The organism is Streptomyces canarius, from assembly GCF_014650735.1.
GTDB classification, from domain to species: domain Bacteria; phylum Actinomycetota; class Actinomycetes; order Streptomycetales; family Streptomycetaceae; genus Streptomyces; species Streptomyces olivaceoviridis.
On record NZ_BMVN01000023.1, the window covers coordinates 1 to 57,671 of the forward strand.

Annotated in this window: 44 protein-coding genes, 8 tRNA genes and 1 riboswitch; of the genes, 25 read left to right on the forward strand and 27 right to left on the reverse strand. The window is 72.1% G+C overall.

Annotation, left to right across the window (positions count from 1 at the left end; translation table 11 throughout):
• Positions 1–474 precede the first annotated feature (474 nt).
• On the reverse strand, positions 475–1,023 hold the full coding sequence (locus IE294_RS27925) for a MarR family winged helix-turn-helix transcriptional regulator (RefSeq protein WP_014673551.1): 549 nt from the start codon (positions 1,021–1,023) through the stop codon (positions 475–477).
• Positions 1,024–1,145: 122 nt separating this feature from the next.
• Here IE294_RS27925 and IE294_RS27930 point away from each other — a divergent pair, with 122 nt between their 5' ends.
• Positions 1,146–2,423 carry an MFS transporter gene (locus tag IE294_RS27930; RefSeq protein WP_189890782.1) on the forward strand — a complete coding sequence of 426 codons (1,278 nt, stop codon included), beginning with the start codon at positions 1,146–1,148 and terminating at the stop codon, positions 2,421–2,423.
• 282 nt (positions 2,424–2,705) lie between these two features.
• On the opposite strand, the gene IE294_RS27935 is transcribed toward IE294_RS27930, so the two are convergent.
• Positions 2,706–4,367, reverse strand: coding sequence for an ATP-binding SpoIIE family protein phosphatase (locus IE294_RS27935; protein ID WP_189890635.1), 1,662 nt, complete (start codon positions 4,365–4,367; stop codon positions 2,706–2,708).
• Positions 4,368–4,499: 132 nt separating this feature from the next.
• A complete protein-coding gene (locus IE294_RS27940; protein ID WP_189890637.1) occupies positions 4,500–5,879 on the reverse strand; it encodes an NAD(P)/FAD-dependent oxidoreductase in 1,380 nt (459 codons plus the stop codon).
• Between the two features lie 376 nt (positions 5,880–6,255).
• Between IE294_RS27940 and IE294_RS27945 the strand changes: the two genes are divergently transcribed.
• Positions 6,256–7,032, forward strand: coding sequence for a TetR/AcrR family transcriptional regulator (locus tag IE294_RS27945; protein ID WP_189890638.1), 777 nt, complete (start codon positions 6,256–6,258; stop codon positions 7,030–7,032).
• Positions 7,033–7,419: 387 nt separating this feature from the next.
• Positions 7,420–9,366 (forward strand): sigma-70 family RNA polymerase sigma factor, encoded by a 1,947-nt coding sequence (locus IE294_RS27950; protein WP_189890639.1) that lies wholly within the window; start codon positions 7,420–7,422, stop codon positions 9,364–9,366.
• Here the strand turns inward: IE294_RS27950 and IE294_RS27955 are convergent.
• Together IE294_RS27955 and IE294_RS27960 are read right to left on the reverse strand one after the other, a co-directional pair.
• The gene (locus IE294_RS27955) at positions 9,353–12,778 is read right to left on the reverse strand and encodes an AfsR/SARP family transcriptional regulator (RefSeq protein WP_435858188.1); all 3,426 of its coding nucleotides are present in this window, start codon (positions 12,776–12,778) and stop codon (positions 9,353–9,355) included. The genes IE294_RS27950 and IE294_RS27955 overlap by 14 nt on opposite strands.
• A gap of 184 nt (positions 12,779–12,962) precedes the next feature.
• Positions 12,963–15,038: an asparagine synthase-related protein gene (locus IE294_RS27960; protein ID WP_189890641.1), complete on the reverse strand. Its 2,076-nt coding sequence runs from the start codon at positions 15,036–15,038 to the stop codon at positions 12,963–12,965.
• A gap of 736 nt (positions 15,039–15,774) precedes the next feature.
• Between IE294_RS27960 and IE294_RS27965 the strand changes: the two genes are divergently transcribed.
• The 4 genes from IE294_RS27965 (at position 15,775) to IE294_RS27980 (ending at position 20,693) form a co-directional block, all read left to right on the forward strand.
• Positions 15,775–17,199 carry an NsdA family TPR-like regulatory protein gene (locus tag IE294_RS27965; protein WP_189890642.1) on the forward strand — a complete coding sequence of 475 codons (1,425 nt, stop codon included), beginning with the start codon at positions 15,775–15,777 and terminating at the stop codon, positions 17,197–17,199.
• Between the two features lie 68 nt (positions 17,200–17,267).
• Positions 17,268–18,485, forward strand: coding sequence for an L-2-hydroxyglutarate dehydrogenase (gene lhgD, locus IE294_RS27970; RefSeq protein WP_189890644.1), 1,218 nt, complete (start codon positions 17,268–17,270; stop codon positions 18,483–18,485).
• 33 nt (positions 18,486–18,518) lie between these two features.
• Entirely contained in the window at positions 18,519–19,352 is an 834-nt protein-coding gene (gene trmB / locus IE294_RS27975; RefSeq protein ID WP_189890646.1) for a tRNA (guanosine(46)-N7)-methyltransferase TrmB, read from the forward strand.
• A 42-nt stretch (positions 19,353–19,394) separates the two neighbouring features.
• On the forward strand, positions 19,395–20,693 hold the full coding sequence (locus IE294_RS27980; protein ID WP_189890648.1) for a PrsW family intramembrane metalloprotease: 1,299 nt from the start codon (positions 19,395–19,397) through the stop codon (positions 20,691–20,693).
• 59 nt (positions 20,694–20,752) lie between these two features.
• On the opposite strand, the gene IE294_RS27985 is transcribed toward IE294_RS27980, so the two are convergent.
• From IE294_RS27985 to IE294_RS27995, 3 genes are all read right to left on the reverse strand, one after another.
• Complete coding sequence (locus tag IE294_RS27985) at positions 20,753–21,697, reverse strand: aldo/keto reductase (protein ID WP_189818766.1); 945 nt, start codon at positions 21,695–21,697, stop codon at positions 20,753–20,755.
• A gap of 96 nt (positions 21,698–21,793) precedes the next feature.
• Positions 21,794–22,831, reverse strand: a complete 1,038-nt coding sequence (locus IE294_RS27990) for a M23 family metallopeptidase (protein ID WP_189890651.1) — start codon at positions 22,829–22,831, stop codon at positions 21,794–21,796.
• Between the two features lie 10 nt (positions 22,832–22,841).
• Positions 22,842–23,008, reverse strand: a riboswitch (cyclic di-AMP (ydaO/yuaA leader).
• A gap of 203 nt (positions 23,009–23,211) precedes the next feature.
• Positions 23,212–24,432: a PP2C family protein-serine/threonine phosphatase gene (locus IE294_RS27995; protein ID WP_189890653.1), complete on the reverse strand. Its 1,221-nt coding sequence runs from the start codon at positions 24,430–24,432 to the stop codon at positions 23,212–23,214.
• A 124-nt stretch (positions 24,433–24,556) separates the two neighbouring features.
• Here IE294_RS27995 and IE294_RS28000 point away from each other — a divergent pair.
• Positions 24,557–24,630 (forward strand) — tRNA-Met (locus IE294_RS28000).
• Positions 24,631–24,704: 74 nt separating this feature from the next.
• Here the strand turns inward: IE294_RS28000 and IE294_RS28005 are convergent.
• Positions 24,705–25,835, reverse strand: coding sequence for a dihydrofolate reductase family protein (locus IE294_RS28005; RefSeq protein WP_189890655.1), 1,131 nt, complete (start codon positions 25,833–25,835; stop codon positions 24,705–24,707).
• 84 nt (positions 25,836–25,919) lie between these two features.
• On the opposite strand from IE294_RS28005, the gene IE294_RS28010 reads away from it, so the two are divergent.
• Positions 25,920–26,447 carry a MarR family winged helix-turn-helix transcriptional regulator gene (locus IE294_RS28010; protein WP_189890657.1) on the forward strand — a complete coding sequence of 176 codons (528 nt, stop codon included), beginning with the start codon at positions 25,920–25,922 and terminating at the stop codon, positions 26,445–26,447.
• Positions 26,448–26,544: 97 nt separating this feature from the next.
• Positions 26,545–27,180, forward strand: a complete 636-nt coding sequence (locus IE294_RS28015) for a GTP cyclohydrolase II (protein WP_189890659.1) — start codon at positions 26,545–26,547, stop codon at positions 27,178–27,180.
• Here the strand turns inward: IE294_RS28015 and IE294_RS28020 are convergent.
• Both IE294_RS28020 and IE294_RS28025 read right to left on the reverse strand, forming a co-directional pair.
• Positions 27,177–28,619 carry a DHA2 family efflux MFS transporter permease subunit gene (locus IE294_RS28020; RefSeq protein ID WP_229917371.1) on the reverse strand — a complete coding sequence of 481 codons (1,443 nt, stop codon included), beginning with the start codon at positions 28,617–28,619 and terminating at the stop codon, positions 27,177–27,179. The two genes, IE294_RS28015 and IE294_RS28020, sit on opposite strands and share 4 nt — an antisense overlap.
• A 164-nt stretch (positions 28,620–28,783) precedes the next feature.
• Positions 28,784–29,380: an NADPH-dependent FMN reductase gene (locus IE294_RS28025; RefSeq protein ID WP_189890661.1), complete on the reverse strand. Its 597-nt coding sequence runs from the start codon at positions 29,378–29,380 to the stop codon at positions 28,784–28,786.
• Positions 29,381–29,526: 146 nt separating this feature from the next.
• Between IE294_RS28025 and IE294_RS28030 the strand changes: the two genes are divergently transcribed.
• Positions 29,527–30,213: a TetR/AcrR family transcriptional regulator C-terminal domain-containing protein gene (locus IE294_RS28030; protein ID WP_189890663.1), complete on the forward strand. Its 687-nt coding sequence runs from the start codon at positions 29,527–29,529 to the stop codon at positions 30,211–30,213.
• Positions 30,214–30,314: 101 nt separating this feature from the next.
• Positions 30,315–30,965 (forward strand): hypothetical protein, encoded by a 651-nt coding sequence (locus IE294_RS28035; protein ID WP_229917372.1) that lies wholly within the window; start codon positions 30,315–30,317, stop codon positions 30,963–30,965.
• A 128-nt stretch (positions 30,966–31,093) separates the two neighbouring features.
• Here IE294_RS28035 and IE294_RS28040 read toward each other — a convergent pair.
• The 5 genes from IE294_RS28040 to IE294_RS28060 all read right to left on the reverse strand — a co-directional run bounded on the left by IE294_RS28040 (position 31,094) and on the right by IE294_RS28060 (position 36,729).
• A tRNA-Lys gene (locus tag IE294_RS28040) sits at positions 31,094–31,166 on the reverse strand.
• A 99-nt stretch (positions 31,167–31,265) separates the two neighbouring features.
• On the reverse strand, positions 31,266–32,771 hold the full coding sequence (locus tag IE294_RS28045; protein ID WP_189890664.1) for an amino acid permease: 1,506 nt from the start codon (positions 32,769–32,771) through the stop codon (positions 31,266–31,268).
• Between the two features lie 176 nt (positions 32,772–32,947).
• Positions 32,948–35,182, reverse strand: a complete 2,235-nt coding sequence (locus IE294_RS28050; protein WP_189890666.1) for a DEAD/DEAH box helicase — start codon at positions 35,180–35,182, stop codon at positions 32,948–32,950.
• Positions 35,183–35,421: 239 nt separating this feature from the next.
• Positions 35,422–35,937 (reverse strand): hypothetical protein, encoded by a 516-nt coding sequence (locus tag IE294_RS28055; RefSeq protein WP_189890789.1) that lies wholly within the window; start codon positions 35,935–35,937, stop codon positions 35,422–35,424.
• Between the two features lie 441 nt (positions 35,938–36,378).
• The gene (locus tag IE294_RS28060; RefSeq protein ID WP_058081062.1) at positions 36,379–36,729 is read right to left on the reverse strand and encodes a metallopeptidase family protein; all 351 of its coding nucleotides are present in this window, start codon (positions 36,727–36,729) and stop codon (positions 36,379–36,381) included.
• Positions 36,730–36,789: 60 nt separating this feature from the next.
• On the opposite strand from IE294_RS28060, the gene IE294_RS28065 reads away from it, so the two are divergent.
• The 5 genes from IE294_RS28065 (at position 36,790) to IE294_RS28085 (ending at position 39,116) form a co-directional block, all read left to right on the forward strand.
• Complete coding sequence (locus IE294_RS28065) at positions 36,790–38,346, forward strand: metallophosphoesterase family protein (RefSeq protein WP_189890668.1); 1,557 nt, start codon at positions 36,790–36,792, stop codon at positions 38,344–38,346.
• Between the two features lie 80 nt (positions 38,347–38,426).
• A tRNA-Glu gene (locus tag IE294_RS28070) sits at positions 38,427–38,499 on the forward strand.
• A gap of 36 nt (positions 38,500–38,535) precedes the next feature.
• Positions 38,536–38,610: transfer RNA gene (locus IE294_RS28075), tRNA-Asp, on the forward strand.
• Between the two features lie 24 nt (positions 38,611–38,634).
• A tRNA-Phe gene (locus IE294_RS28080) sits at positions 38,635–38,708 on the forward strand.
• 87 nt (positions 38,709–38,795) lie between these two features.
• On the forward strand, positions 38,796–39,116 hold the full coding sequence (locus IE294_RS28085; protein WP_189890670.1) for a hypothetical protein: 321 nt from the start codon (positions 38,796–38,798) through the stop codon (positions 39,114–39,116).
• Here the strand turns inward: IE294_RS28085 and IE294_RS28090 are convergent.
• Positions 39,113–40,171 (reverse strand): ABC transporter permease, encoded by a 1,059-nt coding sequence (locus tag IE294_RS28090; protein ID WP_189890672.1) that lies wholly within the window; start codon positions 40,169–40,171, stop codon positions 39,113–39,115. The genes IE294_RS28085 and IE294_RS28090 overlap by 4 nt on opposite strands.
• Before the next feature lie 87 nt (positions 40,172–40,258).
• Here IE294_RS28090 and hrpA point away from each other — a divergent pair, with 87 nt between their 5' ends.
• The 3 genes from hrpA (at position 40,259) to IE294_RS28105 (ending at position 44,807) form a co-directional block, all read left to right on the forward strand.
• Entirely contained in the window at positions 40,259–44,203 is a 3,945-nt protein-coding gene (gene hrpA, locus IE294_RS28095; protein WP_189890674.1) for an ATP-dependent RNA helicase HrpA, read from the forward strand.
• Between the two features lie 95 nt (positions 44,204–44,298).
• Positions 44,299–44,373 (forward strand) — tRNA-Asp (locus IE294_RS28100).
• Between the two features lie 239 nt (positions 44,374–44,612).
• Positions 44,613–44,807 carry a DUF6274 family protein gene (locus tag IE294_RS28105; RefSeq protein ID WP_189890676.1) on the forward strand — a complete coding sequence of 65 codons (195 nt, stop codon included), beginning with the start codon at positions 44,613–44,615 and terminating at the stop codon, positions 44,805–44,807.
• A 477-nt stretch (positions 44,808–45,284) separates the two neighbouring features.
• On the opposite strand, the gene bldC is transcribed toward IE294_RS28105, so the two are convergent.
• Complete coding sequence (gene bldC / locus IE294_RS28110) at positions 45,285–45,491, reverse strand: developmental transcriptional regulator BldC (RefSeq protein ID WP_003949541.1); 207 nt, start codon at positions 45,489–45,491, stop codon at positions 45,285–45,287.
• A gap of 519 nt (positions 45,492–46,010) precedes the next feature.
• On the reverse strand, positions 46,011–46,853 hold the full coding sequence (locus tag IE294_RS28115) for a DUF8083 family protein (protein ID WP_189890677.1): 843 nt from the start codon (positions 46,851–46,853) through the stop codon (positions 46,011–46,013).
• A gap of 200 nt (positions 46,854–47,053) precedes the next feature.
• On the opposite strand from IE294_RS28115, the gene IE294_RS28120 reads away from it, so the two are divergent.
• Positions 47,054–48,160: a Leu/Phe/Val dehydrogenase gene (locus IE294_RS28120; protein WP_189890679.1), complete on the forward strand. Its 1,107-nt coding sequence runs from the start codon at positions 47,054–47,056 to the stop codon at positions 48,158–48,160.
• Between the two features lie 290 nt (positions 48,161–48,450).
• Positions 48,451–48,699, forward strand: coding sequence for a DUF3073 domain-containing protein (locus IE294_RS28125; RefSeq protein WP_189890681.1), 249 nt, complete (start codon positions 48,451–48,453; stop codon positions 48,697–48,699).
• 66 nt (positions 48,700–48,765) lie between these two features.
• Here IE294_RS28125 and purM read toward each other — a convergent pair whose 3' ends face one another.
• The 8 genes from purM to purS all read right to left on the reverse strand — a co-directional run bounded on the left by purM (position 48,766) and on the right by purS (position 56,514).
• A complete protein-coding gene (gene purM, locus IE294_RS28130; RefSeq protein WP_189890683.1) occupies positions 48,766–49,833 on the reverse strand; it encodes a phosphoribosylformylglycinamidine cyclo-ligase in 1,068 nt (355 codons plus the stop codon).
• 32 nt (positions 49,834–49,865) lie between these two features.
• Positions 49,866–51,395 (reverse strand): amidophosphoribosyltransferase, encoded by a 1,530-nt coding sequence (gene purF, locus IE294_RS28135; protein WP_189890685.1) that lies wholly within the window; start codon positions 51,393–51,395, stop codon positions 49,866–49,868.
• A 201-nt stretch (positions 51,396–51,596) separates the two neighbouring features.
• On the reverse strand, positions 51,597–52,031 hold the full coding sequence (locus IE294_RS28140; protein WP_229917373.1) for an META domain-containing protein: 435 nt from the start codon (positions 52,029–52,031) through the stop codon (positions 51,597–51,599).
• A 56-nt stretch (positions 52,032–52,087) separates the two neighbouring features.
• Entirely contained in the window at positions 52,088–52,885 is a 798-nt protein-coding gene (locus tag IE294_RS28145) for a maleylpyruvate isomerase family mycothiol-dependent enzyme (RefSeq protein WP_189890689.1), read from the reverse strand.
• 14 nt (positions 52,886–52,899) lie between these two features.
• Positions 52,900–53,031 carry a hypothetical protein gene (locus tag IE294_RS49095; RefSeq protein WP_268252816.1) on the reverse strand — a complete coding sequence of 44 codons (132 nt, stop codon included), beginning with the start codon at positions 53,029–53,031 and terminating at the stop codon, positions 52,900–52,902.
• 287 nt (positions 53,032–53,318) lie between these two features.
• Entirely contained in the window at positions 53,319–55,577 is a 2,259-nt protein-coding gene (purL, locus tag IE294_RS28150; RefSeq protein WP_189890691.1) for a phosphoribosylformylglycinamidine synthase subunit PurL, read from the reverse strand.
• Positions 55,574–56,254 carry a phosphoribosylformylglycinamidine synthase subunit PurQ gene (purQ, locus tag IE294_RS28155; protein WP_189890693.1) on the reverse strand — a complete coding sequence of 227 codons (681 nt, stop codon included), beginning with the start codon at positions 56,252–56,254 and terminating at the stop codon, positions 55,574–55,576. Before purQ ends, purL begins: the two co-directional genes overlap by 4 nt.
• Complete coding sequence (gene purS, locus IE294_RS28160) at positions 56,251–56,514, reverse strand: phosphoribosylformylglycinamidine synthase subunit PurS (protein ID WP_014673609.1); 264 nt, start codon at positions 56,512–56,514, stop codon at positions 56,251–56,253. Before purS ends, purQ begins: the two co-directional genes overlap by 4 nt.
• Positions 56,515–56,824: 310 nt before the next feature.
• Between purS and IE294_RS28165 the strand changes: the two genes are divergently transcribed.
• The 3 genes from IE294_RS28165 (at position 56,825) to IE294_RS28175 (ending at position 57,534) form a co-directional block, all read left to right on the forward strand.
• Positions 56,825–57,142 (forward strand): histone-like nucleoid-structuring protein Lsr2, encoded by a 318-nt coding sequence (locus tag IE294_RS28165; protein ID WP_014673610.1) that lies wholly within the window; start codon positions 56,825–56,827, stop codon positions 57,140–57,142.
• A 167-nt stretch (positions 57,143–57,309) separates the two neighbouring features.
• A tRNA-Gly gene (locus IE294_RS28170) sits at positions 57,310–57,381 on the forward strand.
• 80 nt (positions 57,382–57,461) lie between these two features.
• Positions 57,462–57,534 (forward strand) — tRNA-Gly (locus IE294_RS28175).
• Positions 57,535–57,671 lie beyond the last annotated feature (137 nt).

Below are 57,671 nucleotides of genomic sequence, written 5' to 3' on the forward strand. Positions count from 1 at the left end.
AAGGAACGGTCGCTTCCTTTGTACTCACCCTCTCGGGCTTTCCTCCGGGCGCTTCCCTTCGGTCTTGCGTTTCCGACTCTATCAGATCTTTTCTCGATCCGATTTCCTCGGTGCTTTCCAGGTTCCCGCTCTCGCGTTTCCCTTTCCGGCGGTTCCGACTCTATCAGATCCTTTCGGCGTCTGATCCCCAGTCAGCGGGGCTTGTCTTCCCGGCCGTTGGGCCGTTCCGACGTCTCAAACCTTAGCGGATCCGCCCGGCGATTCCCAATCGGGCCGCCGAGTCCCTATTCGAATTGAATTCGGGCACGCCGAAATCAACCCGGAGGAGGGATCGTGCTGAAGGTGTGAGGGGTGCCGCTCGGAGCGGCTGAGGTGCCACCGAAGAACCGTTACGGCTCCGCGGCAACCCGGAGAACTTTACGGATCGAGCAGGGGCGTGTCAACACCCTGCTGTCAAGATCTTTTCCGCGGGCGTCAGTCCAGGTCGCTGAGCCGGCCGCCGGCGTCCGGCTGGGCGTGCTCCACCCGGCGCAGCAGTCTGGTCAGGACCTCGCCGAGCACCGCGCGCTCCGCGGGAGTGAGGTCCTGGAGCAGGTCCTCCTCGAAGACCGTCGCCAGGCGCATCGCCTCCAGCCACTTCTCGCGGCCCTCGGGGGTCAGCTCCACGATGACGCGGACGCGGTTGGACTCGTCGCGCTCCCGGGTGACCAGTCCCTCGGTGACCATGCGGTCGATCCGGTGGGTCATGGCGGCCGGGGTGAGGCCGAGCCGCTTGGCCAGCTCGCTGGGACCCATGCGGTAGGGGGCGCCGGAGAGGACCAGCGCCTTGAGGACCTCCCACTCGGCGTTGCTGATGCCGAGGGCGGCGGTCTGGCGGCCGTAGGCGACGTTCATCCGGCGGTTCAGACGGGACAGCGCCGACACGATCTTCTCGACCTGGGGGTCCAGGCCCTGGAACTCGCGCTGGTAGGCGGCGATCTGTTCTTCGAGCGTCGGCTCTGTGACGCCGGGGGTGTCGGCCATGGCCGCAGTATCGCACGGGAGCCCTTTGCCTTGAAGTCCTTGACCATGTACTCTTTAGCTTTGAAGTTTAGCTTCGAAGTCTTCAGGTCTAACTAGTGAGAGAGGTGAACGTGACCAGGGCGATGGGCGCAGCGATGCGCCGGATCCACGTGGGCAACGCACTCAGCGCGTTCGGGCTCGGCTTCACCGTCCCCTACCTGTACGTCTATGTGGCGCAGATGCGGGGGCTGGGAGCCATGACGGCGGGACTCGTGCTCGCCGTCTTCGCCGTGGCCGCGCTGATCGTGCTGCCGTTCGCCGGCCGGGCGATCGTGCGGCGCGGCCCGCTGCCGGTCCTGGTCGCCGCCCTGGTGACCGCCGCCGTGGGCGCGCTGAGCCTCGGTCTGTCGGGCAGCGCCGCGAGTGTGCTGCTGTCCGCTGCGGCGCTCGGGGCCGGGCAGGCCGTGATGCAGCCGGCGCTGGCGACGATGATCGTGGACTGCTCCTCGGCTGACACGCGCTCGCGTGCGTTCGCGATGCAGTTCTTCCTCCAGAACCTGGGGCTGGGCGTCGGCGGTCTCATCGGCGGCCACCTCGTCGACACCACGCGCGTGTCGTCGTTCACGCTGCTGTTCGCGATCGAGGCGGCGATGTTCCTGCTGCTGGTCGGCGTGCTGGCGACCGTGCGGATGCCGCACTCGCCGCGCCTGGCGGACGCTCCGGCGGGGTCGGCGAAGGGGAGCTGGAAGCAGCTGCTCGGGAACCGGGCGATGGTGCAGCTGTCCGTGCTGGGCTTCGTGATCTTCTTCGCCTGCTACGGGCAGTTCGAGTCGGGGTTGAGCGCGTACGGCGTGGAGGCGGCCGGGATCTCCACGTCCGCGCTGGGTACCGCGCTGGCCGCGAACACGCTGATGATCGTGGTCGCCCAGTTCGCCGTACTGAAGTTCGTGGAGCGGCGCCGGCGGTCCCGGGTCATCGCCGCGGTGGGGCTGATCTGGGCCGTGGCCTGGCTGGCCGCCGGGTACGCGGGACTGGGACACGGCAGCCAGGAGATGGCCACGGCCGCGTTCGTGTCGACGTACGCGTTGTTCGGGCTGGGCGAGGCGATGCTGTCGCCGACGGTCGCGCCGCTGGTCGCCGATCTGGCGCCGGAGGGCATGGCCGGGCAGTACAACTCGGCGTTCGCGCTGGTCAAGCAGCTGGCGCTGGCCGTCGGTCCGGCGGTGGGCGGTCCGCTCGGGGCCTCGCTGCCCGGGCCGTACATCGTGACCTTCCTGCTGTTCTCGCTGGGGATCACCGTCCTGGCGCTGTGGCTGGGGCGGCGCCTCACCGCCGTACAGGACCGGCCCTGGCTGGCGCGCGGGACCCGGGTGGTCACCCGGGGCGGGGCGTCCACGGGACCGGTGCGCGCGGACGCGTGAGCCCGCGGTGCGTCACGGCCGTCACCTCCGGGTGACGGCCGTCGTCGTGTGCCGGGCGTGTCGGTCAGCGGGTGGCGAGGTCCGGGTCGGTGGCTCCGGGGCGCGGGTCCACGGTGTCCGGCAGCTCGCACGAACGGCGTCATGATCGGGGCGGAGTAGGTGTCGTATCCCTCGGAGATCTCGGGCGCGTCGCTCGGTACGCCGGATCCGTCTGCCGTGGTCGGCTTCCGGCACCGGGCGGGCGCGTGACCGCGATGCCGCGCCGGCGGGTCCAACAGCCGGTCAGTGCTTCGCCTTCGGCAGGACGAACTCGCACCACACCGCTTTTCCGCCGCCGGGGGTGCGGCGGCAGCCCCAGCTGGAGGCGATCGTCGCGACGATGGCGATGCCCCGGCCCGACTCGTCGCCGGGCTCGGCGCGACGGCGCCTCGGCAGGTGGTCGTCGCCGTCGGTGACCTCCACGATGAGGCGGCGGTCTGTACGGCGCAGGCGGAGCCGCATGGGCGGGGTTCCGTGCTGGAGGCTGTTGGCGACCAGCTCGCTGGCGGCGAGGACGCCGAGGTCGTGCAGTTCGGCGGGGAAGCGCCAGCTGGTGAGGACGCCGGAGGCGAAGGCACGCGCGCGGGGGGCCGCTTCGACGCCGCCGAGGAGTTCGAGGGCCGCGTTGCGGAAGAGGTCGCCGTCGGGGCCGGTCCGCGCGGGGTGCTGGAGGACGAGGACGGCGACGTCGTCGTCGTGGTCGGCGGTGACGCCGGCCGAGCGGACCAGGCGGTCGCAGACGACCTGGGGGCTGCCGGTCGCGCCGGCGAGGGCGCCTTCGAGCGCGGCGATGCCCTCGTCCAGGTCGGCGTCGCGGCGCTCGACCAGGCCGTCGGTGTAGAGGACGGCCGTGGAGCCGGGGCCGAGGGCGATGGAGCCGGAGGAGTGCATCCAGCCGCCGGTGCCGAGCGGCGGGCCGGTGGGTTCGTCGGCGCGGGAGACCGTGCCGCTCTCGTCGCGGACCAGGATCGGCAGGTGACCGGCGGACGCGTAGACCAGGCGGCCCTCGTTCGGGTCGTGGACGGCGTAGACGCAGGTGGCGATCTGGTTGGCGTCGATCTCGGCCGCGAGGCCGTCGAGGAGTTGCAGGACCTCGTGCGGGGGCAGGTCGAGGCGGGCGTAGGCGCGGACGGCCGTGCGGAGCTGGCCCATGACGGCGGCGGCGCGCACCCCGCGGCCCATGACGTCGCCGATGACGAGGGCGGTCCGGCCGCCGCCGAGGGTGATCACGTCGTACCAGTCGCCGCCGACCGCGGCCTCGGTGCCGCCGGGCTGGTAGGTGGCGGCGATGCGCAGGTCGTCGGGCTGTTCGAGTTCCTGCGGGAGCAGGGAGCGCTGGAGGGTGACGGCCGTCTCGCGCTGGCGGCGCTCGCTGGCGCGCAGGCGCTCGGCGGCCTCGGCGTGGTCGGTGACGTCCGTGGCGAAGACGAGGACCGCACCGCCGCCTGCGTCGCGGTCGCCGTTCTCGGCGACGGGGGTGCAGGTGAAGGTGTACGAGCGGCCGTCGACGGCCTTGCGGGACTTCAGGGTGCGGGGCTTTCCGCTGCGCAGCACCTGGTCGAGCAGCGGGAGCAGGCCCAGTTCGGCGAGTTCGGGCAGGGCCTCGCGGGCGGTCGCGCCGGTGACGCGGGCGCCGAAGGCCGTCGTGTAGGCGTCGTTGACGTAGGCGATGCGGTGGTCGGGGCCGTGGACGAGGGCGACGAGGGCCGGGACGCGGTCCAGGACGTCACGCGCGGGCAGTTCGTCGACGGCGGGTACCGGGGCTGTGCCGTCGGCGGGCTGTTCGGCGCGGGCCGCGGGCACGGAGCCTTCCCCCCGCCGGTCCGGGGAGACCGCCGTCTCGGTCCGCGCGGCGGCGCGGCGCTGCGTTCCGGGGAGCCGGGCGCTCCAGCGCGTGAAGTTCACTTGGGGAAAGCCTCGTGGGTGCTAGGGCGGGCGGGTGCCCGTCCGACGTCGTAGGGCAGTCTGGCAGGGAGCGGGCCGCGGCGGGCGACAACCGTCAGACGCCGGGGCGGGCCGTGGAGTTCCTGAGTCCGGTCAGGACGACCCCTTCGGGTCGTCGGAGGGGCTGTGAGGAGGATTTCCACCGGCCGCGAGTTCGAACTCCGCTCGGGGGTGTTCGAGTGAACCGAGCGAGACGATCTCCCGTTTGAAGAGCCCGGCGAGGGTCCATTCGGCGAGCACCCGGGCCTTGCGGTTGACGGTGGGCACCCTGCTGAGGTGGTACAGGCGGTGCATGAACCACGCAGGGTAGCCCTTCAGTTCGCGCCCGTAGACCTGTGCGACGCCCTTGTGCAGGCCGAGGGAGGCGACCGAGCCGACGTACTTGTGCGCGTACGTCCGGAGGGGCTCGCCGCGCAGGGAGCGGACGATGTTGTCGCCCAGGACCTGGGCCTGGCGGACCGCGTGCTGGGCGTTGGGGGCGGTCTCGGTGCCGGGTTCGGCGGCCGTGACGTCGGGTACGGCGGCGGCGTCGCCGGCGGCCCAGGCGTGCTCGGTGCCGTCGACGGTGAGCTGGGCGGTGCAGCGGAGCCGGCCGCGGTCGGTGCGCGGCAGGTCGGTGGCGGCGATCAGCGGATGCGGTCTGACGCCGGCCGTCCACACGACCGTACGGGTCGGGAAGCGCTGGCCGTCGCTGAGCACGGCGACGCGGTCGGCGCAGGACTCCAGGCGGGTGTCCAGCAGCACCTGGATGTTGCGGCGGCGCAGCTGGGTGACGGTGTACCGGCCCATCTCGGGGCCGACCTCCGGGAGGATGCGGTCGGTGGCCTCCACGAGGATCCACTTCATGTCCTCGGGGCGGAGGTTGTGGTAGTGGCGCGCGGTGTAGCGGGCCATGTCCTCCAGCTCGCCGAGGGCCTCGACGCCCGCGTAGCCGCCGCCGACGAAGACGAAGGTGAGGGCGGCGTCGCGGACGGCCGGGTCGCGGGTGGAGGAGGCGATGTCCATCTGCTCGATGACGTGGTTGCGCAGCCCGATGGCCTCTTCGACGGTCTTGAAGCCGATGCCGTACTCGGCGAGGCCGGGGATGGGCAGGGCGCGGGAGACCGAACCGGGGGCGAGCACGAGTTCGTCGTAGCCGAGGAGTTCGGCGGTCCTGCCCTCCTCGGCGGTGGCGAGGGTGGTGACGGCGGCGGTGCGTACGGCGTGGTCGATCGAGGTGACCTCGCCGACGACGACGTGGCAGTGGTCCAGGACGCGGCGCAGCGGTACGACGACGTGGCGCGGGGAGATCGAGCCGGCGGCGGCCTCGGGGAGGAACGGCTGGTACGTCATGTAGGGATCAGGGCTGACGACGGTGATGTCGACCTCGCCTCTCCTCAGCTCGGCCTTCAGCTTCCGCTGGAGGCGCAGGGCCGTGTACATCCCGACGTAGCCGCCGCCGACAACCAGAATGCGCGCACGTTCCTTCACCATCCCATGACGCACCCGCCGCTGGAGTTTGTCCACAGCCCCGACAATTTGTGTGACCGGCGGCCCGGTGTGCGCACGACCGGCCGTGGCGTCCGCGCGGGACGAAAGGGGGCAGGTCAGCGGGGGCGGGCGACAGGGGGCGAAGGGCGGGAATCGGGATGTATACACCCCGTACTCCGATCGGGGGGCGCACTGTACGGAACCTGCCCCTTCTGAATTGACTTCCTCTCAACTATGTTCGTGTGTCGACGGGGTGTAGGGAATGTGGTCGAACGGGTCCGCGACGGGCGGATCCGGTCGGGACCGAAGCCAGTTCCGCGCACCTCGCGTTCAGTGGCGGGGAGTCTCCGGGGGGAGACGTCATTACCGGGGGAAACACATGCATGTTCAGGACACGCATTGGGCATCGGCAGCGGCCGTCGCGCCCGGCGGCAAGGCGATGAGCGCGGCGGTGGGCAGCGGACGCGCGGACACGGCGCGGACGACCCCGCTGCGGGTGGACGCACAGCGCAACCTGGAGCACGTGCTGCGCGCGGCACGTGAGGTGTTCGGCGAGCTGGGCTACGGCGCGCCGATGGAAGATGTGGCGCGGCGGGCCCGGGTCGGGGTCGGCACGGTGTACCGGCGCTTTCCCAGCAAGGACGTGCTGGTCCGGCGGATCGCCGAGGAGGAGACGGCCCGGCTGACCGAGCAGGCCCGGGCGGCGCTCGGGCAGGAGGACGAGCCGTGGTCGGCGCTGTCGCGGTTCCTGCGGACGTCCGTGGCGTCCGGGGCGGGGAGGTTGCTGCCGCCGCAGGTGCTGCGGGTCGGCTCCGCCGGTTCCGGTGATGCCGGTGCGGCCGGTGAGGCGGTCGGCCTCGCCGGAGAGGCGCGGGTGCCGCAGCAGCGGGTGCAGCCGGGGAGTGCCGAGCTGCGGCTCGTGGCGCAGGAGGCCGCGGTGGCCGATGACGCCGGGGCCGGGGCGCTGCTCGATGTGGTCGGGCAGTTGGTGGACCGGGCCCGGGCGGCGGGTGAGCTGCGGACGGACGTGTCCGTGGGTGACGTGCTGTTGGTGATCGCCACGGCGGCGCCGTCGCTGCCGGACGCGGCGCAGCAGGCGGAGGCGTCGGCGCGGTTGCTGGACATCCTGCTGGAGGGGCTGCGGTCCCGGTCGTAGCCGGGCCTCGGCTTCCCCTTCGGGGGCGTTCCGTCCTTGACCGGCACCACCCGCGCGGCTGTCGCGCTCGGGTGGTGCCGGTGGCCTTTCCGGGGGCGGGTGCGCCGTCGACGGCTGCGGGTCGCGTTGTACGGCCGCTGCCCCGTCGTGGGTGTGGGGGCGTGGGGCGGTGGCGAGGCGCACCCATGCCGTCCCACGCCCCCCTTCTCCGTCGGGTGCCCCTCGCGTCGGCTGCGGTGGCTGGGCGTTCGACGGGTGTTCGGGGGATGGGGGAGGCAAGTGCGCTCGGATGAGTGGATGGGGTGCGCGCGGGGGCTCCGGGGGAGTCCGGTGTGGCAGTCTGGCGCCTGACGGGTTGGGCTGAGCCGGGGTCGGGGGCTGTCCGCGATGGGCGTTGACGGGTGGGACGGGTCGCGCGGTGACGACGGGGACGCCGAGACCCGGGAGCTGACCTCACCCCAGGTGCCGCACCAAGGCGGGCGGCCGGCTTCCTCCGGCGGGGGCCGTGACGGGAACGTGCCCGCCCAGCGTGGGGGAAGCGTGCTGCCGCCGCCCCGGGGGGTGCCGCCCGCCGACACCGAGCTGATCGAGCGGATGCGTGGCGGTGACGACTCCGCCTACGAGGAGCTGTACCGACGGCACGCCGACGCGGTACGGCGCTACGCCCGCACCTGCTGCCGGGACGGGCACACCGCCGACGACCTCACCGCCGAGGTGTTCGCGCGGATGCTGCAAGCGGTGCGGGGCGGCTCCGGGCCCGAACACGCCGTACGGGCCTATCTGCTGACCTCGGTCCGGCGTGTCGCCGCCCACTGGACGAAATCCGCCCGGCGGGAGCAACTCGTCGACGACTTCGCCCTCTTCGCCCAGCAGGCCGCCCGGGTCCCGGAAGCCCCCGACGACACCGCGTTCATCGGCACCTCCGGGGCGGGCCTCGGTCTCGGCGCCGACGCCCGCGCCCTGCACGAGGCCGAGCAGTCCATGGCCATGCGGGCCTTCCGCTCGCTGCCCGAACGCTGGCAGGCCGTGCTGTGGCACACCGAGGTGGAGGACGAGTCCCCGAGCGAGGTGGCCGTCCTGTTCGGGCTGGACGCCAACGGCACCCGGGTGCTCGCCAGCCGCGCGCGTGAGGGGCTGAAGCAGGCGTACCTCCAGGCCCACGTCAGCGCCGCCCTCGCCCAGGACGAGGAGTGCGCCCGCTACGCCGACCAGCTCGGCGGCTACGCCCGCCGCAAGCTGCGCGTCCGCGCCGAGCGGGGTCTGCGCAAGCACCTGGAGGGGTGCGCCAGGTGCCGGCTGGCGGCGGCGCAGATCGAAGAGGTCGCGAGCGGTATCCCCGCTGTCGTGCCGGTCGCGGTCATCGGCTGGTTCGGGGCCGCCGGGTACGCCAAGGCCCTCGGGATCGTGGCCGGCGGCGCGGGGGCCGGGGCGGCCGGCGCCGCCGCCGCGGCCGGTGGCTCGTCCGGCGGGGCGAGCGGCGCGGGCGGGGCCGCGGCCTCCGAGGGACTCGGGGCGCCGGTGAAGGCCGGCATCGCGGCCGGTGTGGTCGCGGTGGCCGCCGCCGCGGTCGCGCTGGCCCTGGTGAACGACGGCCGTCCGGCGCAGGAGGCCGCCCAGCCGGCGCCTGACCCCTCCCCGTCCGTGTCCGCGCCGGTCGTACGGCCCGGGACGCCCACGCCCACGCCGGCTCCGCGCACGCCGGCTCCGCGCACGCCCCCGCCGAAGCCCGTCGTCCACGCTCCCGACCCGGCACCGACGCCCGCCGGCACGCCCGCCCGCACGCCCACCCCGACACCCCCGGCGAAGCCGGCCCCCAAGCCCGTCCCGCCGCCTGCACCCACCCCCACACCGAGGCCGAGACCCAAGCCGACCCCGACGCCCGCTCCGCCGCCGGCGCCCACCGTCTACGAGCTGAGCGAGCTGCGCTTCGACGTCGTCGGCGACGGCACCCGGCCCGAGATCGTGCTCGGCGGCAGCAGCTGGGTGTGGCAGCGGTACGGCATGTCCGTCGGCGGTGAGCGGTACGCGCGCGGGGTCACCGTCCAGGGCGACTCCTCCGTCACCATCGCCCTCAACCGGCGGTGCACCGCGTACGACGCGCTGGCCGGCGTGGACGACATGACGCCCGGCCTCGGCAAAGTCTCCTTCTCCGTCTACGCCGACGGGGTGCGGCTGTGGCGGTCCGGCATGGTCGAGGGCCGCGACCCGGCCGTCCCCGTCCACGTCGACCTCACCGGGCGCGGGACCGTGCGGCTCGTGGTGGAACCGCACGGCGACGCCTTCGACCGGGTGGCGCTCGCGGACTGGGCGGAGTCCCGGTTCACCTGCCGCTAGCCGTCCCGGCGCCCAGCTCGCGCAGGACGTCCGCCACGCCGAAGGAGGCACCCCGGGCACACTCGGCGGCGTAGCGGTCGGCCGGGAGGGCCGCGCGGGCCGTGGCGCGCACCCGGGCGGCCTCGCCGCGTTCCGGTTCGGGCCGGTCGAGGCCGTCGCGCCAGTGGTCCGCGGCGGCGAACAGCCGCAGCGCGCCCGGCAGATCGCCGAGCCGGGCCAGCAGACCGGCCGCCACGTCCACCAGGCCGGCCGTGATCGACTCGGCGCACCGGTGGTCCACGGCCTCGCGCAGGGCCTCCACCAGGATCGACAGGCCGTGCGCGGGCCCCGACTCGTCGGCCGCGATCAGCGCCTCGACCATCCGCTGGGCCGCCACGAACTGCGGGGGCGGGGTGCCGTCCCGGATCACCGCGCGGGTCGCCTCGTACAGCTCGCGGGCCCGCGCGTGCTGGTCGTCGTGCAGGGCGATGTGGGCGCGCAGGAGCAGCACGAAGGCCCGGGACTCGGGTACCGCGTACCGGTCGGCGGCCGTTCCCGCCTCGTCCAGCGCGGCCAGCGCGGCCTCCCGGTCGCCGGAGCGGTAGGAGATCTCGGCGAGCCGGGCGATCAGGAACGGCGACTCGGCGTAGGCGCCCACCTCGTAGGCGAGCCGCAGCGCTTCCTCGTACTCGGCGCGCGCCTCCTCGTACCTGCCCCGGACCAAGGCCGCCTCGCCGGCCGCGCTGCATATCTGCGCCCGCATCCAGCGGTCACCGACGCGCCGGCTGAGCGTCCGCAGCTCGGCCAGGTCCTCGTCGACGCCCCGCAGGTTGCCCGGGGAGTCGACGGTCACGTGGGCGCGGTACATCAGGGCGACCCCGAGTTCCCAGTCGCCGCCGTAGCGGCGGCAGTTGGCGACGCACCGCGTCATCTGCGGGCGGATGTCCGTGGGGCCGCCCAGGTAGTAGGAGGTCAGCGGCCAGATGATGCCCGGGAGCCGGGCGGCCTGCGGTCCGCCGCCTTCGTAGGCCGCCCGCACGCGCGCGAGGTACTCCCGGGTCCGTTCGTCGGCCGCGAGGGTCTCCGTGCCCGTCTCGGCGGTCAGGAACAGGTCCAGCATCCGCAGGTCCATCCGCAGCTCGCGCAACGGATGCCCGGCCTCGCCGTCGGGGGCGGCGAGGAAGGCGCCCACCGGGTCGGCGGTCTTCACCCGTGCCCTCACCTCGTCGGCCGGCGCGCCCGCGGGCAGGGTGTCCAGGGCGATGCCCAGGCGGAGCACCAGCCGCACCCAGGCCACCGCCTCCTGACGGTGGTTGCGCAGCCACCAGAACCAGCCGGTGGCCAGGACGACGGCGCCCGCCTCCGCCTCGTCCCCCGCGCGGACGGCGCGGTCCAGGGCCGCGCGGATGTTGTCCATCTCGGTCTCCAGGCGGGCGATCCAGGGCAGTTGGGCCGCCGACCGCAGCCGTGGCTCCGCCTGTTCGACCAGCGCACGCACCCACGCGCGGTGGCGTCGCTCGGCCGCCGCGCGCAGCCCGGGGACCTCGGCCGCGCGCTCGGTGGCGTACTCGTGGATGGTCTCCAGCATGCGGTACCGCATGCCGGCGCCGGAACCGGTGCCGTCCGGGTCGTGCGGGGCGGCGACCACCAGGGACTTGTCGACCAGCGCGCCGATCAGGTCCGCCGCCGGGCCGGTGCACACGGCCTCGGCCGCCGCGAGGTCCCAGCCGCCGGCGAACACCGACGCCTCGCGCAGGACCGTCCGCTCCCGCTCGTCCAGCAGCTCCCAGGACCAGTCGACCACCGCGCGCAGGGTCTGCTGGCGGGGCAGGACCGTGCGGCTTCCGGAGGTGAGCAGGCGGAAGCGGTCGTCCAGGCGGTCGGCGATCTGGCGCGGGGTCAGCAGCCTGAGCCGGGCCGCGGCCAGCTCGATGGCCAGCGGCAGCCCGTCCAGACGGCGGCAGATCTCCGCCACGGCCTCGGTGTCGCCGAGCACCGCGTCGGCGTCGGGACGGACGGCCTTCGCGCGCTCGGCGAAGAGGCGGTGCGCCTGCTCCGGGACGAGGGGATCGACCGGGCGCACCGACTCGCCGGGGACGCCCAGGGGTTCACGGCTGGTCGCGAGGATCGTGAGCCCCGGGCAGTGGGTGAGGAGGGTCTCGGCGAGGGCGGCTGCCGCGCCGATGACGTGCTCGCAGTTGTCAAGGATCAGGAGGCGGCTGCGCGGGGCGCAGTACTCGATCAGCAGGGCCGTGGGGTCGGCTTGCGGGGTCGCCAGCTCGTTGGTCAGCAGCACGGTCTCGCGCAGACCGAGCGCGCTGACCACCGCGCCGGGCACCGCCTCCGGCCGGTCGAGCGGGGCGAGCTCGACCAGCCAGGCCGAGGGCAGTGGTGCGGCGGCCTCCTCGGCGAGGCGGGTCTTCCCCGAGCCGCCCGGTCCGGTGAGCGTGACCAGGCGGGCCCTGTGCAAGTCGGAACGAATGGCCGCGAGCTCCGGTTCCCGCCCGACGAAGGAGGTCAGGCGGGGACGGAGGTTGCCGGTGCGCTCGGGGGGTTTCGGGGGCGCGGGGTATGCCGGATGCGCCGGGTGCTCGGAGGTGTGTGCGGGCTTGCGGGACTCCAGGTGCTCCGCGGTGTGCGTGGACTTGGGGGACTCCAGGTGCTCGGCGGCGTACGCGGGCTGGGCGGTCTCCGGGTACCCGGGGGCGTCCAGGGGCTCCTGCTTCAGCAACGAGGCGTGCAGGGACTGGAGTTCCGGGCCCGGGTCGGCGCCGAGGGAGTCGGCGAGGGTACGGCGGGCGGACTCGTAGGCGGCGAGGGCGTCGGCCGGGCGGCCCGTGTCGCGCAGGGCACGGATGAGGAGGGCGTGCAGGGGCTCGTCGTACGGGTGGACGGTGGTCAGTTCCCGCAGCTCCGGTACGGCCTCCCGGGCGCGGCCGAGGGCCAGGGCCGCGGCGGCGCGGGCGCGGGCCGCCTCCAGGCGCAGGGCCTCGGGGCGGGCGGCGGCGGTGCGGTCGGGGAGGTCGGCGAGGGCCGGGCCGTGCCAGAGGGCGAGGGCCTGGGTGAGGGTGCGGTGGGCGGTGGCCGGGTCGCCGGCGGTGAGGGCCTGGGTGCCGGTGTGGGCGAGGCGTTCGAAGACGTGGAGGTCCACCTCGTCCTCGGCCGCTTCGAGGCGGTAACCGCCCGGGGTGGAGGCGATGGTGTGCCGGCCGAGGGTACGGCGGAGGCGGCCGACGAGGGCCTGGAGGGCGGCGGGGGCGTCCTGGGGCGGGTCGTCCGCCCAGATCTCCTCGACGAGGGCGTGGGGGGCGGTGGTGCGGCCGGGGCGGAGGGCCAGGGCGGTGAGGAGAGTCCGCAGGCGCCGGCCGCCGATGGGTACGGGGGTGCCCTGGTCGTCTGCCGCTTGGGTCACGCCCAGGATTCTGTACCGCACCTGGTCATTGTGGCGGGGGGTGGCGGACGGAGCACGGGGGTTTCGGTTCTCGGGGCTCCCGGTGCCCGGCACGACTGCCCGCGGCCGGACGCGCCCCGAAGGCACGCGGGGAGCTGCGCTACCGGCCGCGACGGACCCGCCGGCGCACCCGGGGGGCCCAGCCCCCAGGCTCACGCCCCACCGCTCACACCCCTGGCGTGAGCGCGCTGCGCCTCGGCTGGATCCCCGAAGGGACCGCGCGGGAGCGGGTCGGGGTGCCCGTCCAGCAGGTGCCGCGGCGGGAGAGGAGGCGGCGGAGCCAGAGTTCGAGGGAGACGAGGTCGGCCAGGCCGTCCAGGGGAAGCGCCTCGCCCGCCGCGGCGGAGCGCAGGGCCTTGCGGACGACACGCGCCTCCACCAGGCCCGCGTCGGCCAGCAGCGGTGTGGAGAAGAGGTCCAGGAGGGGGTCGGTGGCCGCGCGCAGCCCCGCGCGCGAGGCCGCCGCCGAGGACGCGTGGGAGGGCGCGCCCCAGCCGGGCGGGAGGTCGGTGACGCCGGCGCCCTCCAGGACCGTACGGAGGATGGCGGCGCGGGCGCCGGGCTGGACGCGCAGGGCCTCGGGGAGGTCACGGCAGGCGCGTACGACCTGGTTGTCGAGGAACGGCGCGTGCAGCCGCTGGGAGCGGATCTCCGCGGCCTGCTCCAGGACGCGCAGATCGGCGGCGTGCCGGGCGAGGGCCGCACGCGCGCGGTAGTCGCCGGGGCGCTGTACGCCGGTCGCGGAGCGGTCCGCCTCCGCCTGGAGCAGAACCGATACTTCAGCCAGCGCCTCCCCTGTCAGCCACCGGGCGGCGGGCCCGGGTCTCGCCCAGGCCAGCGCGGCGAGGGACGCGCCGACCGCCCCCTTGGGCTCGTCGAAGCGGCGCCGCATCAGCCGCTCGGCCAGCACCTCCAGGCCCGCCCGGTAGGGGGTGCGGGCCAGGCGCCGGGCCGCGCTGTACACGCGCGCGGGGACCATCACGGAGCCGTCCGCGCGGGCGAGCGCGGCGACCGGCCGGACCAGGTGGCGCCGTTTGCGGTCCACCAGCAGGTCGGCGAGGCGGGCGGGGTGGGCGTCCAGGACCTGGCGGGCGCCGTGCCCGGTGAAGTGGTCGGCGCTGCCGGCGGCGAGCCGCGCGCGGTGCCGGGCCGCCTGGACCAGGGAGGGGCCGGGTTCGTCGGTCAACGGGCCGTCGAGGTCGGCGTACGGCAGGGTCTCCTCGCCACCGGTGACCACGACGTGGTGCAGCCGGGGATTGGCCGCCAGGGCACCGGCGCGCTCCAGTTCGGCCTCGCGGCCGGTCGCGGTCAGATCGTTGAACGTGACGGCGAGGAGCCGTTCGCCCGCGCCCGTACCGTGGCCGAGGAGCGTGCCGGGTCTGCCGGGCAGCCCGGCGGCCAGCAGCGCGAGCGTGCCGGAGGCGGGGCCGCCGGACAGGTCGGCGCCGATGCCGGGAACCGGCATCCCGCGCGCGGCCCGCCGCTCCGCCGGTCCCATGCCGGGCACCGGCCCGGGGTCCAGGTCGGGCACGTGCCGGGGTGCCGACAGCCGGGTGCGGACGGCCTCCACGAGCGCGTCCCGGACGGCGTCCACGGCGCGGCCGGGGTCGGCCGGGGGCGCGGCCACGGCGAGGGAGGCGACCGGCTCGTACCCGGCGACCTCCCGCGCCCCGGCGCGCAGCACCAACGCGTGCCCCGGCGGAATGCGCCGCACGCCGTCGTACGGGGTGCTGTCGCGCAGCGCGGCCGGGACGTCCGGGGCGGCGAGCAGGGCGGCGAGGTGGGTGAAGTCGAGGTTGGCCTCGACGAGGTCGGCGAGGGGCAGCGCGGCGGTGGCGTAGGCGGTGCCGCCGGCCCAGGGGGTGTAGAACACCGGCCGGGCGCCCGCGAGATCGCCGCAGACGGTGATGCGGCGGCCGGCCTGGACGACGGCCGTGTAGCTGCCGGGCCAGGTGGTCAGATGGCGCACCGCGCCCCCGCGCGCGGTGAACAGGCCGCGCCTGAGCTCCTCGTCGGTGGCACCGCAGATGCCGAGGACGGCGATCCGGTGCTCTGCGTCGGCGTGCACCACGCGCACCTCGTCCGGGCGCCAGTCGCCGACGGCCCACAGCGGGTCCGGGTCGCCCCACAGGAGATGGGAGCCGACCGGGTGCAGGGTCTCGCCGTCGTATCCGACGGCACCGGCGGAGCCGATCCCGGCGGCGCCCGCGGCGGTGCTGCTCCAACCCACCAACCACCGCATCGACGCCTCCACAGGCTGTGGACAAACAGTGCACCGTACGAACCGGACCCCATGCTGCCATGAAGGGCGCGCGGGAGAGGGACGGCGGCACCGCCTTCGATCGAGGGAAAATCCAGGGAAACACGCGGAGCCGGCCTGGGGAGTTGGCGGGCGGCCGGTGTCTGCGGGGTGGGTGCCGACCGGGCGGTGCCGCACGGGCCCGGCGCGAATGCGCCCCCTGCGCGCTCCCCCAAACCGCCCTTCGCGCCCTCAAGTTGCATGGTCGGAACGGCAATTGAGCGCACACAACGGGGGGTCATTTTCGGCCAATTAACTGGAGGGGCACCGGAGATGAGCACGCTCCGTACAGGCCTGCGGAGCGCGCGGCGGTCCACACGCGCGCACGGCCCGGGAGGCGGGCATCGCCTCCCGGACCGGTCCGCCACCCGCGGGGATGAAGGTGGCGGTGTCCCCCAGCCCACTGGATCCAGTACAGCGGGCCGACCCACGCAAGAGCCATGGAACCGCTCCCCGGATGGCCGGAGAAGAGCGCACGGACGGGCGCACGGCCACACGTGCGGGGGCACGCGGCGACAGACCGTGCACGGTGCGTACAGGGCCCGGACTTGCGCACGGACCACAATCCCGCCAACCGGAACAATGCCCCTTAACGCTTGGGATGCGGCGAACTACGCTGGGTTTACGAATGCCGCGTGGTTATGCCAGCGCGGCAGCCGTCTGTGTCGAGGGGTGGCGCATGTCCAGGGAGCAACGCGGGCCGAACGAGAAGCTCGGCGCCGTTCTCGCCCTCGCGGGAATCAGCAACGCGGGACTCGCCCGCCGCGTCAACGACCTTGGCGCGCAACGCGGGTTGACGCTTCGCTACGACAAGACGTCCGTGGCGCGCTGGGTGTCGAAGGGCATGGTGCCGCAGGGTGCGGCGCCGCACCTCATCGCCGCCGCCATCGGCCAGAAGCTCGGCCGGCCGGTGCCGCTCCACGAGATCGGCCTGGCGGACGCCGATCCCGCGCCCGAAGTGGGTCTCGCCTTCCCGAGGGACGTGGGCCAGGCGGTGAAGTCCGCGACGGAGCTGTACCGCCTCGACCTCGCCGGCCGCCGCGCCGGCTCCGGCGGGATCTGGCAGTCGCTCGCCGGGTCGTTCGCAGTCAGCGCGTACGCGACGCCCGCCTCACGCTGGCTGATAACCCCCGCCGACAGCTCGGTCGCGCGGGAGGCGGGCTCCGCCGAGGGGTCCGGCGCATCGATCAAAGTCGGCCACAGTGATGTGCAGAAGCTCCGGGAGGCCGCCGAGGACGCCAGACGGTGGGACTCCAAGTACGGCGGCGGGGACTGGCGTTCCTCGATGGTGCCGGAGTGCCTGCGGGTGGAGGCGGCCCCGCTGCTGCTCGGCTCCTACTCCGACGAGGTCGGCCGCGCCCTGTTCGGCGCCTCGGCCGAACTCACCCGGCTCGCCGGGTGGATGGCCTTCGACACCGGGCAGCAGGAGGCCGCGCAGCGGTACTACATCCAGGCGCTGCGGCTCGCGCGGGCGGCGGCGGACGTCCCGCTGGGGGGGTACGTCCTCGCCTCCATGTCGTTGCAGGCGACCTACCGGGGCTTCGGCGACGAGGGGGTCGATCTGGCGCAGGCCGCGCTGGAGCGGAACCGGGGGCTGGCGACCGCGCGGACGATGAGTTTCTTCCGGCTGGTCGAGGCGCGGGCACACGCGCGCGCGGGAGACGCGCAGGCGGCCGGCACGGCACTGAAGGCGGCGGAGGGCTGGCTGGAACGGTCCCGTCCCGGCGACAACGACCCGTCCTGGCTCGGTTTCTACGGGTACGACCGGTTCGCCGCGGACGCCGCCGAGTGCTACCGGGACCTGAAGGCGCCGCGTCAGGTACGGAGGTTCACCGAGCAGGCGCTGTCGAAGCCCACGGAGGAGTTCGTGCGGTCGCACGGGCTCAGGCTGGTCGTCTCCGCGGTCGCCGAGCTGGAGTCCGGCAACCTCGACGCGGCGTGCGAGCAGGGGGTGCGGGCCGTGGAGGTGGCCGGGCGGATCTCGTCGGCACGGACGACGGAGTACGTGAAGGATCTCCTGCACCGGCTGGAGCCGTACGGGGACGAGCCGCGGGTGGTGGAGCTGCGGGAGCGGGCCCGGCCCCTGCTGATGGCCCCGGCGTAGGGACGCTCGCTGCCGCACCCGGCGTTTGAAGCCGCTGTCAGTGGCGCAGTGCACTATCGGAAGCGGAGGTGGTGCAGGTGCGGGCCGGGGCGTACGACTGTGATGTGCTCGTCATCGGTGGGGGGATCGTCGGGCTGTCGACCGCGTATGCGATCACCCGGGCCGCGCCCGGTACGCGCGTGATCGTGCTGGAGAAGGAGCCGGGGCCCGCCCGGCACCAGACGGGGCGCAACAGCGGGGTCATCCACAGCGGGATCTACTACCGGCCGGATTCGCTCAAGGCGCGGTACGCGGTGCGGGGCGCCGCCGAGATGGTGAAGTTCTGCGCCGAGTACGGCATCGCGCACGCCGTCACCGGCAAGCTGATCGTCGCCACCGAGCGGGACGAGCTGCCACGGCTGCACGCGCTGGTGCAGCGGGGGCGGGAGAACGGCATCCCGGTGCGGGAGCTGGGACCCGCGCAGATCACCGAGTACGAACCTCAGGTGCGCGGCCTCGCCGCCATACACGTCGGTACGACCGGGGTGTGCGACTTCGTGGGCGTCGCGGACGAGCTGGCGCGGGCCTCCGGGGCGGAGATCCGCTACGGCGCCCGGGTCGTGCGCGTGGACCGGCGGCCGGAGCGGGGCGTGGCCGTGCTCACCGCGGCCGGGGACGTCGTACGCGCGCGCGTGCTGGTGAACTGCGCCGGGCTGTACTGCGACGAGGTGGCGCGGCTGACCGGCGACGACCCCGGGGTGCGGATCGTGCCGTTCCGGGGGGAGTACTACGAGCTGGCGCGGCCGGAACTGGTGCGGGGGCTGGTGTATCCGGTGCCGGACCCGGCGTTCCCGTTCCTCGGGGTGCATCTGACGCGCGGGATCGACGGGGGCGTGCACATCGGGCCCAACGCGGTGCCGGCGCTCGCCCGTGAGGGGTACGACTGGGGGGTCGTACGGCCCCGGGAGCTGGCCGGGACGGTCGCGTGGCCGGGGTCCTGGGCGATCGCCCGGCGGCACTGGCGGTACGGCGCCGGTGAGCTGCGCCGGTCGGTGTCCAAGGGCGCGTTCCTGGAGGCCGTGCGAAGACTGCTGCCCGGGGTGGAGGCCGGGGATCTGGTGCGGGCCCCGGCCGGGGTGCGGGCGCAGGCGGTGCTGCGGGACGGGACGCTGGTGGACGACTTCCTGATCCGGGAGGGGGCGCGGGCGGTGCACGTGCTGAACGCGCCCTCGCCGGCGGCCACGGCTTCGCTGCCGATCGGGCGGGAGATCGGGCGCCGGGCGCTGGCGATGCTCGGCTCGCTGTAGTGGCCCGTCGGCACCCGTAAAATCGGTCGTACTGTGTCTGACTCCCTGAACGCCTCCGCCTCGCCCCCGGCCCCCCACAGCCCCGGTGCCCCCGTCCGGCACACCCGGGCCAAGGGCGAGCCGCGCTTCCCCGACGGGCCCAAGGCCGATCCGGCCGGGTCGCACTTCGAGCGGCGGATCCGGAGCTTCCAGCCGCGGCGGAGCCGGGTGACGGCCGGGCAGGCCGACGCGTTGCAGCGGCTGTGGCCCGCATGGGGGCTGGACATCGACGGGCAGCGGGTGATCGACCTCGGCGAGCTGTTCGGCAACGACCGGCCCGTGGTCCTGGAGATCGGGTTCGGGATGGGCGAGGCCACCGCGCGGATGGCCGCGGGCGACCCGGACACCAACATCCTGGCCGTCGACGTGCACACCCCCGGCCAGGGGAACCTGCTGGGTCTCGCCGACCGCAACGGCCTGTCCAACATCCGGGTGGGCAACGGCGACGCGATCATCCTGCTCCGGGAGATGCTCCGCGCGGACTCGCTGGACGGGCTGCGCGTCTACTTCCCCGACCCCTGGCCCAAGAAGCGGCACCACAAGCGGCGGCTCATCCAGCCCGAGTTCCTGACGCTCGCCGCGTCCCGGATGAGGCCCGGCGCGCTCCTGCACTGCGCGACCGACTGGGAGCCGTACGCCGAGCAGATGCTGGACGTGCTCACCGCGCACCCCGGCTTCGAGAACACCCAGGCGGACGGCGGTTTCGCACCACGCCCGGAGTTCCGGCCACTGACCCGTTTCGAGGGACAGGGACTGGACAAGGGACATGTGGTGAACGACCTGCTGTTCCGGCGCGTCCCGCACAGCACCGCTGAGCAGGACCGATAATCCGTTCCAGCCCCTCGTCCCGCCACCGTTAGGGTCGATGCCGTGGCCACCAGTCCTCCGTTTCCGACGTATCCCCCGAGCCCCGGCGGCGGTGTGCTCCGCCACCCGCACTGGTGGCAGCACAGGTGGGTGCGCTACGGAGCGCTGAGTTCCCTGCTGGCCCTGTCCGGGCTGGTCATCCTCGCGCTCGTACGGCGGCAGACCGGCACGGAGGGCTTCCTCGTCGGTCTCGGGCTCGCCGTGCTGCCCGTGCCCTGGCTGATGGCCGCCTTCCGGTGGCTGGACCGGGTGGAGCCGGGCCCCTGGCGGAACCTGGTCTTCGCCTTCGCCTGGGGGGCCTGTGCGGCGGCGCTGATAGCCATCGTGGCCAACAGCTTCGCGACCAAGTGGATAGCCACCTCGACCGCGGATCCGGCCAGTGCCGACACGCTCGGCGCCACCGTGATAGCCCCCATCGTGGAGGAGTCCGCGAAGGCCGCCGCGGTCCTGCTGGTGTTCCTCTTCCGCCGGCGTGACTTCACCGGGATCGTGGACGGGGTGGTGATAGCGGGGATCACCGCCACCGGGTTCGCGTTCACCGAGAACATCCTCTACCTCGGTACCGCCTTCGGGACCGACCAGCTCACCGGCGACCGCGGCATCGCCTCCGTCACCGCCGCCACCTTCTTCGTGCGCATCGTGATGTCCCCGTTCGCGCACCCCCTGTTCACCGTCCTCACCGGTATCGGCTTCGGCGTCGCCGCGCTGTCCGCCGAGCGGCAGCACGCGCGGCGGGTGCTGCTGCCGGTCTGCGGGCTGCTGCTGGCGATGGGCATGCACGCCTTCTGGAACGGCTCCTCCACCTTCGGCGAGTACGGCTTCTTCGCCGTCTACGGCGCCTTCATGGTGCCCGCGTTCGCGGTGGTGACCTGGCTCGCGATCCGGACCCGGCAGCGGGAGCTGCGGACCGTGCGGGCGGAGCTGCCCACATATGTGCTGGCCGGGTGGCTGGGGCCGGCCGAGCCGTTCGCGCTCGGGTCGATGCGGGCGCGCCGGATGGCCCGGGACTACGCCCGGCACCACCACGGGCGCCAGGCGGCGCGGGAGGTGGCCCGGTACGAGGCGTGCGCGACCTCGCTGGCGTTCCTGCGGCACCGGGGGCGGAACGGGAAGGCCGGGCCCGACTTCGTCGTCCGGGAGCGTGAGCTGCTGGACGAGCTGTGGGAGCGCAGGGGTGTGGCCCGGCCCGCGTTGGAGTACGCGAGCAGGGCGTCCGTTCCGGCGCCCGGCTACTGGGGAGCGGCGGCGCCGTACGGGTATCCGGCGGTGCCGTACCCCGCGTACAACCCGTACCGGACGTAGTCGCGGGGGCTGACGGGGTCCTCCGGCACCGCCGGGCCGCGCCGTCGCGGTGGGACGGGCTAGGCGGACGCCTCCGTCAGGCGGGCCACCTCAGCCTCCGTCAGCTTCAACTCCGCCACCCCCAGCAGCGCCGGGAGCTGTTCCACCGTCCTCGCCGAGGCGATCGGGGCCGTGACCGTGGGCTGGGCGGCGAGCCAGGCCAGGGCGACCGTGGCGACCGGGGCCTCGTGGGCCGCGGCGATCTCGTCCAGGGCCGCGAGGACCTTCTGGCCGCGCTCGGACTCCGCGTGCTTCTGCGCTCCTTCGGCGCGGGCGCTGTCGACGGTCTTGCCGGGCCGGTACTTGCCGGTGAGGAAGCCCGAGGCGAGGGAGAAGTACGGGACGGCGGACAGGCCCTCGCGGGCGACGAGGTCCTGCAACGGGCCCTCGTAGGTGTCCCGGGAGACCAGGTTGTAGTGCGGCTGGACGGCGACGTAGCGGGCGAGGCCCTCGCGGTCGGAGAAGTCGAGGGAGGCCCGCAGCCGCTCGGGGCTGATGTTGGAGGCGGCGATGTGCCGCACCTTTCCGGCCTTCACCAGTTCGTCCAGCGCGCCGATGATCTCCTCGACCGGCACCTCGGGCTTGTCGAAGTGGGTGTAGTAGAGGTCGATGTGGTCGGTGCCCAGGCGGCGCAGGGAGGCGTCGGCGGCGGCCTTGATGTTGGCGGCGGACAGGCCCTGGTACTCGGGGTGCTGGCTGACCTTGGTGGCGATGACGACCTCGGAGCGGTTGCCGCGGGCCTTGACCCACTTGCCGATGATCGTCTCCGACTCGCCGCCCTGGTTGCCCTCGATCCAGGCGGAGTAGGAGTCGGCGGTGTCGATGAAATTGCCGCCCGCCGCGGTGTAGGCGTCGAGGACGGCGAAGGAGGTCTGTTCGTCGGCGGTCCAGCCGAAGACGTTGCCGCCGAGGGAGAGCGGGAAGACCTCTAGATCGGAAGAGCCGAGTTTACGAAGTGACGTCATACGTCATGTCAACACCGGCGGTGGGTGATCGCATCCCACCGCCGGGGCCGAGTTCCCGCCAAGTTCCCCCGGGGGTTCCCGCGCGGGACGGGGTTGTCAGGGGGTGAGGCCCTTGTCGCGCAGCCACGCCATCGGGTCGATGCCGGTGGGCTGGCCGCCGGGGTGGACCTCCATGTGGACGTGCGGGCCGGTGACGTTGCCGGTCGCGCCGACGCGGCCGATGACCTCGCCGGTGGTCACCTTCTGGCCGACGGAGACGCTGATCGAGGACTGGTGGCAGAACCACAGCTCGGTGCCGTCGTCCAGGGTGAGGATCGTGCGGTAGCCGTAGGAGCCGGCCCAGCCCGCCTCGGTGATCGTGCCGCTGTGCACGGCCTTGATCAGAGTGCCGGTGGGGGCGGCGAAGTCGAGACCGGTGTGGTGGCCGGAGGACCACATCCCGCCGGCCTGGCCGAAGGTCGAGGTGATCGTGTAGGAGGAGGTGGGCAGCGTGTACTGCTCGGCCAGCTTCGCCAGCCGCTCCTCCTCGGCCTTCTTCTCGGCGGCGGCCTCCGCCTTCTCCTTGGCCGCGGCGGCCTTGGCGGCGGCCTCCTTCTCGGCCTGGGCGGCGGCATCGGCGCTCTGCTTCTCGGCCGCGGCGACCGCGGCGGCGGTGGCCTTGCTCTCGGCCTGGCCCTGCTGCTGCTCGGCCTGGGCCATGATCCGGTTGCGCAGCGCCTCGCCCGCGTCGGCGCCGTCCTCGCCGGCGGCCGTGGTCACGCCGACGGTGCTCAGCGTGGCCGTGGCGGCCTGGGCCGGCTGGTGGTCGGCGGAGTCGTCGCCGAAGAGGGAGCCGACCGAGGGCAGGTCCGGCAGGGAGATGGAGACCGGCGGCTTGCCGGTGTTGGCGCTGGCCATGCCGCCCGCGCCGACCGCGGCCATGACGCCGACGCCGAGGACGGTGGAGCTGCGCGCGAAGCCGCCGCGCTGCTTGGCGACGCGGTGCCGGCCGCGTACCGGGGCGACGGACTCCTCAGTGGGGTTCCACTCCTCCCAGGGGCCCTCCTCGGCCTGGTAGGCGCCGTACCCGAAGGTCTCGGGCTCGCGCTGTGCCGGTATGAACGGGGCTTCTGGGGCAGGCCGGTTGGACGCCACGCGGGCGTACTCCTTTCCTTCCTTTCGCCTACCGGGTTAGCTGACGGGTTCGGAGCAGGAAGGTCTCCTACGCGCGTATACCGGTCGTGGACTCCGTGAGTTCACGGCGGCATCCGCGTGATTCACCCCAGGGTGGTGGTTCCCCGGCTCCCTTGCGGGATTCGGCGCGTGCGCACGGAGCCGCCTCTTGTGACGGCTGGGACGACCGCGCTGCGTTATCGAACGTTAATAGACCTGCCAGTCACTTTCCAAGCCGTTCAGCTTGATCATTCACGTCTTTACCGGCGGAGTTATCGGCCACTACTCCGCCAAAACGGGCGAGTTGACCGGGCGTCGGCCCCGTTCAGCAGTCACTTTCGGGTTTGATGGTGACTCAGATGTTATGCGCAGGGCGCTTGCCCGGTGACCGTCGGTGACGTCGCGGGCCGTCGTACGGCGAGCAGCGCCATGTCGTCGGTCATGCCGCCCCCGGAATGCCGGCGCACCTCCTCGGCGAGCCGGCCGACCAGCGCGGCCGGGCCGGCGAAGGTGCGCCCCGCGAGGCGTCGTTCGGGGTCGTAGAACCGGCCGTGGGCGTCCCGCGCCTCGGACAGGCCGTCGGTGTGGAACAGCAGGGTCGCGCCGCTCGGGAAGGCGGTCTCGGTGGCCCGGTCCGGCCACAGGCCGAGGTCGCCCATGCCGAGCGGCAGCGCGGGCTCGGCGGGGACCAGGGTGCGCAGGGTGCCGTCGGCGTGCAGCAGCAGCGGCGGCGGATGGCCGCGGTTGACGATCCGTACGGCGCCGTCGCCGTGCGGGAGTTCGGCGAGGACCGCGGTGGTGAACCCCTCGAAGGCGTCGATCCCGTCGCGCCGGGTGCCCTCGCGGGCCAGCGCCCGCTCCAGCCGCTCGGCGACCGCCTCCAGCGTGGCCTCCTGCTCGGCCGCCTCCCGGAACGCGCCGATCACCACGGCCACCGCGGCGACCGCGCCCATGCCCTTGCCGCGCACGTCCCCGACGACCAGCCGGACGCCGTACGTACTGTCCTGCACCGCGTACAGGTCGCCGCCGATGAACGCGTCCTGCCGTGCCGCCTCGTAGCAGGCGGCGATCTCGTAGCCGCCGATCCGTTCGTCCGGCTCCGGCAGGACGGCCCGCTGGGCGGCCTCGGCGATCTCCCGCGCGGAGGCGAGCCGCCGGTCGCCGCGGCGGACCACCCGGTTGATGGCGACGGCCAGCAGGGCGACCGTCGCGACGGTGACCACGTCGGTGAGGGTGCCCACGGCCGGATGGACCCCGGCGTCGGTGTGCACGGCGTAGGCGGCGGCGAGGGAGGCGAGGCCGGTCAGGACGGTGGTGCGCAGCGCCGACAAGGGCGCGGCGACCAGCGGGGCCGCGGTGAAGAACGGGACGGCGGTGAAGTCGTCCGGGGCGAGCAGGCCGTACAGGACACCGCAGACGATGAGCAGGGCGGGCAGGGCGCGGGCCAGGGCACGGGGGCCCGGACGGCGGCGGGCGCGCACCGGCACCGGTTCGCCGCCGAGGCCCGGGTCGGGCACGGGGTCGCCGGGGAGCCGGCCGCCCGCCCTGGCGTACGGGCTCTCCTCCACCTTTCCAGGGCGCACCGCGTGTCTCCCGGTTGTCCGACGTACCTCCAGGTTTCCGGGCCCCGGGGCGGGCGGCGACCGGTGTGGGCCGAAAGGGGTGTGCGAGCAGTCCCGCGCATGGCGTACACTGGAGTCACAACGACGCGGGGTGGAGCAGCTCGGTAGCTCGCTGGGCTCATAACCCAGAGGTCGCAGGTTCAAATCCTGTCCCCGCTACTGAAGACTCAGGGCCCGGAATCCAGTGGATTCCGGGCCCTGAGTCGTTTCCGGCCCAGGGCCCGGGCGGGCGCTCACAGCAAGTGGGCGTTCGGCGCCTTGGCGAGCTCCTCCAGCTCGGGAAGCGCGACGACCCGCGCGCCCCCCGCGACCAGAACGCCGCTTCCGTCGGCCCCCGCCACGAACGTGTCCGGCTCACGCCACGCGGTGACCACCCTGCGCACCCCGGCCCGGAGAATCAGCTCGGCACAGGGCGCCGGCCGGGACGCGCGCCGGGCGCAGGGCTCCAGGCTGCTGTACACCGTGGCGCCGGCGATCCGCGCATCGGCGGGAGCGATCTTCGCGAGCGCCGCCTCCTCCGCGTGCACCACCGGATCGGCGCCCTCACGGGAGTACCCCCGCGCCAGCTCCGTACCGTCGGCGGCCACCACCACCGCACCGACGCTGAACGCCGTCTCCGACGGCGGACACTGCGCCGCCAGTTCACAGGCGGTCCGCAGCCAGTGGCGGTCGGCGGCGGTGGCGACCGCCCCGGTGCCGGGCGCCGTCGGCACGTACCGCATGAGCACGACGTCCTCGATCCGGCGGGTGTCGAGCAGGCGCAGCCGTCCGGGCTGGTAGGCCCCCGGCCCGAACAGGCGGGGCGCCGCGGGGTCGCCGACGAACAGCGGGGCGAGGACCAGCTGGAGTTCGTCGGCGAGGCCCTGGTGCAGGAGCTGGGTGTGGACCGTGCCGCCGCCCTCGACCATCAGACGGACGACGCCGCGCACGTCGTGCAGGTGCTCCAGCAGGGCCCGCCAGTCCAGGGCGGGACCGAGCGGAACGACATCGGCGGTGCGCCCGAGGCGGCGGGCGGCCCGCTCGGCGCCCTGGTCGGTGGTGTAGACGATCTTGTCGCCGCCGGTGTGCCAGAACTTGGCGTCCGGGTCGAGGTCGCCGGTGGCGGTGACCGTGACCTTCAGCGGGTACTCCGGCTTGCCGCCCGCCACCCGGGCCGCGCGCCGCTCGGCGGAGTTGACCAGCAGGCGGGGATTGTCGGCGCGGATCGTGCCGGCGCCGACGAGGATCGCGTCGACCGAGGCCCGTACCGCGTCGACCCGGTCGAAGTCGGCCGGGCTGGACAGCAGCAGGCGTTCGGGGCCGGTGTCGTCCAGGTAGCCGTCGAGGGAGACGGCGGCGGACAGCAGCACGTACGGCAGGGGCATCGGCGCCCTCTCTTCGCGGAGGCGGACCTCACTCGTCCGGGCGGACGGCTTGGTTCAAGTTTTAAACAAACTTACACTGGCGGCATGACGACCCGCTGGCTCACCCCCGAGGAGCAGCGCGCCTGGCGCGCCTACATGGCCGCCTCCCGTCTCCTGGAGGACGCCATCGACCGGCAGCTCCAGCAGGAGGGCGGCATGCCGCACCTGTTCTACTCGGTGCTGGCCAACCTCTCCGAGGCCCCCGGCCGACGGCTGCGCATGACCGATCTCGCCGAGACCCTGAAGATCACCCGCAGCCGGCTCACGTACGCGGTGACCCGGCTGGAGCGGGACGGCCTGGTGCGCCGGGAGAACTGCCGCTGGGACAAGCGCAGCTCGCTCGCCGTACTGACGGACGAGGGGGTGGCCGTCCTGGAGCGTACGGCACCCGGGCATGTCGAGACGGTCCGCAGCACCCTGTTCGACCGGCTCACCCCGGAGCAGGTGGGACAGCTGGAGGAGATCTGCACGGGGATCGCGCGGGGCCTCCAGGGCGAGGACGACGCGTCCGGTGCCGAGGACGTCCCCTGGCGGCGCCGTTCGTCCTGCTCGTCGTCCCCGGCGTCCTCCTGAGCGGGCCGGACCCGCTGATTGCTTTAACTTTTAAGCAGAGGTAGGGTCCCTGCGAACCGCTGCTTCAAATCTGAAGCAACTGTCCCGGAGGACCCGCATGCCCGACATCCCCGCCGCCACCCCGCGCGCCCGCGTCCGGGTACCGCTGCGCTTCGCCGACGGCTACGGCGCCGACGCGGAACTCGTCACCTTCCACGGCCTCACCGACGGCCGGGAACACCTCGCCGTCGTCCTCGGCGAGCCCGGCCCCATCCCGCTGGTGCGCCTGCACTCCGAGTGCCTGACCGGGGACGTCTTCGGCTCGGCCCGCTGCGACTGCGGACCGCAGCTGCGCGAGGCGGTCGAGCGCATCGCCGGCCGCGGCGGCGTCCTGCTCTACCTCCGCCAGGAGGGCCGGGGCATCGGCCTCTACAACAAGCTCGACGCGTACGCCCTCCAGGACGAGGGCCTCGACACCTACGCGGCGAACGCCGCCCTCGGTCTGCCGGAGGACGCCCGCGACTACACGGCCGCCGCCCAGATGCTCGGCGCCCTCGGCATCACCGAGCTGGACCTGCTCTCCAACAACCCCGACAAGGCCGAACAGCTGCGCTCACTGGGGGTCGCGGTACGGGACCGGGTGCCGACCGGTGTCTTCACCACCGCCCACAACGTCCGCTACCTGCGCGCGAAGGTGCTCCAGACCCAGCACACCCTGCCGCTGGCCGAACTGACCGAGCTGACGGCGGGCTAACCGGCGGCGGGGCGGCCGGGGAGCCGGCGGGCCGAGAGGCCACCGAGGAGGAGCAGGGCCGCCGTCACGGTGTAGGTGAGCCGGAAACCGGCCGGCGACGGGCCCGCCGCGGCCAGCACCACCGACAGCAGGGCCGTACCGGCCGACGCGGCGAGCTGGGTGGTGATGCTCAGCGCGGTGCTCGCCCCGGGCAGCCGGTCCAGGGGCAGGCCACGGGTCGCGGTCGTCATGGCCGGCATCAGCGTCATCCCGGCGCCGACGCCCATCACCGCGCCCGCGACGACGATCCGCCAGGGCGCGACCCCCGCCGTGCCGGTCTGCCACGCCAGCAGCCCCATTCCGAGGGCGGCCACCGCGCAGCCGGCCGTGATCAGCCGGCGCGGTACCGCCGTGTCGATCCGCCGGGCCGCGACCTGCATCGTCACACCGACCACGAGCCCGGCCGGCGCCCCGAGCAGCCCGGCCGCCGTCGCGCTCAGACCCCGCTCCTGCTGCCAGTACAGCGGCCCGAGCAGCATCGACCCGAAGTAGCCGCAGGTGAACGGGGCGAGCGTGCCGATGCCGGCGGCGAAGGTACGGTCCCGCAGCAGCCGCAGGTCCAGCAGCGGCGCGCGGACGGTGAGCGCCCGCCGTACGAAGGCCGCCGCGAGCGAGGCGCCGGCGAGCGTCGGCAGCAGCGCGCCGGGGGCCGTGAAGTCCCCGCGCTCACCGCCCCGGGCCAGGCCGTACAGCAGCAGGGCCAGACCGGGCGAGAGCATCAGCAGGCCGGGAACGTCCAGCCGGGGCAGGTCCCGGCCACGGGCCTTCGGGGCGTCCTTCGGCAGCAGACGGGCCGCCAGGGCCAGGTCCAGGGCGCCGACGGGCAGATTGATCAGGAAGATCCAGTGCCAGGACGCGGCGTCGACCAGCCGGCCGCCGAGCACCGGACCGGCGACCGGGCCGATCAGGACGGGCAGCCCCAGCAGGCCCATCGCCCGGCCGAGCCGCGCCCGGTCCGCGACCCGCATGCCCATCGCCATGCCGACCGGTTGCAGCAGACCGCCGCCCAGCCCCTGCACCGCGCGGAACGCGATCAGACTGCCCGCGTCCCAGGCACAGGCGGCGAGCAGCGAGCCCAGGGTGAACAGGGCGAGCGCGGTCATGTACGTCCGCTTGGCGCCGACGCGGCCCATCGCCCAGGCCGCGGCCGGGATGACCGCGGCGAGCGCGAGCGTGTACGCGGTCGCGGTCCACTGGATGGTCTCCAGCGGGGCGCCGAAGGTCTCCGAGAGGTGGCGCAGCGCGACGTTGACGATCGTCATGTCGAGCACGGACATGACCGTGCCGAGGACGACGACGGTGACGACCCGGTAGAGGGCGGCCGGGGACGCGACGGCCGGGCCGACCACGCCGGCCGGAGGAGCGGGCCGGGCGGGACCGGCGGGCCGGGGACCACTCATCGCACCGCTCCGGAGGCCGGTGCGGGGATGCGCCTTGCGCCACTCTTCGGGGCCGGTGCGGCGATGCCCGTCGCACCGCTCCTCTGTGCCGGTGCGGCGATGCCCATCAGGCCCATCACACCGCTACCCGGTGCCGGCGCAGGGATGCTCATCGCGGCCACCCCTCAGCCCGCGTAGGGCCGCTCGGCGCGCGCGGTCCGCAGCGCCCGGCCCCACCAGGTGAGCTGGCCGAGCATGCCCTTGGCCGCGCCCGCGCACACGTCGGCGTCGCGCGGGGTGCCGTCCTCGCCCAGGCCGGACCAGGGGCCGTGCAGGCTGACCGAATCGCGCACGGTCACGGCGTGCAGCTCGGCGAAGACCAGCCGGAGCTGCTCCACCGCGCGCAGCCCGCCGCCGAGACCGCCGTACGACACGAAGCCGACCGGCTTGGCCTGCCACTCCCGGTGGTGCCAGTCGATGAGGTTCTTCAGGGCCGCCGGGAAGCTGTGGTTGTACTCGGGAGTGACGATCACGAACGCGTCGGTGGCGGCGAGCCGCGGTGACACGTCCTTCAGCGCGGCGACGGCCTCGGGACTCGGGGTGCCGCCCCAGCCGGGCAGTACCAGCGGCAGGTCCACCTCGGCGAGGTCGACGACGTCGAGGTCGAGGCCCGGATCGGCGGCGGCGGTGGCGAGGAACCAGTCGGCGACGGCCCTCCCCAGCCGGCCCTCACGCACGCTGCCGACGATAACGGTGACGCGAAGCGCATCGGAAACGGACACAGCTGTCCCCCTTGTGGCGATGTCGGTCCGGCGGCGACCGGCTTCGGTGACCGCCTCGACATGAAAGTACAACGACCGTTGTAGAAATTACAACGGTCGTTGTACTTCGGTTAGAGTGGCCCGGTCACGACGGAAGGGCGACGGGCGTGGGCGAGACGAACGAGTCCCGGCTGGAACGGGCACGGGGCGAGGTGTCACCGCGCAAGCTGCGGAAGCAGATGGCCATCGCGAGCGCGGCCTGCACGGTCTTCGGCCGTGAGGGCTACGCCCGCGCCTCGGTCGACGCGCTCGCCGCCGCGGCCGACGTCTCCACCCGCACGCTCTACAACCACTTCCCCGGCGGCAAGGCCCAGCTCTTCCAGACGGTCGTGACCTGGACGTCGAGCGAGGTACGGGACGCCCAACTGGCGCGCCTGAACGCCGTACTGGACCCGGAGCGCCCACCGCACCCCGACGACCTGGAACGCGACCTGGTCTCCCTGGCCCGTGCCTTCCACGGGCTCATGACCGACTACGCGAACCACTTCGCCCTGGTCCGGCACATCCACGCGGAGGCCGACCACGTCCCGCCCGAGGTCCTCAAGGCCTGGCACGAGGCCGGCCCCGAACCGGTCGGCCGGGCCCTCACCGAGGCGATGGCCCACCTCGAAGACGCCGGTCTGCTGAACCTGCACGGTGACGCGGGCGTGGCCGCCGGCCATTTCACGGCCCTGATCTCCCACCGCATCATCCAGACGACCCATTACGGCGTCCTGCCCCTGCCGGAACCGGAGACGGACCACCTGCTCAGGGCCGGGGTGAGCGCGTTCCTCAGGGCGTACAGGGCGGCGTAGCGGCGCAGCCCGGATCGCGCATCAGCCCACCTTGTATGACCATATTTCTGGTCTGTGCCAGGACTGACCGGGCCCGTGCCCGCATCACCGTGGAGGTCGCCGTGTCGGAATCCAACGTGACCGGCCAGGACGCCGCGTCGTCCCGCACCGCACGCTCACGCCTGAGACCGGTCGTGTACGGCGTGGGCGCGGCGCTCACCGGTGTGCTGGCCGTCGCCTCGTGCGGCAACGGCGGCAGCAACGGCGGGGCGGGCACCTTCACCCCGACCGCGCCCGCCACGTCGAACTTCTCCGGCACCGTGCCGTCCGGCATGTCGTCCTGGGCGGAGTCGAAGAAGGCGGAGGCCAGCGCCTCCGCCTCCGCCGCGGCCTCGTCGGCCTCCGCCCGCGCGTCCGAGTTCGAGGCATCCGTGTCCGCGGAAACCGAGCGCGCCCGCGCGGAGGCCAAGAAACAGCTCGCCAAGGTGAAGGGGCGGGGCAACGCGACGAACGACGTCTCCATGACGGGCGTCCCCCTGTCCCAGACCCACAACGTCCGCGCTCTCCTCGTCACGATGACCAACCGCACCGACAAGCCCGCGTCCTTCGCGGTCCAGGTGGACTTCAGCGACTCCCACGGCAAGGTCGTGGAGACCGTCGTCGTGGGGGCGCAGAACGTCAAGCCGGGGCAGAAGGCGGAGCGCTACGCCATCAGTCACAAGCCTCCCGAGCCCCACCTGACCGCCGAACTGGCCAAGGCGCAGAGGTACTGACGGCTCAGGGGCCGGCGCAGGCGCACCGGCGGCGCCCCCGAAGAACGCGACAGCGCCCGAGCCGGCCGAAGCCGTCCCGGGCGCTGTGCCGCAGGGCGGAGGGGGTGCCCCCCGGGGCCCGCGGACGGTAGGCCGTGTGGGACTCGAACCCACAACCAAGGGATTAAAAGTCCCCTGCTCTGCCAATTGAGCTAACGGCCCGTGCGATGTTGCCTGTCCGAGCATAGCCGGACGAGGCCGTGTCGCCGATCGGGTATCGGGGACACGGCCACGTCGGATGTCGCGGGTGTGGGGGGATGGCTACTTTTCGGCCGGGATGGGAGCGGGGGCGGGGCGCCTGGTGAGGAACCAGTGGCGGGCGGAGGCCAGCCACCAGGTCGCCGAGAAGCCGAGGACGACAAGGACGGCGACCGGGGCGTAGTTGAACGTCGTCCAGGTGACCGGGGAGACCTGCGGGAGCATGAACAGGACGGTGATCACCAGCACCCAGGTCACCGAGATCACCCCGATGGGGCGGGACCAGCGGCCCAGGTGCCAGGGGCCGGGGGCGAACGCGGCGCCCTTGCGGACGCGGAGGAAGGTCGGGATGACGTACGCGATGTACAGGCCGATCACCGCGATGGAGGTCACCGCCGCGTAGGCCGTCGTGTTGATCAGGTACGGCAGGCCCAGGGCCAGGGCCCCGAGCGCGGCCAGCCACACCGCCGCCACCGGGGTACGGGTGCGCGGGCTGACCGTGTGCCAGACGTGGGAGAAGGGCAGCGCGCCGTCCCGGGAAAAGGCGTAGATCATGCGGCTGTTGGCGGTGACCGAGGCCATGCCGCAGAAGAGCTGGGCACCGATCACCACCAGCAGCAGGAGCTTGCCGGCCGTGGCGCCGAGGGCGTCCAGGAGGATCTGGGCGGGCGGTGCGCCGGTGGGCGACGTGAGTGCCCCGTGGTACGACTGGATCGCGAACGTGAACCCCAGCAGGAGGACGAAGCCCGCGATCCACGACGTCCAGATGGAGCGGACGATGCCCTTCGGGCCCGCGGTGGCCGCGTCATGGGTCTCCTCGGTCATATGGGCGGAGGCGTCGTACCCGGTGAAGGTGTACTGGGCCATCAGCAGACCCAGGAGCACCACGTACGGGGTACTGCCCCAGCCCGTCTCGTTGACGAAGTGCGTGAAGACGAAGGACGCCGACCGGTGGTGGTCCGGGACGAGCGCCAGCGCGCCGACGATCACCGCGACGCCGAGGACGTGCCACCACACGCTCACGCTGTTCAGGAACGCGACGATCCGGACGCCGAAGGTGTTCAGCAGGCCGTGCAGGAGGAGGATCGCCGCGAACAGCAGCACCGTGCGGCCGGGGGTCACCCGGAAGCCGAACTGGAGGTTCAGGTAGGCGCCGAGGAAGGAGGCCGCGCCGAAGTCGATGCCGGCGGTCACCGCCACCTGGCCCAGCACGTTGAACCAGCCCGTGAACCACGCCCAGGCCGCCGCCGAACGCGGCGGCGCCAGGCGGTGCGCCCAGAAGTACAGGCCCGCCGAGGTCGGGTAGGCCGAGCAGATCTCGGCCATCGACAGGCCCACGAACAGCGTCATCAGGCCCACCGCCACCCAGCCCCAGGTGATCACCGCGGGGCCGCCGGTGGTCATGCCGAAGAGGTACAGGGTCAGGCAGCCGGACAGCACCGAGATGATCGTGAAGGAGACGGCGTAGTTCGAGAACGCCGACATACGGCGGGCGAGAACCTGGGTGTAGCCGAGTTGGGCCAGCCGTTCCTCGTCCGACAGGCCACCGGCGCTCACGTCATCTGTCATGCCCCCAGCAATTCCCCCACCGGGGACGTGACATGCGTCACTCGGTGACCGGAAACCGGTGGCCCGGGTATGCGCGAGGGCCCGTACGAACGGTGTCGTACGGGCCCTCGCCCTGTCTCACCCGGTGTCACCCACCGGGGTGTCGGCCGATGCGGTGGCTGTCAGCCGATGCCGTGTCAGCCGTTGCGCTTCCAGCGCGGCTTGTCCTCACGACGACCGAAGGAGCCGCCGGTGCCACGGTGGTCGTCACGACGGCCGTAGGGGCGGTCGTGACCGGCGGTGGGGGTCCCCCCGTTCGAGGGCCGCCGAGAGTGGGGGAGGAAGCCCGGACGGTCGTCACGGCGGTCGCGGTTGAACGGACGGTCGCTGCCCCGGTGGCCACCGCGCTCGTCCCGGCGGAAGCCGCCACGGTCGTCACGGCGGTCGAAGGAACGGCCACCCCGGTCACGGTCGAACGGACGGCGCTCGCCCCGGTCCTCACGGCGCTCGAAGGAACGGCCACCCCGGTCGTCCCGGCGGTCGTCACGACGCTCGAAGCCACGGCCACCGCGGTCGTCCCGACGGTCGTCACGGCGGTCGAAGCCACGGTCACGGTCCCGGTCGCGGTCGAACGGACGGCGGTCGTCGCGGCGCTCGAAGGAACGGCCACCGCGGTCGTCCCGGCGGTCGTCACGACGCTCGAAACCACGGTCCCGGTCCCGGTCCCGGTCGAACGGACGGCGCTCGCCCCGGTCCTCGCGACGCTCGAAGGAACGGCCACCCCGGTCGTCACGACGGTCGTCACGACGCTCGAAACCACGGTCCCGGTCGAAGCTCCGCCGCTCCCGGCGCTCGTACGGCGCCGAAGCCGCCGGACGCTCCTCGCGCTCGGTCTCGCGCTCCACGGGCTCCTCGGCCACGGTCAGCTGCTCCGCCGCCGTCGCCTGGGCCTCGGCCACCGCCGCCTCCGGGTCGTCGCCGCGCTCGCGGGCGACCCGGGCGACCAGCCGGTCGGCCTCCTCGCGCAGCTCCGTCGCACGGCGCTGGGCGCGCTCCAGCTGCTTGGTGAGCTGGGCGACCTCGCGCTCGGCCTGCTGGGCGGCGTTGCCGGCGGACTCGGCCTGGACCTCGGTCATGGAGCGGGCGCCGGTGATCTCGGCGACCTCCGGGTCGAAGGCGGCGCCGCCCTGGATGATGTGGCGGGCCGCGTCGACGCCGGCGTCCTCCATCAGGCGGAAGATCTGGCGCCGCTGGTGCGGGAGGGAGAGCGACACGACCGTGCCGGTGCGGCCGGCACGGGCGGTACGGCCCGCGCGGTGCAGGTAGTCCTTGTGGTCGCCGGCCGGGTCCACGTTGAGGACCAGGTCGATGCCGTCGACGTGGATGCCGCGCGCGGCGACGTCGGTGGCGACCAGGACGTTGACGTAGCCGTCCTTGAAGTCGGCCAGGGTGCGGGTACGGGCGCCCTGGGTCATGCCGCCGTGCAGCGCGTCGGCCTTCACGCCGGCCTCGCGCAGCTGCTCGGCGACGCGGTCGGCGCCCAGCTGGGTGCGGACGAAGATGATCGTGCGGCCCTTGCGGGAGGCGATCGCGGCGGTGACCGGCGCCTTGTCCTTGGGCTTCACGATGAGGATGTGGTGCGACATGGTCGTCACCGCACCCTGGGCCGCGTCCACCTCGTGCAGGACGGGCTCGTCCAGGTAGCGGTCGACGAGGGTCTTGATCTCGTTCTCCATCGTGGCGGAGAAGAGCATGCGCTGGCCGCCGGCCGGGACCTGGTCGAGCAGCTCGGTGACCTCGGGCAGGAAGCCCAGGTCGGACATCTGGTCGGCCTCGTCCAGGACGGCGATCTGCACGTCGTCCAGGGAGCAGGCGCCGCGGTTGATGATGTCGCGCAGCCGGCCCGGCGTGGCGACGAGGATGTCGACGCCGCGCTCCAGGGCGTAGATCTGGTTGCCCATGGAGGTGCCGCCGCAGACGACCTTCATCTTCAGGCCGAGGACGTCACCGTACGGCTGGAGCGCGTCGGCGACCTGCATGGCCAGCTCACGGGTCGGGGTGAGGATGACCGCGCGGGGCTTGTGCTTCTGGGTACGGCCGCCGGCCAGCTGGGCCAGGGTCGGCAGGCCGAAGGAGAGGGTCTTGCCGGAGCCGGTGCGGCCACGGCCGAGGATGTCCTTGCCGGCCAGGGCGTCCGGGATGGTCGCGGCCTGGATCGGGAAGGGGGTCGTCACGCCGTTCTGTGCGAGCTTGCGCACGATGCCCTCGGGGAGGCCGAGGTCGGCGAAGGTGGTCTGGGGGGTGTCAGCGGCCTCGGGGGCCTCGGTGACCTCGGTCGTCTCGTCGACGAGTGCGTTCTCGATCTCGGTGGTGTTCTCGATCTCGATCTCGTTCTCGGACACGACGATCTGGTCAGTGCTGGACACGGACATGCGAATGCGAAACCTTCCGGAGTCTCTTCGGCACGCGCCCGTCAACTCCGTGAATCGCTCACGACCGCCTCAATGCGGTCCGCCACGGCAAAGGAGAGTACGCGCCACACGGCGCGCTCTGTGGTGGCGCCGGGCAAATGGGATCAAACGATCTACCACCATACGCACCTACCACCCCCGAAGGCAAATGGAGCCGCAGAGGCACAGCTCACACTCGCTGTCCGGCCGCACGCACGCGTCTACGCCGGCACGCCCGCCGCCGGCGCCGGCTCCCGCTGGACCAGCTGCGGGCCCGTCTCCTCGTGGGCCGACGAGGAGGGCTCGGCCGACGGAGGCTCGGTGACGGGCGGCGGCGGGGTGGAGGCCGGCGGCTCGGGCGGGGCGGAGGTCACGACGGGGGGCGTCGGCGGCGCGTTCGTCGGCACCGGCTCGCCGGGCTCGGCGGTCCTGCCCGGCTCGGCCGGCGCGTGGGAGGCGCTGCGCGCGGCGGACGGGGTGGCCGACGCCGAGCCCTTCTTCCCCCGCTTCGCCTTGCCGCCGTGCCCGTGCTTGCCGTCACCGGGCCCATCGCCTTCCCCGGCGAAGCCGCCCGCGCCGGCCACCGGGCCGCCGTCGGGCACCTCGCCGCCGCGCTGCCCCGCCGAGTGCGAGGGCCGGGCCCGGCCCCCGTCGTCGCCCACGCTCACACAGCCGGCGGCGGCGGTGACGGCCAGTACCGCGACGGCGAGACGGACGGGTACGTACAAGGGGCGCACGGCGGCCACCTCCGGGGCGAGGAAAGGAGTCAACCTCCCCAACTCCCGCCGCCGACAAGAGGACACGCGCCCCGCCCGCATCGACGCCCCGTACCCAGCACACAGCCCCACGCCCGGCCACGCGCCTCGCTCCCGGCCCAGCACACGCGGCCCCGGCCACGCGAGCAGATCCGCGCGCAGCACACGCGCCCCCACACACACCCGCGCGCGCCGGCCCACTCGGCACCCACGACCCGCACTCGGCCACGCGAGCCGGTCCCCACCCAGCACACCCGGACCCGCCCGCCCGTCCGCCCGACTCGATCGCCGCCAGCGCACCCGGACCCGTCCACCCGCCGCGCGGCTCTCCGGCCTCGCGCACGGACCCGCGCTCGCCGATGCGGTCATCGGCGCCGCGCACGCTTCCCCGCCCGTGCGTGCCGTCGCGCTCAGCCGCCTCGCTCAGCCGTAGCCGAGGGCGTGGAGTCGGGCGTCGTCGATTCCGAAGTGGTGGGCGATCTCGTGCACCACGGTCACCTCGGTCTCCGCGACGACGTCCTCACGGCTGTCGCACATCCTGAGCGTCGGCCCGCGGTAGACGGTGATCCGGTCCGGCAGGACACCGGCGTACCACTCGCCCCGCTCGGTGAGCGGGGTGCCCTCGTACAGCCCGAGCAGCTCGGGGTCGTCGGCGGGCGGCTCGTCCTCCACGAACACGGCCACGTTGTCCATGAGCCGCGTCAGCTCCGGCGGGATCCGGTCGAGCGCCTCGGCGACCAGTTCCTCGAACTCCTCGCGCGTCATCTCCAGCACAGGGTCATTGTCCGGGAACACCGCCGCATATCCACCAGGGGACGTGGGCATACGGCACCAATGGCCCGCGTCCCCGCCGCAGCCCTGAGCACCATGCTGAACCGGAACCCGAACCGTCCCGCCCGCCCCCGCTCGCTCCCCGCCCTGGAACTGGCCGACCGCCCCGGCCCCTGGCGGCGCGCCCTGGGACTCACCACGGTCGTCCTCGTCGGCGCATGGCTGGGCCTGCTGATCGTCGGCGACGTCCGGGCGCCGGTCGGCCCGATGGACACGACGATGACGCTGCGCCCCTCCCTCAGCGGCGGCACGAAGATCAACGTCTCCCCGCTGGGCTCGCTCAGCCTGGACAGCCATGTGGCGCCGGTCCGCCTGGACGTGAACGTCGACCAACTGGACCCGCTCCGCTCGCAGGCGCTGGTCGACCACCCCGAGCGGCTCTCCGGCCTCCAGGACGAGGTCGCCCGGGACGTCGAGCACGGCACGCTGGACCTGGCCGTGCGCTCCTGCGTCGCCGTGGTCTCCGGGGCCACGGCCCTCGGCCTCGCCGTGTACCGCCGCCCGCGCCGGGCCCTCGCCGCCGGCGGGCTGGCCCTGGCTCTGCTGGCCGCCTCGGGCGCGTCGGCGTACGCCACCTGGAACCCGAAGTCGGTCCTGGAGCCGCGGTTCTCCGGACTGCTCAGCTCGGCACCGTCGGTGGTCGGCAACGCCCGCAGCATCGTCACGGAGTTCGACGTCTACCAGAAGGAACTGGCGCGCCTGGTGACGAACGTGACGAAGCTCTACGACGTCACCTCCACCCTCCCCGCCTACCGGCCGGACCCCTCCACCATCCGCGTCCTGCACGTGTCGGACATCCACCTCAACCCGGCGAGCTGGAAGATCATCGGCTCGCTGGTGGAGCAGTACAAAGTGGACGTGATCGTCGACTCCGGCGACACGATGGACCACGGTACGGCGGCGGAGAACGGCTTCCTCGACCCGATCCGGGACCTGAGCGTGCCGTACGTCTGGGTGCGCGGCAACCATGACTCGCGGACGACCCAGCGCTACCTGGAGCGCATGAAGAACGTGCGCGTCCTGGACGACGGGCGGGCGGAGACGGTGGCGGGCCTGCGCTTTGCGGGCATCGGTGATCCGCAGTTCACCCCCGACCGCTCGACGGCGCCCGGCAGTGCCGCGTCCGAGCAACTGGCGGGCGACCGGCTGGCCAGCGCCCTGCGCGATCAGCGGACGGCCGGCACCCCCGTGGACGTGGCGATCGCGCACGAGCCGTCCGCCGCCCGGGAGACCGACGGCACGGTGCCGCTGGTGCTCTGCGGGCATCTCCACCACGAGGGAACGGAACTGCTGCCGTACGGCACCCGGCTGCGCATGGAGGGCTCGACCGGCGGCAGCGGGCTGCGGGCCGTGGAGCACACGTACCCGGCCCCGATCGAGGCCTCGATCCTCTACTTCGACCGAGACAGCCGCAGGCTCCAGGCCTGGGACGCGATCAAGCTGGGGGGCCTGGGACTCACAACGGCCGAGGTCAGCCGTCACCTGGCGGACGAGAACCAACCGGGCGCCACCGGTACCTCGCGCTCCCCTTCACCGACCCCTTCCGGCACCTCGCCGTAAACCGTTTTGGCGATACCCCTCGCCATCCCATATGCTTCTCACGTCCCCGACGCGCTGAGAAGCGCCCAGGCGGGCCGATAGCCCTCATCGTCTAGCGGCCTAGGACGCCGCCCTTTCAAGGCGGTAGCACGGGTTCGAATCCCGTTGGGGGCACGCAATACCGTGTGCGACACTGTTGCACGCAAGCTTGGTCCTGTGGAGCAGTTTGGAGTGCTCGCCACCCTGTCAAGGTGGAGGCCGCGGGTTCAAATCCCGTCAGGACCGCTGGTGTTTCACGTGAAACACCGTGGCTGGGTAGCTCAGTTGGTACGAGCGTCCGCCTGAAAAGCGGAAGGTCGCCGGTTCGACCCCGGCCCCAGCCACCGCAGCCCTCATCAGGGCTTGAGCCCCTCTCCAGGATCACTGGAGAGGGGCTCTCTGTATCGGGGACCAAGTTCAGCGGGGGAGACATGGGCCGGGACCAGGGCAGAGCCAGCGAGGACACCGAGCTGGAGAAGGACCGGGCCCGGTACGGGCTGCTCGCGGTCGTCGTCAGCAACCTGGCGATCGCCGCCGTCGCCGTCTTCGGTGTCTGGCAGCTCGACGGGGACAAAGCGGTGATCGTCGGCATCCTCACCGCCGCCTTCACCGCCGTCAGCAGCACGACCACCGCCTACCTGGGCATCAAGGCCGTCTCCAACACCGCGAAGTCGATCGCCCTCGGGGACGTCCAGGCGCGCCGGCACACCGAGGCCACCCCGCCGGCCCCGCCCGCCCAGCGCATCTCCTAGGCCGCGTGGGCCGGCCGGCGCGGTCTGCCGCCCGGATGGCGGTGCCGCCAGATCAGGAAGACCGCGCAGGAGACGACCGCCCAGCCCGCCAGCACCAGGAACGGGAACACGTGCTGGTTGCCGCGGAAGTACACCGCCGTGTGCTGGGCGTTCACCGAGGCACCGGGCGGCAGCCAGCGGCCGATCGTCCCCAGCACGGACGGCAGCAGGGGCCAGGAGACGGCACCGCCGGACGACGGGTTGCCCAGCAGCACCATCAGCCCCCATGTCGGCAGCATGGCCCAGCGCCCGAACAGGGTGTTGAACATCGTGAACACCATGCCCGAGGTGAACATGGTGAAGGCGAGGATCGCCCAGGACTCCACGAACGGCAGCCGCAGCGCCCCCAGCAGCCAGTCCACCACCGCGGCGATCGTGAACCCGCCGAGCAGGGCGTAGGCCACGGTGAAGCAGATCCGCTCCAGCGGGTTCAGCGCCGACGCGTGCACGCTGAGCTGGATGGCGCCGACGAATCCGATGATCACGGCGGCCAGGGAGATGTAGAAGATGGCCAGACCCCTCGGGTCGCCCTTCTGCAACGGCTTCAGGTCGTGGAGCACCACGGTGCTGCCCGTGGCCTTGCCGACCTTCAACGCCGCCTCCCCCAGCACCTGCGCCACCGTCGCACCGGACGCCCCCGACACGTCGAGGGTGATCGTCCGGCCGCCGGCGGGCGCGTCGACCACCGCGAAGACCTTCTGCTGGTCCACCGCCCGTACCGCGTCCTCCCGGTTGGCGTACGGCCGCAGCTTCAAGGAGGCACCGAGCGCCTCCTCCATGCCGTCGACGAACCGCCGGGCCGCGGGCTGGTCGTAGGCGCCGGTCACCGCCGTGGGGATGCTGTGCGGGGTCGGGTTCGCCATGGCGTACGTGTAGGACCCGGCGAAGAAGCCGGCCGCGGCGGCGATGATCAGGAGCAGGACCGTGGCGGGGAGGAAGGGGGATGCCGTGAACGCCGCCCAGCGCTCCGCGCGGGTCGGGGGGCGGCCGTGGTCTCCGTGAGGGGAATCAGGCATATCGACCACGCTAGGTCATGCCGTGACATCGCGCCCCGGTCAAATCGTTCGCTTGTTTTTCGCCCCAGGTGAGATCCTGGACCGCGTATGTCTACGCATCCCGCCCCCGCCCTCGGCACCCTCGCACCCCGTCTGACCGAGCTGTCGCTGCGCGACGCGCATCGGCTCGGGCGGCGGCTGGAGGGCGCACGCAAGATCCGTAAGCCGGAGGCCCGTGCCACCGTCCTCGCCGAGATCGACGGCGAGATCGGCAAGGCCGAGGCCCGGATGGCCGAGCGGCGCTCGCGCGTGCCGGCCGTCACCTACCCCGAGCAGCTGCCGGTCAGCCAGAAGAAGGACGCGATCGCGGCCGCCATCCGCGATCACCAGGTCGTCATCGTGGCCGGTGAGACCGGTTCCGGGAAGACCACCCAGATCCCGAAGATCTGCCTGGAGCTGGGCCGGGGCGTGCGCGGCATGATCGGGCACACCCAGCCCCGCAGGATCGCCGCCCGGACCGTCGCCGAGCGGGTCGCGGAGGAGCTGAGGACGCCCCTCGGCGAGTCCGTCGGCTGGAAGGTGCGGTTCACCGACCAGGTGAACCCGGACGCCACCTTCATCAAGCTGATGACGGACGGCATCCTGCTCGCCGAGATCCAGACCGACCGCGAGCTGCGCGCCTACGACACGATCATCATCGACGAGGCCCACGAGCGGTCCCTCAACATCGACTTCCTGCTGGGCTACCTCGCCCAGCTGCTGCCGAAGCGGCCCGACCTGAAGGTCGTCATCACCTCGGCGACCATCGACCCGGAGCGCTTCTCCCGGCACTTCGGCGACGCCCCGATCATCGAGGTCAGCGGCCGGACGTATCCCGTGGAGGTGCGCTACCGGCCGCTCCTCGAAGAGGACTCGGACGACGCCGACCGCGACCAGATCACCGCCATCTGCGACGCCGTGGAGGAACTCCAGGCCGAGGGACCGGGCGACATCCTCGTCTTCCTGTCCGGCGAGCGGGAGATCCGGGACACCGCGGACGCGCTGGAGAAGAAGAAGTACCGCTTCACAGAGGTGCTCCCCCTCTACGCCCGGCTCTCGCACGCCGAGCAGCACCGGGTCTTCCAGCCGCACACCGGGCGCAGGATCGTTCTGGCCACCAACGTCGCCGAGACCTCCCTGACCGTGCCGGGCATCAAGTACGTCATCGACCCCGGCTTCGCCCGGATCAGCCGCTACAGCCACCGCACCAAGGTCCAGCGGCTGCCCATCGAGCCGGTCAGCCAGGCCAGCGCCAACCAGCGCAAGGGCCGCTGCGGCCGTACGTCCGACGGCATCTGCATCCGCCTGTACGCCGAGGACGACTTCCTCACCCGCCCGGAGTTCACGGACGCGGAGATCCTGCGGACGAACCTGGCCTCCGTCATCCTCCAGATGACCGCGGCCGGCCTCGGCGACATCGAGAAGTTCCCCTTCATCGACCCGCCGGACCACCGCAACATCCGCGACGGCGTGCAGCTCCTCCAGGAGCTCGGCGCGCTGGACCCGGACCAGAAGGACCCCCGCAAGCGGCTCACGGACACCGGCCGGAAGCTGGCCCAGCTCCCCGTCGACCCCCGCCTGGCCCGGATGGTCCTGGAGGCCGACAAGAACGGCTGCGTCCGCGAGGTCATGGTCATCGCCGCCGCGCTGTCCATCCAGGACCCGCGCGAGCGCCCGGCCGAGAAGCAGACCCAGGCCGACCAGCAGCACGCCCGCTTCAAGGACGAGACCAGCGACTTCCTCGCCTACCTGAACCTCTGGCGGTACGTCCGCGAGCAGCAGCGCGAGCGCGGCTCGTCGTCCTTCCGCCGGATGTGCAAGCAGGAGTACCTGAACTTCCTGCGCATTCGCGAATGGCAGGACATCTACACACAGCTGCGCACGGTCGCCAAGCAGATGGGCATCCACCTCAACGAGGACGAGGCCCCCGCCGACCGCGTCCATGTCTCCCTGCTCGCCGGCCTCCTCTCCCACGTCGGGATGAAGGACGTGAAGGACGGCAACAAGAACGAGTACCTGGGCGCCCGCAACGCCAAGTTCGCGATCTTCCCGGGCTCGGCGCTGTTCAGGAAGCAGCCGAAGTTCGTGATGTCGGCCGAGCTGGTGGAGACGAGCCGACTCTGGGCGCGGGTCAACGCCAAGATCGAGCCGGAATGGGTCGAACCGCTGGCCGGGCACCTGCTCAAGCGGACGTACAGCGAACCGCACTGGGAGAAGGACCAGGCGGCCGTGATGGCGTACGAGAAGGTCACGCTGTACGGCGTCCCGATCGTCGCCCAGCGGAAGGTGAACTACGGCCGGATCGACCCGGAGGTCTCCCGCGAGCTGTTCATCCGCAACGCGCTCGTGGAGGGCGACTGGCGCACGCACCACAAGTTCTTCGCCGACAACCGCAAGCTGCTCAGCGAGGTCGAGGAGCTGGAGCACCGCGCCCGGCGCCGGGACATCGTGGTCGACGACGACACGCTCTTCGAGTTCTACGACCAGCGGGTGCCCGAACACGTCGTCTCCGGCGCCCACTTCGACTCCTGGTGGAAGCGGAAGCGGCACGAGCAGCCGGACTTCCTGGACTTCGAGCGGGAGATGCTCATCCGGGAGTCCGCGGAGGCGGTCACCAAGGCCGACTATCCCGACACCTGGCGGCAGGGGCAGCTCAAGTTCCGGGTGACGTACCAGTTCGAGCCGGGTGCGGACGCCGACGGTGTGACGGTCCACATCCCGCTCCAGGTCCTCAACCAGGTCACGGACGAGGGCTTCGACTGGCAGATCCCGGGCCTGCGCGAGGAGGTGGTGACGGAGCTGATCCGCTCCCTGCCGAAGCCGATCCGCCGCCACTACGTACCGGCGCCGAACTACGCGAAGGCGTTCCTGGAGAAGGCGGTGCCCCTCCAGGAGCCGCTGACCGTCACGATGGCGCGCGAGCTGAAGCGGATGGTCGGCGTCCCGTTCGAGGCGGAGGACTTCGACTGGGCCAAGGTCCCCGACCACCTCAAGATCACGTTCCGGATCGTCGACGAGCGGCACCGGAAGCTGGCCGAGGACAAGGATCTGGAGACGCTGAAGCTCCAGCTCAAGCCGAAGGCTCGCAAGGCCCTGTCGCAGGCAGCGGCGGCGACCGCGTCCCGCGAGGGCGGGGAGTCCCTGGAGCGCAAGGGCCTGACGGACTGGACGATCGGCACCCTCACCCGCGTCTTCGAGACACGCCGGGCCGGCCAGCCGGTCAAGGCGTACCCGGCGCTGGTGGACGACGGCGACACGGTCTCCGTCCGCCTCTTCGACACGGAGGCGGAGCAGGCGGAGGCCATGTGGAGGGGCACCCGACGCCTCATCGTGCGCAACATCCCGGTGAATCCGGCGAAGTTCGCGTCCGAGAAGCTGACGAACGCCCAGAAACTGGCCCTCTCGGCCAACCCCCACGGCTCGATCCAGGCCCTGTTCGACGACTGCGCGATGGCCGCGGCGGACAAGCTGATCGCGGACTTCGGAGGGCCGGCGTGGGACGAGGAGTCGTACCGGAAGCTGTACGACCAGGTGCGCGCGGAGATCGTGGACACCACGGTCCGCACGGTCGCCCAGGTGCAGCAGGTCCTCGCCGCCTGGCAGGCCTGTGAGCGCCGGCTGAAGGCCGTCGGCAGCCCCACGCTGCTCGCGAACCTGACGGACGTCCGCAAGCAGCTGGACGCCCTCGTGAAGCCCGGTTTCGTCACCTGGGCGGGCATAGGGCGCCTGCCGGACCTGATGCGCTACCTGGTGGCCGCGGACCGGCGCCTTCAGCAGATGCCGACGAACGTCCAGCGGGACACGACCCGCATGGAGAAGGTCCACGAGATGCAGGACGAGTACGCCTGGCTCCTGGAACAGCTCCCCAAGGGCCGCCCGGTGCCGTCCGCCGTCCTGGACATCCGCTGGATGCTGGAGGAGCTGCGGGTGAGCTACTTCGCCCACGCGCTGGGCACGGCGTACCCCGTCTCCGACAAGCGGATCGTCAAGGCGATCGACGCGGCCGTCCCGTAACCGCTCCCGTACGGAGGGTGAGTTCGACCAGGACCCTCACCCTCCTGTACAGTCTCTTCTCGCAGCGCAACGCAGGAAAAAGCGCCGCGAAACCTGGTCCTGTGGAGCAGTTTGGAGTGCTCGCCACCCTGTCAAGGTGGAGGCCGCGGGTTCAAATCCCGTCAGGACCGCATAGAAGCCGAGGCCCGCATCCCGTCGAGGGAGTGCGGGCCTCAGTCATATCCCGGAAGTCCAGGCCCGCGGCCTCGAAGGGCAGCGGGCCTCAGTCATGGCTCCGGTCGGCGGGAACCGGCCCGCCCGGCGTTCGAGGGCGAGGCTCGCGGAGCCCGCGCCGTCTTGACGGCGTCACATTCCCTCGGTACTCAGGGAGCAGGGCTCGTTCCCCCTGTGCGGCCCCCGGAGGTGGCGTATGGCGGCGTCGGTCAGGCACGAGACACGGGCGCTCCTGAGGGCGCATCTGTCGGCCGCCTCCTCCTACCGGCACCTCACCCGCCACTGCCCCATCTGTCACCACCTCCTGCGGCTGGCGATGGATGCCGCCCCGCAGGCCCAGGAGGCCGGGCAGGAGGCCCCCGAGGACGGCGAGGCCACTCGTCGCACCTGACCTCCGCCGGCCCCAACCTCCGTACAGGCGTGGGAGTCTGGGGCACGCACCACCCCGTCCGGACGCTCCTCTAACGCATACGAGCCGCAGGCAACAAGCGTCCAGACATGTGACGGGAGTCACCGCATGAGTTTTTGAAACAACGGTACTTACCCCCGCCATACAACGGGTCAATTTAATATGTGCAATTGCACCGCTCCCAGGGGGAGCACACAGCCGTTCCGACACCCCTCCCCAGACTCCGACAAGGACGCTCACAAGAGCCGCCCACAGTCCCGACCTGCGCACAAAAAAGATCGCGCTGGACCCGGCGGAGTCCAGCGCGATCTACGACGCACCCTGTGTCGCTTGCCTACAACGTTCTCTTCGGCTTGGGCGAGGGGCCTGTTGGGGCAGGTCCCGCGTCGCTTGGAGCTAGGGTTTCGGGCGCCTCGGCCAGTTGGGGGAACCGACCGTCTTGCCCGGTTATTGAGTTGTTCAGGCCTCGCTGCGCTGCTGCGGAATGCCCGCGAGCAGCGCGCGGACCTCGGCCTCGCGGTAGCGGCGGTGCCCGCCGAGCGTACGGATGGACGTGAGCTTGCCGGCCTTCGCCCACCGCGTGACCGTCTTGGGGTCGACGCGGAACATGGTGGCGACCTCAGCCGGGGTCAGCAGCGGCTCGGCATCAGGGGTGCGAGCGGTCATGAGCGGCCTCCTCGGGAGAACCGAACCTTCTCGGTTCTTTCCTCTAAATTCTGCACCTTGACCCGCGTTGCCCGAAATGGCGGACGCGAGTCGAGTCGGTTATAGGACGAACGGCTTGTCCTCGGCACTACAACTACACCATCTGTCCAGCCGCGTCGGCCAAACCGATGGAATTGCCCTCCCAGGTGTTCATCAGCGACGGAAGCCGATGGACCATGCCATAGCGGACAGTCACGCCACTGTGACGATCAGTCACAGGACGATCAGGAGTCACCAGACCCCCCAAAGCGTGCAATGCTGAGAAATCCGCCCAACGTGGAGCACAGGTGGACGGATGGAGCCCTCCCCGGACTCCTTGTCCTATTTTGGCACGAGGGGTGCCAAGAGGCGCAAGAGCCGGTTAAGTGCCGTCCATCACCCTTGGGACATACGTCCGGACTGGAACCGACGCCCCGTCAGGTGGTCTAGGCGAGTAGAACGTACGTCCTCCCTCACCGGTTTGACCGTGACGTAGGTCACTCAGTTCGCGGAACGCCGGTCCCGTACCGCCCGCCACCGGTCCACCAGCCGCCCGTAGGCCTCCCCGGCTGCCGCCCCGTCACCCCGGCGCAGCGCCTCGATCCCGGCTGCCACGTCCGCCGCCGAGTGGTCGCCCTCCAGCTCGCCGGCCGGCAGCACGTGCACCAGGCCGCCGTAGTCCAGCTCCACCAGCGAGCGCGGGTGGAACTCCTCCAGCCAGCGGCCGACGTCCACCAGACCGTCGATCAGCGGGCCCTCCTCGACGGCGTCCTTCAGCGTGCGCAGCGCCCTCGCCACCCGGCGCCGGGCCTGCACCATCGGCGTGCGGTAGCGCAGCACCGGGGGCACGTCCGCGGTCCCCTTGTCGTACCGCCGCTCCTCGTCCGAGACCAGCACGAACCAGTTCAGCGGCACCTGCCAGGTCGCCGTGCGGATCCACGGGCGGGCGTCGGGGTTGCGGGCGAGCCAGCGCTCGTAGTCCTGGGCGGCCTGCCGGCGCACCACCGGCGGCAGCGCCGCGTCCAGCACCGGCGGGGGCAGCTCCTCGGCCAGCTCCTCCAGGGCCTGCCAGCCGCGCAGCCGGGTCCGCCAGGGGCACACGCAGACCACCCCGTCGACCTCCAGCACGAAGGCGTCGCTGCTCTCGTGCACCGGCACCGCGATCGGCGGGACGGGCAGCAGCCCGGCCAGGGAGCGACGCAGCTCGTCCTGGTACGAGGGGCGGTCGGAGCGGCGGGCGTAGCGCGCCCAGTGACCGCGCTCCGGCTCCGGGAAGGCGCCCAGCGGCTCGTACACGCGCAGGTACGCGGCATAGGGGACGACCACGGAGGACACCTTCGGCACGCCTGCTCCCTCCCCATCGGACCCGGCTCGAAACCACTGCAAATCGTGCCACGCGCATACGTGCACAGCGGGCTCCGGAGAGTGATCCTGAACACTGCACGGATGGTGAGTGAACCGAGGCTCTACGCTCATGCCACGGTTCCCCGCCACCCGTACGGGGACCGCACCCCACTCGCCGCTAGTACACAGGAGTCACCACAGTGACCGACGTAACCGGCGCGCCTGCTGATGTCCTGCACACCCTGTTCCACGCGGACCAGGGCGGCCATGAGCAGGTTGTGCTCTGCCAGGACCGCGCCAGCGGCCTCAAGGCCGTGATCGCGATCCACTCCACCGCCCTGGGCCCCGCCCTCGGCGGCACGCGCTTCTACCCGTACGCGACCGAGGCGGAGGCCGTCGCCGACGCCCTCGCTCTCGCGCGCGGCATGTCGTACAAGAACGCCATGGCCGGGCTGGACCACGGCGGCGGCAAGGCCGTGATCATCGGCGACCCGGAGCGCGCCAAGACCGAGGAGCTGCTCCTCGCCTACGGCCGCATGGTCGCCTCCCTCGGCGGTCGCTACGTCACCGCGTGCGACGTCGGCACGTACGTCGCCGACATGGACGTGGTGGCCCGCGAGTGCCGCTGGACCACCGGCCGCTCCCCCGAGAACGGCGGCGCCGGCGACTCCTCCGTGCTCACCGCCTTCGGGGTCTACCAGGGCATGCGCGCCTCCGCCCAGCACCTGTGGGGCGACCCCTCGCTGCGCGGTCGCAGGGTCGGCGTCGCCGGCGTCGGCAAGGTCGGCCGCCACCTGGTGAAGCACCTGCGGGACGAGGGCGCGGAGATCGTGATCACGGACGTGCGCGTGGACGCCGTCCAGCGGATCCTGGAGCAGTACCCGGTGGGGGTCACGGCGGTCGCCACCACCGAGGAGCTGATCCGGGTCGAGGGGCTCGACGTCTACGCGCCCTGCGCCCTCGGCGGCGCCCTGAACGACGACAGCGTCCCGGTGCTCACCGCCCGGGTGGTCTGCGGTGCGGCCAACAACCAGCTGGCCCACCCGGGTGTGGAGAAGGACCTCGCCGACCGCGGGATCCTCTACGCGCCGGACTACGTGGTGAACGCCGGCGGGGTGATCCAGGTGGCCGACGAGCTGCACGGGTTCGACTTCGGCCGGTGCAAGGCGAAGGCGGCGAAGATCTTCGACACCACGTTGGCCATATTCGCACGTGCGAAGGAAGACGGGATTCCGCCGGCCGCCGCGGCCGACCGGATCGCCGAGCAGCGGATGGCCGACGCCCGCGCGACCCACGCCGCGCGCTGAGCCGATCGCACACATGAGCGGTACCCGTCGGCGGGAACTTAGAGAGAACTCTCACTTCCCCCGGCGGGTCGTTCCCCGATAAGTGGTTAAAATCGCCACTGACCAGCGAGGACAGGGCGCCTCGAAGGTCCTGGGCACACGCGCGTGCTGCGGGCGACGTACCGTATGGGCGCGGGCTCAGGTACCGTGGAAGCCCTACGGACCGGCCTCTCCATGGAGAGTCCGTTCCAGATCATGAACGCGTGTCAGACTCTGGGGCCGTCGAGCCCCGTCGTTGAGGGGGTCGAGCCATGGGGCGCGGCCGGGCCAAGGCCAAGCAGACGAAGGTCGCCCGCCAGCTGAAGTACAACAGCGGCGGGACGGACCTCTCACGCCTGGCCGAGGAGCTGGGCGCATCGACGTCGAACCAGTCGCCGAACGGCGACCGTTTCACGGACGATGAGCAAGACGACGACGACCTGTACTCCCGCTACGCCGACCTCTATGAGGACGACGAGGACGAGGACGAGGGTCCCGCACAGCACCGTCGAGGCGCTTGACCTTGCACTGAGCACCAGTCCGGTCGGTGGCACAGCCACCGACCGGCTTCTGTGCTGTCCGCCCGGTCAGACCGCGTAGTCCCCCACCAGCTCCGCGCCGGTGGTCTTGGCGCCCCGCTCGGTGATCTCACCGGCGACCCAGGCGTCGACACCCCGGTCGGCCAGCGTCGCGAGGGCGACCTCCGCGGACTCCTCCGGGACGATCGCGATCATGCCGACGCCCATGTTGAGGGTCTTCTCCAGCTCCAGGCGCTCGACGTTCCCGGTCGTCCCGACCAGGTCGAAGATCGCGCCCGGGGTCCAGGTGGAGCGGTCGACCACGGCGTGCAGCCCGTCCGGGATCACCCGGGCCAGGTTCGCGGCGAGCCCGCCACCGGTGATGTGGCTGAAGGCGTGCACCTCGGCCGTGCGGGTCAGTGCCAGGCAGTCCAGCGAGTAGATCTTCGTGGGCTCCAGCAGCTCCTCGCCGAGGGTGCGGCCCAGCTCGGCCACCTCCGACTCCAGGGCCAGGCCCGCCGTGTTCAGCAGCACGTGGCGGACCAGGGAGTACCCGTTCGAGTGAAGCCCGGAGGACGCCATGGCGATCACGGTGTCACCCGTGCGGATGCGATCCGCGCCGAGCAGCCGGTCAGCCTCCACCACGCCCGTACCGGCGCCGGCGACGTCGAAGTCGTCCTCGCCCAGCAGGCCGGGGTGTTCGGCCGTCTCACCGCCCACCAGGGCGCACCCGGCCAGCACACAGCCCTCCGCGATGCCCTTCACGATGGCCGCGACACGCTCGGGGTGCACCTTGCCGACACAGATGTAGTCGGTCATGAACAGCGGCTCGGCACCGCACACCACGATGTCGTCCATGACCATGGCGACCAGGTCGTGGCCGATGGTGTCGTAGACACCCATCCGGCGCGCGATGTCGACCTTCGTGCCGACGCCGTCCGTGGCGGAGGCGAGCAGCGGGCGCTCGTAGCGCTTGAGGGCGGAGGCGTCGAAGAGCCCGGCGAAGCCGCCGAGGCCGCCCAGGACCTCGGGGCGCTGGGTCTTCTTCACCCACTCCTTCATGAGCTCTACGGCGCGGTCTCCCGCTTCGATGTCGACGCCCGCGGCTGCGTAGCTGGCACCAGTCGTCTCAGACATGGGGTGAGAACCTTCGTGTCGTACGGCAGAACTTACGGGCGGCGGATCGCGTCGGTCGCCGCGGTCGCGGCCGGACCGGCCGCCAGCTCGGTCTCCAGCAGCTGCTTGCCGAGCAGCTCCGGGTCCGGCAACTCCATCGGGTACTCGCCGTCGAAGCAGGCGCGGCACAGGTTCGGCTTGGCGATCGTGGTCGCCTCGATCATGCCGTCGATGGAGATGTAGGCGAGCGAGTCGGCGCCGAGGCTGGTGCCGATCTCCTCGATCGACATGCCGTTGGCGATCAGTTCCGCGCGGGTGGCGAAGTCGATGCCGAAGAAGCAGGGCCACTTCACGGGCGGCGAGGAGATCCGGATGTGGACCTCGGCGGCGCCGGCCTCGCGGAGCATGCGGACCAGGGCACGCTGGGTGTTGCCGCGCACGATCGAGTCGTCGACGACGACCAGGCGCTTGCCCTTGATGACTTCCTTCAGCGGGTTCAGCTTCAGCCGGATGCCCAGCTGGCGGATGGTCTGCGAGGGCTGGATGAACGTACGCCCGACGTAGGCGTTCTTCACGAGACCCGCACCGAAGGGGATGCCGGAGGCCTCCGCGTAACCGATGGCGGCCGGAGTGCCGGACTCCGGGGTCGCTATGACCAGATCGGCCTCTACGGGGGCTTCCTTGGCCAGCCGGCGGCCCATCTCCACGCGGGAGAGGTAGACGTTCCGGCCGGCGATGTCGGTGTCCGGGCGGGCCAGGTACACGTACTCGAAGACACAGCCCTTGGGCTTCGCTTCCGCGAATCGGGAGCTGCGCAGGCCGTTCTCGTCGATGGCGACGAACTCGCCCGGCTCGATCTCGCGGACGAAGCTCGCGCCGGTGATGTCCAGCGCGGCGGTCTCGGAGGCGACCACCCAGCCGCGCTCCAGCCGGCCGAGGACCAGCGGGCGGATGCCCTGCGGGTCACGGGCGGCGTAGAGGGTGTGCTCGTCCATGAAGACGAGGGAGAACGCGCCCTTGACCTTCGGGAGCACCGCGTGCGCGGCCTCCTCGATGGTCAGCGGCTTGCCGTCCTCGTCGACCTGGGCGGCCAGCAGGGCCGTCAGCAGGTCGGTGTCGTTGGTGGCCGCGACCCGGGTGGAGCGGCTGTGGTTGTCGTTCGGGAGGTCGGCGACCATCTCGGCGAGCTGCGCCGTGTTGACCAGGTTGCCGTTGTGGCCGAGCGCGATCGAGCCGTGCGCGGTGGCACGGAACGTCGGCTGGGCGTTCTCCCACACGGAGGCTCCGGTGGTCGAGTAGCGGGCGTGTCCGACCGCGATGTGACCCTGGAGCGAACCGAGCGAGGTCTCGTCGAAGACCTGGGAGACCAGTCCCATGTCCTTGAAGACGAGGATCTGGGAGCCGTTGCTGACCGCGATTCCCGCGGATTCCTGACCCCGGTGCTGGAGGGCGTAGAGCCCGAAGTACGTGAGCTTTGCGACCTCTTCACCCGGAGCCCAGACGCCGAAGACGCCGCAAGCGTCCTGGGGGCCCTTCTCGCCGGGAAGCAGATCGTGATTGAGTCGACCGTCACCACGTGGCACGCAACCGAGTGTAGGCGAGGTCGACCACTGGTCCGAATTGGGGATACGCGCCCCTAACGGGCCGGACGGTCTGGATCACCTTGGTGGATTCCGCGTTTCCCCTGGTCAGAGCGGGATCTCAGCGATCGAGGGGAACTGCGGACGGGCCGTACGGGCCGGTCACGGGCGTCTTCGCCGTATTCGTGAGTGAGGTGTCGCACATCATCCGGGGGTGTTCCGGCTGAGGTGGACGCGGTCACCGTCGCCGTCGGTGAGCGTCGCCTTCCCGGCGTCGGCCCTGGCGGTGAGCGTGCCGGTGGTGAGGATGCGCGCGAGGGCGCGCTCGAAGGCCATGCGCTCCTCGCCGCAGGCCATCCTGGTCGTGCGCAGGTCACCGATGGTGATGCGGTCCCCGCTCACGGTGGCGCGGGCGCTGAAGTGGTTGCAGCCCAGGTTGCCGGCCGCCTTGCCGTCCTCGTCGATGCGGAGGCGGGCGGTGGCGGGCGCGTGCCGGGTGGCGGCGCCGACGGTGATGCCGTCGACCCGCCAGTCGATCCCGGTCACCGGCTGCTGGACGCCCACCGCTTCACTGTCCGCCTTCTCACCGCCACAGGCCACCGTGAACGGGAGAAGCACGGCGGCCACCGCCAGGGTCACACGTTGCTTGTACCGGTTCATGGTGATTCGACGTACGCGGGCGGGCCCGGGTTCCGCTACGCCATGACCGGCAGCAGCCCCCCGATGTCCGCCCGCTCCCCGCTCGCGCTGACCTTGGCGGCGGCCAGCGCGTCCGCCCAGGCCGTACGGCCGGTGGCGAGCCGGATCCAGGTCAGCGGGTCGGTCTCCACGACGTTGGGCGGGGTGCCTCGGGTGTGCCGGGGGCCCTCGACGCACTGCACGACCGCGTACGGCGGCACCCGCACTTCGGTGGAGCCGCCGGGCGCCTTCACGGCGAGGGCGTCGGCGAGCAGCCGGGTGGTGGCGGCCAGGGCCTGCCGGTCGTACGGCACCTCCAGGCCGGGGACGGCGGCGTTCAGGTCGTCGGTGTGGACGACGAGTTCGAGAGCGCGGGTGACGAGGTAGTCGCCCAGCGGCAGGGCGCCCGCGCCGATCTCCAGCAGCCGGCCGCCGGGGTGCTCGTCCAGCAGGGCGCGCAGGCTCCGGCCGGCGTCGTCGAGGTAGGCGCCGAGGTCCGGGTGGGCGGTGGCCAGGTCCCGGGTGACGCCGTCGATGCGGCCGGCGTGCGACCCGGTGGAGAACGGCCACTCGACCACGGTGACGGTCTGCCGGGGCGGGGCGGGCCGCTCCAGGGCCCGGTGGACGGCGGTGACCGCCATGCCGATGTGCGCGATCAGGTCCCGTACGGTCCAGGCGCCGAGCCGGGTCGGCAGGGCGAGCTGTTCGGGACCGAGGGTGCGGACGGCGTCCCGCACGTTCGTGAACTGGGCGAGGACCGCCGTACGGGTCTTGACGGGGTCGTAGGTCCTGGTGCGTTTCTTGGCCGTGGGCATGGCGGTGACCCTATTCAGGGGCGCAGCTTCACCGCGAACGCGTACAGACGGGTGATCTGGTCGTCGCTGTCGTTGTCGTCGGAGGCCAGGTACAGCGGGTGCCAGCCCTTGCAGCGGCCGGACGTCCAGGTCTCGCCGAGGGCCATGCCCTCGTCGTTGTCGAACCCTCGGTCACGGGGCGGGGCCGGCGGCCGGGGTGATCACCCCGTGGTCGCTGTGGATGACCCGGCCGGCGGAGTCGACGTCGGTCGTGCCGGATCTCCGACATCGGCTCCCCGCCCTCGTCGTGCGACCAGATGACGACCGACCCGGCGGCGATCTCCCGGATCCGGAAGGTCCTCAAGGACCCCTCCGGCATGCCGAAGCCCCCGCCCGGAACGGGGTCCGGGCGGGGGCTTCGGCACCGCCGTACGGGCCGTGGGCCCCGGGTGCGCTACGCCAGCAGCGCCGGGATCGTGCCCTCGTGGGCCTCGCGCAGCTCGGCGAGGGGGAGGGTGAACTCGCCCTGCACCTCGACCGCGTCGCCGTCGACGACACCGATCCGGGTGGCCGGCAGACCGCGCGCACCGCACATGTCGTTGAAGCGGACCTCCTCCGAGCGCGGCACGGCGACGACCGCGCGGCCGGCCGACTCGGAGAACAGGAAGGTGAAGGCGTCCAGGCCGTCGGGTACGACCAGACGCGCGCCCTTGCCGCCGAGCAGCGCGGACTCCACCACGGCCTGGACCAGACCGCCGTCGGACAGGTCGTGTGCGGAGTCGATCATGCCGTCGCGGGAGGCGGAGATCAGGATCTCGGCCAGCAGGCGCTCGCGCTCCAGGTCCACCTGCGGGGGCAGACCGCCCAGGTGGTCGTGGATCACCTGGGACCAGGCCGAGCCGCCGAACTCCTCCCGGGTGTCGCCGAGGAGGTAGATCAGCTGGCCCTCCTCCTGGAAGGCGACCGGGGTGCGGCGGGCGACGTCGTCGATCACGCCGAGCACGGCGACCACCGGGGTGGGGTGGATGGCGGCCTCGCCGGTCTGGTTGTAGAGCGAGACGTTGCCGCCGGTCACCGGGGTGCCGAGCTGCCGGCAGCCGTCCGCGAGACCGCGCACGGCCTCCGCGAACTGCCACATGACCGCCGGGTCCTCGGGCGAGCCGAAGTTCAGGCAGTCCGATACCGCGAGCGGCTTGGCGCCGGTGGTCGCCACGTTCCGGTAGGCCTCGGCCAGGGCGAGCTGGGCGCCCGTGTACGGGTCGAGCTTGGCGTAGCGGCCGTTGCCGTCCGTCGCGATGGCGACGCCGAGACCGGTCTCCTCGTCCACGCGGATCATGCCGGAGTCCTCCGGCTGGGCGAGGACGGTGTTGCCCTGCACGAAGTGGTCGTACTGGGAGGTGATCCACTTCTTGGAGGCCTGGTTCGGCGAACCGACCAGCTTCAGGACCTGGGCCTTCAGCTCCTCGCCCGTCTCGGGGCGCGGCAGCTTGTTCGCGTCGTCGGCCTGGAGGGCGTCCTGCCACTCGGGGCGCGCGTAGGGACGCTCGTAGACCGGGCCCTCATGCGCGACCGTGCGCGGGTTGACATCGACGATCTTCTCGCCGTGCCAGAAGATCTCCAGCCGGTCGCCGTCGGTGACCTCACCGATGACGGTGGCGATGACGTCCCACTTCTCGCAGATCTCCAGGAAACGGTCGACCTTGTCCGGCTCCACGACGGCGCACATGCGCTCCTGCGACTCGCTCATGAGGATCTCCTCGGGCGAGAGCGTGGAGTCGCGCAGCGGCACGTCGTCCAGGGTGACGCGCATGCCGCCGGAGCCGTTGGAGGCGAGCTCGGAGGTGGCGCAGGACAGACCGGCCGCGCCGAGGTCCTGGATGCCGACGACCAGCTTCTCCTGGAACGCCTCCAGGGTGCACTCGATGAGCAGCTTCTCCTGGAAGGGGTCGCCGACCTGCACGGCGGGCCGCTTCGACGGCTTGGCGTCGTCGAAGGTCTCGGAGGCCAGGATCGACGCGCCGCCGATGCCGTCGCCGCCGGTCCGGGCGCCGTACAGGATGACCTTGTTGCCCGCGCCGGAGGCCTTCGCGAGGTGGATGTCCTCGTGCCGCATCACACCGATGGCACCGGCGTTGACCAGCGGGTTGCCCTGGTAGCAGGCGTCGAAGACGACCTCGCCGCCGATGTTGGGCAGGCCCAGGCAGTTGCCGTAGCCGCCGATGCCCGCGACCACGCCGGGCAGGACGCGCTTGGTGTCGGGGTGGTCCGCCGCGCCGAAGCGGAGCGGGTCCACGACCGCCACCGGGCGGGCGCCCATCGCGATGATGTCGCGGACGATGCCGCCGACACCCGTGGCCGCGCCCTGGTAGGGCTCGACGTACGACGGGTGGTTGTGCGACTCGACCTTGAAGGTGACGGCGTAGCCCTGGCCGACGTCCACCACACCGGCGTTCTCGCCGATGCCGACGAGCAGCGCGTCGCTCTGCGGCGCCTTCTCGCCGAACTGGCGCAGGTGGACCTTGGAGGACTTGTACGAGCAGTGCTCGGACCACATGACCGAGTACATGGCGAGCTCGGCGCCGGTGGGGCGGCGGCCGAGGATCTCCACCACCCGCTCGTACTCGTCCTTCTTCAGGCCGAGTTCGGCCCAGGGCAGCTCGACGTCGGGGGTCGCGGCCGCGTGCTCGACCGTGTCCAGAGGCGTCCGGCTCATGCGTTGACCAGCTTCTTGAGGATCGAGGTGAAGAACGGGAGCCCGTCGGTACGGCCGGTACCGATCAGCGGCTCGACGGCGTGCTCGGGGTGCGGCATGAGACCGACGACGTTCCCGGCCTCGTTGGTGATGCCGGCGATGTCCCGCAGCGAGCCGTTCGGGTTGAAGTCCACGTAGCGGAAGGCGACGCGGCCCTCCGCCTCCAGCTTGTCGAGCGTGTACTCGTCGGCGACGTACCGGCCGTCCATGTTCTTCAGCGGGATGTGGATCTCCTGGCCGGCGCGGTAGTCGGCGGTCCAGGAGGTCTCCGCGTTCTCCACCCGCAACTTCTGGTCGCGGCAGATGAAGTGGAGGTGGTCGTTGCCGAGCATCGCGCCCGGGAGGAGGTGGGCCTCGGTGAGGATCTGGAAGCCGTTGCAGATGCCGAGGACCGGCAGTCCGGCCTTCGCCTGCTCGACGAGCGGCTCCATCACCGGCGAGAAGCGGGCGATGGCGCCGGCCCGGAGGTAGTCGCCGTAGGAGAAACCGCCGCACAGCACCACGGCGTCGACCTGCTTGAGGTCCTTGTCCTTGTGCCAGAGGGCGACCGGTTCCGCCCCGGCGATACGGATCGCGCGCTGGGTGTCCCGGTCGTCCAGGCTTCCCGGGAAAGTGACGACGCCAATACGAGCGGTCACTTGGCCGCCTCCGCGACTTCGTCGACCCGGACCGTGAAGTCCTCGATCACGGTGTTGGCGAGGAAGGATTCCGCAAGATCGCGGATGCGGGCGAGCGCGGCCTCGTCGACCGGCCCGTCAACTTCCAGTTCGAAACGCTTTCCCTGACGTACGTCCGAGATCCCTTCGAATCCCAGGCGCGGCAGCGCACGCTGGACCGCCTGGCCCTGGGGGTCGAGGATCTCCGGCTTGAGCATGACGTCGACTACGACGCGTGCCACTGGCACTCCCGATGTGTGGTGCTGAGCAGGTTCCTTCAGACTACCCGCACAAAATTTCTACGCGAGTAGAGTTGGAGGAAAGTACGTGAGGCGCATCACGATCGGGTGTCGAAGCCACACGCCCGTGAAAAGTTCTGGGAAAGTTCCACAGTCCGTCCCTCACACCTATTGCGCCCGGACACGCGGACGGATTTAGTCGGGCTTCACTTTGCATTGCCGGGCACTGTACAAATGAATTGGCAATAGCCGATACTCGGCATGTCGTCGGCGTTGAGCTGTAACGACGTGCCGCACGAAGGGACCGATATTCGTGGCGCAAAAGGTCGTGGTCACTCTCTTTGACGACATCGACGGCTCGGAAGCGGCGGAGACGATCGCCTTCGGACTCGACGGCAAGTCGTACGAGATCGACCTGAACGAAAGCAACGCCGAGAAACTGCGCAAGGCGCTCGCGCCCTACGTCGAGGCCGGCCGCAAGCGGTCGCGGTCCGGCAAGGCGTACAAGCAGACGGAGGTCGCCCCGGACCCGGCGGCCGTCCGCGCCTGGGCCCAGGCCAACAAGATGGACGTCCCCGCCCGTGGACGCATCCCGAAGAAGGTCTACGAGGCGTTCAGCGCCGCGCAGTGAGCCCGCGAAGGGGCGAGTCCCCAGGGCCCGTCAGAGGGCCCTGGGGGCCGTGCACTTGGGGCATACGGGGCCTGCGGGGGACTCGACTTGCGCTACCCCCCTGCTGATCAGCTAATGTCTGGAACACGCCGAGGGGCGAGGCCGACAGGCCGGATCCCGAGGACCGTGCGGGTGTAGTTCAGTAGTAGAACATCCCCCTTCCAGGGGGAAGGCGCAGTGTGCGATTCCTGTCACCCGCTCTGCACCGCCGACACGACCACGCTTGTGGATCAGGTAGGCTGGTGCTCGCACCGATCGGTGGGAGCCGATCGGGAGCAGTGCGGACGTAGCTCAGTTGGTAGAGCGCAACCTTGCCAAGGTTGAGGTCGCGAGTTCGAGCCTCGTCGTCCGCTCGGGAATGAGACCCCGGTCCACTGGACCGGGGTCTTTTCTTTGTTCGCTGAACCCGGCGGAGTCCGTGGCACCTGTGAAAGGAGTCAATTCGTGGGCGCTCCGGTACGACTGGTGCCGTCCGAGGCGGCGGGTGGCT

Coding starts and splice junctions, on each gene's coding strand:
- IE294_RS27925 (WP_014673551.1), bottom strand. CDS start 1,023: ATGGCCGACACCCCCGGCGTCACAGAGCCGACGCTCGAAGAACAGATC.
- IE294_RS27930 (WP_189890782.1), top strand. CDS start 1,146: ATGGGCGCAGCGATGCGCCGGATCCACGTGGGCAACGCACTCAGCGCG.
- IE294_RS27940 (WP_189890637.1), bottom strand. CDS start 5,879: ATGGTGAAGGAACGTGCGCGCATTCTGGTTGTCGGCGGCGGCTACGTC.
- IE294_RS27945 (WP_189890638.1), top strand. CDS start 6,256: ATGCATGTTCAGGACACGCATTGGGCATCGGCAGCGGCCGTCGCGCCC.
- IE294_RS27950 (WP_189890639.1), top strand. CDS start 7,420: ATGGGCGTTGACGGGTGGGACGGGTCGCGCGGTGACGACGGGGACGCC.
- IE294_RS27960 (WP_189890641.1), bottom strand. CDS start 15,038: ATGCGGTGGTTGGTGGGTTGGAGCAGCACCGCCGCGGGCGCCGCCGGG.
- IE294_RS27965 (WP_189890642.1), top strand. CDS start 15,775: ATGTCCAGGGAGCAACGCGGGCCGAACGAGAAGCTCGGCGCCGTTCTC.
- IE294_RS27985 (WP_189818766.1), bottom strand. CDS start 21,697: ATGACGTCACTTCGTAAACTCGGCTCTTCCGATCTAGAGGTCTTCCCG.
- IE294_RS28005 (WP_189890655.1), bottom strand. CDS start 25,835: ATGCCCCTGCCGTACGTGCTGCTGTCCGCCGCCGTCTCCCTCGACGGC.
- IE294_RS28010 (WP_189890657.1), top strand. CDS start 25,920: ATGACGACCCGCTGGCTCACCCCCGAGGAGCAGCGCGCCTGGCGCGCC.
- IE294_RS28015 (WP_189890659.1), top strand. CDS start 26,545: ATGCCCGACATCCCCGCCGCCACCCCGCGCGCCCGCGTCCGGGTACCG.
- IE294_RS28020 (WP_229917371.1), bottom strand. CDS start 28,619: ATGAGTGGTCCCCGGCCCGCCGGTCCCGCCCGGCCCGCTCCTCCGGCC.
- IE294_RS28045 (WP_189890664.1), bottom strand. CDS start 32,771: ATGACAGATGACGTGAGCGCCGGTGGCCTGTCGGACGAGGAACGGCTG.
- IE294_RS28050 (WP_189890666.1), bottom strand. CDS start 35,182: ATGTCCGTGTCCAGCACTGACCAGATCGTCGTGTCCGAGAACGAGATC.
- IE294_RS28065 (WP_189890668.1), top strand. CDS start 36,790: ATGGCCCGCGTCCCCGCCGCAGCCCTGAGCACCATGCTGAACCGGAAC.
- IE294_RS28085 (WP_189890670.1), top strand. CDS start 38,796: ATGGGCCGGGACCAGGGCAGAGCCAGCGAGGACACCGAGCTGGAGAAG.
- IE294_RS28090 (WP_189890672.1), bottom strand. CDS start 40,171: ATGCCTGATTCCCCTCACGGAGACCACGGCCGCCCCCCGACCCGCGCG.
- hrpA (WP_189890674.1), top strand. CDS start 40,259: ATGTCTACGCATCCCGCCCCCGCCCTCGGCACCCTCGCACCCCGTCTG.
- IE294_RS28105 (WP_189890676.1), top strand. CDS start 44,613: ATGGCGGCGTCGGTCAGGCACGAGACACGGGCGCTCCTGAGGGCGCAT.
- bldC (WP_003949541.1), bottom strand. CDS start 45,491: ATGACCGCTCGCACCCCTGATGCCGAGCCGCTGCTGACCCCGGCTGAG.
- IE294_RS28125 (WP_189890681.1), top strand. CDS start 48,451: ATGGGGCGCGGCCGGGCCAAGGCCAAGCAGACGAAGGTCGCCCGCCAG.
- purM (WP_189890683.1), bottom strand. CDS start 49,833: ATGTCTGAGACGACTGGTGCCAGCTACGCAGCCGCGGGCGTCGACATC.
- IE294_RS28145 (WP_189890689.1), bottom strand. CDS start 52,885: ATGCCCACGGCCAAGAAACGCACCAGGACCTACGACCCCGTCAAGACC.
- IE294_RS49095 (WP_268252816.1), bottom strand. CDS start 53,031: ATGGCCCTCGGCGAGACCTGGACGTCCGGCCGCTGCAAGGGCTGGCAC.
- purL (WP_189890691.1), bottom strand. CDS start 55,577: ATGAGCCGGACGCCTCTGGACACGGTCGAGCACGCGGCCGCGACCCCC.